Below are 57,671 nucleotides of genomic sequence, written 5' to 3'. Positions count from 1 at the left end.
GCTGCGCGACGACCTGCTCGGCGTGTTCGGCGATCCCGCCGTCACCGGCAAGCCGTCCGGCGACGACCTGCGCGAGGGCAAGCGCACCGTGCTGCTCGCCGAGGCGCTGGCGCGGGCCGACGACGCCGACCCGGCCGCGGCGAAGCTGCTGCGCACCAGCATCGGCACCGACCTCACACCGGACAAGGTCGAGAAGCTGCGCGCCGTGATCACCGAACTCGGCGCCGTCGACGAGGTGGAACGCCGCATCACCGAGCTCACCGACGCCGGACTCGCCGCGATCGAAACCAGCACGGCGACACCGGCCGCGAAGGAGCGGTTGCGCGCCATGGCCTTGGCGGCGACCAAGCGCGCCGCGTGAAAGTGGTTGCGCTACTGGAACCAACTTCGGTCGGCGCCGATCCGACGGGTGCCGCGAAGAGGAGAACCGCATGAAAGACGTTGCCGCACCGGCCGATCGACCGCTGCTCGACCGGGGCACGCGTCATCCGCTGAAAACCGTTGCCGGACCGACGGATCGCGTTGTCGTGGTCGGCGCCGGGCTGGCCGGGTTGTCCGCCGCGCTGTATCTCACCGGCGCCGGACGTCAGGTCACGCTGCTCGAGCGGGCCGACCATCCGGGCGGGCGGGTCGGGCGCTATCAGGGACCGGATTACGAGATCGATTGCGGTGCAACCGTGTTGACGCTGCCCGAGCTGATCACCGACGCGCTGGCGGCGGTCGGGCGGACGCCGGAGACCTGTGAGCCCGCCCTACGTATCCATCAGCTGGCGCCCAGCTATCACGCCAAGTTCGCCGACGGCGCGACGCTGCGGGTGTTCGCCGACCCCGATGCCATGGCCGAAGAGGTCGCGCTGGTCTGCGGCCCGGCGGAGGCGCGCCGCTATCGGCGACTGCGGGACTGGATGGCGCGGGTCTACGCGGCCGAGTACGGCGAGTTCATGGACACCAACTTCGATTCGCCACTGGACATGGTCCGGACGCCCGAAAAGCGCCGTGCCCTAGCGGCTTTGGTGCGCCTCGGCGGATTCGGCAGGCTCGGCGCCAAGGTCGACCGGTTCCTGCGGGATCCGCGCCTGGCCCGGTTGTTCACCTTCCAGGCGCTCTACGCGGGCATGCCGCCCGCCCAGGCGCTCGCGGTGTACGGCGCGATCCCGCACATGGACACCTCGCTCGGCGTCTACTTCCCCGAGGGCGGGATGCGGGCCATCGCGGCGGCGATGGCCGAGGCGTTCACCGCGGCGGGCGGGACACTCGAGCTTGGCACCGAGGTGACCGGGGTGGACTACGCGGGGCGGCGTGCCGAGCGCGTGCGTACCGCGGACGGTCGCGCGTTCGACTGCGACGCCCTGGTGCTGACCGCCGACCTCGGCGCCATCGACCGCTTCGGTGTGCGGCGGCGCCGTGGGTTGCGGGCCGCGCCCTCCGCAGTCGTCGCGCACGGCACCGTGCCCGCCGAGGTTGCCCGCACCTGGCCCGTCCAGGCGCACCACACCATCGAATTCGGCGCGGCCTGGGACAAGACGTTCGCCGAGATCGCGGGGCGACGGGGCCGGTTGATGAGCGACCCGTCGTTGTTGCTCACCCGCCCCGCGCTCACCGAGCCCGGCCTCTACATCACCCGGACCGACGGACAGCACGAACCGTTCTCACTGCTGGCTCCCTGTCCGAATCTGGACGCCGCTGCCCTGGACTGGCCCCGAATCGGCCCCGCCTACCTGCGCGAACTGCTCGATGTACTGGAAGAACGCGGCTACGAGGGCATGGCCGCGCATTTCACCGTCGACCATCTCGACACGCCACAAACCTGGCGCGATCAAGGCATGCTCGCCGGTACCCCGTTCTCCGCGGCGCACGTCTTCCGGCAAACCGGACCATTTCGTTCGCGCAATTTTCCGCGCACCAGCGACAATGTAGTTATCGCCGGTTGCGGCACCACGCCGGGCGTTGGGGTGCCGACCACGCTGCTGTCCGGGAAACTGGCGGCAACCCGCATTACCGGCGATCGCCGCCCGCTCGAGATGAAACCGCGCGTACCAGCGAGATAGTGTTCCCGGCGACGCCGTAAACTAGGCGCCGACCTATTCACTCGCGGTTGCGACCGCTGATCATTCGGGGGGACCGACACCAGATGGCATCCCCCGAAACGCGCGCCGCAGAGGCCACATTGACTGAAATCACCGGCCACGCACCGAACACCGCGGCGAAGCGCGAATCGGCCACCGCCGAGCCATCGAGCATGCGGTCGTGGATGCGCACCGTCGCCGTCTTCCTGCGCAGCCCGGAAGGGCATGCCGCGCTGCTCGGCTGCTACGGCGCGATCATGATCACGTTCGGCGGCTTCGGCGCGGGCAGCACCCGCCAGCGCGACCCGATTCTCGAGGCGCTACACCTGTCCTGGCTACGGTTCGGCCACGGCTTCGCGCTGTCGACGATCGTCATCTGGATCGGCGTGCTGCTCATGATCACCGCCTGGGTGCGACTCGGCCGCACCACTATCGGCACGGGCGATCGGCTCGATGCCGGAGTGACGCTCAACGAGTTGCGGGCGATCGTCGGCATCTGGATCACCCCGCTGCTGTTCGCCGTGCCCATGTTCAGCCAGGACGTCTACTCGTATCTGGCGCAGGGCGCGCTGCTGCGCGACGGCTACGATCCCTACGTCGTCGGACCGGTCGCTAACCCCGGCGTGCTGCTCGACAACGTGAGCCCGGTGTGGAAAGCCACCACCGCGCCGTACGGCCCGATCTTCCTGCTGCTCGGCCGCGGCATCACCAGCATCACCGGTGACAATGTCGTCGCGGGCACCATCGCGATGCGACTGGTCATGCTGCCCGGCCTCGCGCTGATGATGTGGGCGGTGCCCTATCTGACCAAGCACCTCGGCGGTAAGCCGACAGTCGCGCTGTGGCTCGCGGTGCTCAACCCGCTGGTGCTGATCCACCTCTGGGGTGGCGTGCACAACGAGATGCTGATGGTTGGGCTGATGTGCGCGGCCATCGCGCTGGTACTGGAACGCCACCACGTCGCGGGCATCGTGGTGCTCTCGATCGGTGTGGCGATCAAGGCGACCGCCGGTGTCGCGCTGCCGTTCCTGGTGTGGATCTGGATGCTGCACGAACGGGAGAAACGCGCCGCCGAGCGGGCCGGGCGCGACCCGGCCAACCTGCCGGAGAACGAGCGGCCGCACGACGCCGCCGAACCGACCGAGGACATGCGGCATCCGGCGTGGATGTTCGCCAAGATCGCCGGACTCGGACTCGGCGTGTTCGCGACGGTGTTCGCGGCCGCCTCCGCCATCGCTGGCGTCGGCATCGGCTGGCTGACCGCGCTGTCCGGATCGAAGAAGATCATCAACTGGCTCTCGCTGCCGACCATCATGCGGGACATGATCACCTGGGTGACGCCACTGAACGGCGACAAGGTGCTGAATGTGACCAGGTTGCTGTGCATGGTGGCGCTGGTCGTCATGCTCGCCTGGACGTGGTGGCGGTTCCGGCACAGCGAGCGCGAGGCGGTGCTCGGTATCCTGATCGCGTTCGTTGGGATCGTCATCCTGTCCCCCGCCGCGCTGCCATGGTATTACTCGTGGCCGCTGGCGCTCGCCGCCGGATTCGCGCTCTCCACAACGACATTGATGGTGCTTGTCGGGTTGTGTACCTGGCTGATGCTGGTGTTCCAGCCGGACGGCTCGATCGGGTTGTACAGCTTCTGGCACGTGGCCCTGGCGATCTTCGCCGCCGTGGTGGCGGCGATGTCGCTGCGCAAGGTGGATCCGCTGCGGTTGCGGGCCACGCCGGCGAGCATCGACCCGGCCACCAACGCCCGGCCATGATCGGCGGTGCGCCGCACGCCGCGGGGCAGCCGGAACTCGCCGTCGCGTATCGCGAATGCAGGCAGATCGCGGCGGCACACGGGCGCACCTACTTTCTGGCGACCCGGCTGCTGTCGGCCGAGCGCCGGCCGGCGGTGCACGCGCTGTACGCGTTCGCCAGGATGGTCGACGATATCGTCGACCACGCGGAAACCGATGTCGCACAACGCTATCCGAGTCACGCGTGGCAGCTGCCCGAGCACGGTCCCGGCGGTGAGCTGGAGCTGATCGAGAAGCAGCTGCGGATCGTGCTGGAGTCACAGGAAGCGGCCAGTGCCGCCGGACTACTCGGGGTCGCGCTGGAACCGTATCGGGCGGCGACGTATGCGACCGATACACGGACGCTGGTCCTGCTCGCCGTCGCCGACACCATCCATCGTTATGACATTGCGGCACAGCACTTCTGGACGTTCCTCGACTCCATGCGCATGGATGTCCCCGGCACCGCGCGCTTCCGCGACCGCTACGCCACGATGGCCGAGCTGCACGAATACATGAGCGGCTCGGCCGCCGCGATAGGCCTACAAGTGCTGCCGATCCTGGGCACCGTGGCGCCGATCGCCGACGCCGAACCGGCCGCCGCCGCGCTCGGCGAGGCGTTCCAGCTCACCAACTTCCTGCGCGATGTCGCGGAGGACCTGGAGCGCGGACGGGTGTACCTGCCCGCCGACGAACTCGCCGCGTTCGGCGTCGACCACGAACTGCTCGTCCACTGCCACCACACGCGCCGCACCGACCCGCGAGTCCGCCGGGCCCTGGCCCACTTCATCGCGATCAACCGCGACATCTATCGGCACGCCGAACCAGGCATAGACCTGCTCGAGCCACGAGTCCGTCCGGCCATCCGCACCGCCGCGGTGCTCTACGCAAGCATTCTGGACCGCATCGAAGACTCCGACTACGCCGTATTCAGCCACCGCGCCGTAGTCCCCCGCCACCACCGCCTCCGCGTCGCCGCCACCCAGTTCACCGCAGCTGCCATCACCCGCTAGCCGCACGCTTCGTCGAGGTGAGTCATATGGTCGCTATTTGATCTTCAACAGCGACCTTTTGACTCGCCTCGATTCCTGAGAACGACCATTTGACTCGCCTCGATCCCGGAGTTCCCTCGACGGAACCACAGCCAGTCCTCACGCTGGGCCTGTGCGTTGCCCATCCCGAGTTGCGGAAGAGAAAGCCGGGTACGGCAGGCGACGTGCTCAGCACTACTCGATCATTCCCTGGGAGTGTGTACCTACCGGGTGAGTACAGCTAAGGACTCCCAACGCAACCAGCCCAGTGAGCTGAAGACCTACCCAGGTTTTCCTGTGAGTAGTGTGGGCGCGTCGTGTGCCGTACCCGGCTTTAGGCGCACGTCAGGCGGACGACGTCAGGTTCCCGAGGTGGTCATCTGGCTGTGGTGACGTCACAAACACTGTGCTCAACAGCAAGATCGGTCAGCCGCAGTTTCCGGTGGTTTCGCCAAGATCCGCACCCGGACTCGGGATTCGCACTCGGATTAGGGCACCAAAAGCCGGTGCGGATCCCGAGTCCGGGTGCGGATTCTGCTGTTGGCTTGGGGGTGTGGGGGGTTAGAAGGGGTCGGCGGCGGCTCGGCGGATTACCTCGCGGGCGAGGGGGCCGTGTAGGGCGTCGACGGGGGTGCCGGGGAGGCTGTCGTCCTCGGTGAAGATCCATTCCAGGATCTCCTCGTCGGTGTATTTGGCGTCCTTCATCACGGTGATCAGGCCGGGCAGGAACCTGACTACGCCTTCGGTGTCGAAGAACCGTTCGGGGACGCTGACCACGCCGTCGCGGCGGACGGCGAGTAGCTGGTGGTCACGCAGCATCTGATGGACGCGGGTCACCACGAGCCCGAGCCGGTCTGCCACCTCGGGTAGCGGCAGCACTGCCACGGACTCCGGAAGGACATCATCACTGCAGGGAAATGCACTCACGCGGATAACGGTAGACGGTCACCCGCAGCAAGTCGTGAGACACCCGGGTGCGTTTGGTCGATACCATCGTGAGGGCCGCACGGGGCGGTCGATCGCTTGTGGGATCAACCGCGAGGGGTGAGAACTTTGTGAAAGCCGGAGGACATCAATTGATCGGCCAGATGCTGGAAGGGCGCTATCGCATCGATGCGCCGATCGCCCGCGGCGGCATGTCGATGGTCTTCCGGGGCGTCGACACCCGCCTTGATCGGCCGGTGGCCATCAAGGTGATGGACCCGAAGTTCGCCGGTGATCCGCAGTTCCTTTCCCGGTTCGAGTTCGAGGCCCGCGCTGTCGCCAAGCTCAAGCATTCGTCGCTGGTCGCGGTGTATGACCAGGGCATCGACGGTGAGTATCCGTTTCTGATCATGGAGTTGGTCGAGGGCGGCACGTTGCGCGAGTTGTTGCGCGAACGCGGTCCGATGCCGCCGCATGCGGTGCGCGCGGTGGCCGAGCCGGTGCTCGCGGCAATCGGTGTCGCGCATTCGGCGGGTCTGGTGCATCGGGATGTGAAACCGGAGAACGTGCTGATCTCCGATGCGGGCGAGGTCAAGATCGCCGATTTCGGTCTGGTTCGCGCGGTGGCGGCCGCCAACACCACCTCGGCCAGCGTGATTCTCGGCACTGCCGCCTACCTGTCCCCCGAACAGGTGACCACCGGCACTGCCGACGCGCGCAGTGACGTGTACTCGTTCGGCGTGTTGATTTTCGAGCTGCTGACCGGACGGGTTCCGTTCACCGGCGACACCTCTCTATCCGTGGCGTTTCAGCGGATCGAGAACGATGTGCCGAGCCCGAGCCGGTTCATCTCGGGTGTGCCGCCGGAGTTCGACGAGCTGGTCGCCAAGGCCACCGCGCGCGAGCCGGCGCACCGGTTCGCCGACGCGAACGAGATGGCGGCCGCGCTGCGCCAGATCGGCGCGAAGCTGAACCTGCCGCCGTACCGGGTGCCCGCGCCGCAGGAGTCGGCCGAGCATTTGAGCGCGAGTTATCGGGTCGCCACGCCGACCAGCCAGCAGCCGACGGCGATGGCCGCGCCCGCCTACACGCCGCCGACGGTGCAGCACACCAAGGTGGTCACCGCGCCGCGGTCCCGGGTGGATTACGGTCCGCCCGACGACTATGACCCGCAACCGCCGCGTCAGCAGTACGCGCCGTCGCCGTATCAGGCCTACGCGCCCGACCGCACCAAATCGCGGCGCACGAGCTGGCTGTGGGTGGCCATCGTGGTGATTCTCACGCTGGTCGTCGGTGTCGGCGGTTGGTGGCTCGGTGTCGGGCGCTATTCGCCGGTTCCGGCGATCGCCGGGATGGACTCCGATCGCGCGGTCGCGGAGCTGCGCGACGCCGGGTTCGAGACTCAGATTCGGCAGAAGGCGTCGGACATCATTCCCGTCGGTGGTGTGGTCGGCAGCGATCCGTCGGCGGGATCGCGGGTCACCAAGGGGTCGACGGTCGCGGTCCTGGTGTCCAGCGGTAAGCCGAAGGTGCCCGACGTACAGTCGGGTGATCCACTCACCAAGGTCAATCAGCTGATTCGCGACGCGGGGTTGCAACCGGTGGATTCCGGCGAGATAGGCAACTCCGCGCCGAAGGGCACGCTCGCCAAGACCGATCCGGGTCCAGGCACCGTCCTCCCGATGGGCGGACAGGTAAAGGTGTACCGCAGCAAGGGTTCTCAGCCGGTTAAGGTGCCCGACGTGCGCGGCAAAGCAACCGCCGACGCGACGAAGATGCTCACCGACGCGGGTATCGCGGTGCGCGAGACCAAGAGTCAGTACGACCGCACCATCGACGCCGACAAGGCGATCGGCACCGACCCGGCCGCGGGCACGACCATCCAGTCCGGTGACGGCGTCACCCTGCTCGTCTCCAACGCAGTGAAGATGCCCGACGTACGCGGTTGGACCGTCGCCAACGCACGCGCGAAATTCCAGTCTCTCGGCGTCCAGGTCGAGGTGAAACAGCTTGTAGCGAGCGACAGTTCACTCATCGTCTCGCAAACCCCCGCCGTCGGCGCCAACATCGAGTCGGGCAACACCGTGTCTTTGGTCGCCCTGCCCTAGGCAGTAATCTCATCCGGCCCGATATCAACTCACGCGCTTACGCCCCCGCAGCCCGGGATCCGGCCTCGCCGTGCGCCATTGCCCTTGTACGCTTCCCGGCCTCGCCACGCGCATGGCCTTCGCCCACCAGGGTTCCCGACCGCGCACCCTTCGTCCAGCCCCGGTTCACACCTCGCCGCACGCTTCCCGATTTCCGGCATCGGGAATCGCATGCGATTTCAGGTGCCGGAAATCAGAAGGCGTGCGGCCGCATAGTGCGGCACTGCGAGCTGTCAGCCGAGTGACTCGCGAGTTGCGATGGGCCACAAGAAGATTTGTGCGCATCTGCGACACGGCCGTTGAAAACCCTTGTTCAGCGGAGCATTTCGGCGACGAGGAAGGCGAGTTCCAGGGACTGCTGGGTGTTGAGGCGGGGGTCGCAGGCGGTTTCGTAGCGGCCGGAGAGGTCGAGGTCGGAGATGTCTTGGGCGCCGCCGAGGCATTCGGTGACGTCTTCGCCGGTGAGTTCGATGTGCAGGCCGCCGGGGTGGGTGCCGAGGGCGTGGTGCACCTCGAAGAAGCCCTGGACCTCGTCGACGATGCGGTCGAAGTGACGGGTCTTGAAGCCGGTGGAGGCCTCGTGGGTGTTGCCGTGCATCGGGTCGCACTGCCAGATCACCTGGTGGCCGGTGGCCTGCACCTTCTCGATGATGGGCGGCAGCACGTCGCGGACCTTGCCGTTGCCCATCCGCGAGACGATGGTCAACCGGCCCGGCTCGTTGTTCGGGTCGAGCCGCTCGACGTACTCGACGGCCATATCGGGCGTGGTCGTCGGGCCGATCTTCAGGCCGATCGGGTTGGCGAGCAGTTCGGCGAGCGCGATGTGCGCGCCGTCGAGCTGCCTGGTCCGTTCGCCGATCCACAGGAAGTGTGCGGACAGGTCGTAGAGCACCGGCTCGCCCGCCGCGTTGCGGCTGAGGCGCAGCATGGCGCGCTCGTAGTCGAGGACGAGCGCCTCGTGACTGGCGTAGATGCGGGCCGACTTCAGGCTGGGGTCGTTCACCCGGCAGGCGGTCATGAACGCGAGGCCGCGGTCGATCTCCTCGGCCAGCGCCTCGTAGCGGGCACCGGCGGGCGACTTGGCGACGAAGTCACGGTTCCAGTCGTGCACCTTGTGCAGGTCGGCCATGCCTGCGCCGGTCAGCGCGCGCACCAGGTTCATCGCGGCGCTGGCGTTGGCGTAGGCGCGCACCAGCCGGGACGGGTCGTGCTCGCGCTGCGCGGCATCGGCGACCAGCGCGTTGACCATGTCGCCCCGGTAGGACTTGAGGCCGAGCGAATCGGTATCGGAGGAACGCGGTTTCGCGTACTGGCCCGCGATCCGAGCCACCTTGACCACCGGCAGGCTCGCGCCGTAGGTGAGCACGACGGCCATCTGCAGCAGCGTGCGGATGTTGCCGCGGATGTGCGGCTCGGTGTTGTCGGCGAACGTCTCGGCGCAGTCGCCGCCCTGCATGAGGAACGCCTCGCCGCGGGCCACCTCGGCGAGCTGCTCGCGCAGGTCCTCCACCTCGGCGGGCACGCAGATCGGCGGCACGCTCTCCAGCACGGTGCGCATCTGCGCGGCCTGTTCTGGATCCCACGACGGCTGCTGTAACGCGGGGCGGGCCAGCGCCTCGTCCAACCGCCTGCGCAATTCGGTAGGCAGCGGCGGCAGTTCCGGGAGGCGATCGATCGGTACGTCCACGGTCCAGTTCACTCGTTCAGAATACGGACCACTCGGACGTCCGTGGTACCCACCATAGGGGTGGTCCCGGCCACCACCCCGCGGACCAGAGCCCGGCTGCGAATCCGGACCCCCTCCCACCTAGGGTGATTGTTCGGGATGTACCCCCGGCGCTACGCCCACAGATCCGGCGCCGTACCGAATTGCTGAGGAGTAGACCGATCTCGCTTCGATACTTTTACGACTGCGAATTCATCGAGGACGGGGTCGTTATCGACCTGGTTTCCATCGGTGTCGTGTGCGAGGACGGGCGCGAATACTACGCGGTGTCCACCGAATTCGATCCGGAGCGGGCCGGCCCGTGGGTGCGCAGGCACGTGCTGCCGCAGCTGCCTTCGCCGTCCTCGCCGCTGTGGCGCAGCAGGAAGCAGATCCGCGACGACCTGTACAAGTTCCTGGTGCCGCGCTCGTCGGTGGTGCCGGAGATGTGGGCCTGGGTCGGCGCGTACGACCACGTGGCGCTGTGCCAGCTGTGGGGTTCCATGGTCGACCTACCCACCGCCCTCCCCCGCTACACCAACGAGCTGCGCCAGCACTGGGACGCGCACGGCCGCCCCGAGCTACCCCCCGTCCCCCCGGACGCACACGACGCCCTCGCCGACGCCCGCCACAATCTAGCCAAGTTCGAGGCCATCGAGGCATCCCGCCGCAGCACGCCTCGGTTGTAGAGCCCAAAAGCCAAGGCCCCGAGTCCGATCGACTCGGGGCCTTCGTGTTTCCCCAGCGTGACAACTGATTTCGCCAGCACAGTGCGGGCACGAGGCACTCGAGGGACGACCTCAACGCAAAGGCCCCGAGTCTGAAATCGACTCGGGGCCTTTGGTTTTCACCTATCAGTGGCTGTGCTTGCCACCATGTTCTTTTTCTTGACGCTTCTGCAACACCGCGAGCTGCTTGTGCTCTTCGGCGTGCTCGGTCTCGAAGTGCTGCTCGCTTTCCTGCCACGGGTCGGGGCGCAGGAAGCTGCCGGTGCCTGGCTTGCCGGACCAGCCGAGCTTGCTCATCTTCTTCGGGACGGTCGCGCCCTGGTACTCCAGCGGGATCGGGTGGCCGTGGTCGTCGACCGGGCCGAGCGGCTGGTGCACCTCGATGTACTCACCGTGCGGCAGACGCTTGATCACGCCGGTCTCGATGCCGTGCTCGAGCACTGCCCGATCGCTGCGCTGCAGGCCGATGCAGAACCGGTAGGCGATGAAGTACGCGAGCGGCGGCACGACCAGGATGCCGATGCGGCCCATCCAGGTGGTCGCGTTCAACGAGATGTCGAACTTCAGCGCGACGATGTCGTTGACGCAGGACAGGGTAAGCACGACGTAGAAGCCGATCGACATGGCGCCGATCGCGGTACGCACCGGCACGTCGCGCGGACGCTGCAGCAGGTTGTGGCCTGCGGTGTCGCCGGTCAGCCGCTTCTCGATCCACGGGTACATGATCAGCACCGTGAACACCAGACCCATGATCAGCGCCACCCAGAACACCGCTGGCACGGTGTAGCGACCCAGGTACAGCTCCCACGGCGGCATGAGACGCGCGAGGCCGTCGGTCCACATCATGTAGAAGTCCGGCTGCGAACCCGCGGAAACCTGGGACGGGTTGTAGGGGCCGAGGTTCCAGATCGGGTTGATCTGGAACAGACCGCCCATGATGCCGATGATGCCGAGGGTGAACGCGAAGAACGCGCCCTGGTCCGCGGCGAACACCGGGATGATGCGCGCGCCGACCACGTTGTTCTCGGTGCGGCCCGGCCCGGGGAACTGGGTGTGCTTCTGGTACCAGACCAGTGCGACGTGCGCGGCGATCAAGGCGAGGATGATGCCGGGCAGCAGCAGCACGTGCGCGATGTAGAGGCGCGGGATGATGATCGTGCCAGGGAAGTCACCGCCGAAGATCAGCCAGTGCATCCAGGTGCCCGCGATCGGGATACTCATCGTGATACCGCCGAACGCGGCCCGCAGGCCGGTGCCGGACAGCAGGTCGTCGGGCAGCGAGTAACCGAAGAAGCCCTCGAACATGGCCAGGATGAGCAGCAGCGAGCCGATCACCCAGTTCGCCTCACGCGGCTTGCGGAACGCGCCGGTGAAGAAGATGCGGAACAGGTGCACGATGATCGACGCCGCGAACAGCAGCGCGGCCCAGTGATGGACCTGGCGGACGAACAGACCGCCACGCACCTCGAACGTGATGTCCAGCGCCGTCTCGTAGGCCCGCGACATGGTGACGCCGCGCAACGGCTGGTAGGAGCCGTTGTAGACGACCTCGGTCATCGACGGATCGAAGAACAGCGTCAGGTAGACACCCGACAGCAGCAGGATGATGAACGCGTAGAGCGCGATCTCACCGAGCAGGAACGACCAGTGGGTCGGGAAGACCTTGTTGATCGACCGCTTCATGAACGCGGCGGCTTGGTACCGCTCGTCCATTTCGTTGGCCTGTGCGGCGACTGATGGACTCATGAACGACGCTCCCAGTAGGCCGGGCCGAGCGGCTCGATGAAGTCGCCGTTGGCGACCAGGTAGCCCTCGGCGTTGACGGTGATCGGCAGCTGCGGCAGTGCGCGAGCGGCGGGACCGAAGACCGGCTTACCCCATTCGGTCGCCAGGAACTGCGACTGGTGGCAGGGGCAGAGGATCTTGTTGGTCTGCGACTCGAACAGCGACGTCGGGCAGCCGAGGTGGGTGCAGATCTTCGAGTAGGCGAAGTAGTCGCCGTAGTTGAAGCTCTCCTGGCCCTTGCGCTTGATCGCCGACTGCGCGTCCGCGGTGCGCAGGCGAATCATCATGACCGCGTTGCGGATACCGCGCAGCGACTGCAGGGTGGCGTGCTCGTCGCCGCGCCACTTCTCCTTCCACGGGAACACCGTCTCCATGGCGCCCGCGTCCATATCCTCGGGGCGGACGAGCACGATGTCCTCGGGGCGACCGGTGTCGCGGCGGATGTAGATGGTCTCGCCCTCGAAGTCCGGCGTCCAACCCGACACCCACAGCGGCGACTTGTCGCGCTTGGCCCACGGGTTCTTCACCATGCCGCCGACGAACACCAGCAGCGCGCCGATGCCGAGCACACCGACACCGGCACCGGCCGTGCGGGTGATCAGCTTGCGGCGGGCCAGCGTGGAGGTTTCCAGCGCGTCGGTCAGCTCGGCGACCAGGGTGCGGCGCTCGACCTCGGGCGACGGGCCGTCGTGGCGGTCCTGGATGGACAGCTCGGCGGGGATGAACATCTTGCGGATCAGCACCACCGCGACGCCGATGACCAGCACCGAGACGCCGAAGGTGACACCGACCAGCGGGGTGAACAGCGAGTAGGCGGTGTGGCCCTCGTCGTCGGACGGCTTGAACTTCCACGGCCAGAACAGGTAGATGCCGACCAGCGCCGCCGCGGCGATGCCGGAAACGGCGAACCAGAACGCGACCGCGCGCTCGGCCCGCTTCTCGGCGCGGGTGCCCGGAACCGGGAACCGCTCGCGCCGGTAGGCGACGTCGACGCCGTCGCGCTCGGTGCCGAGCTTGACCAGCTCGTCGCGCGACATCGCGTCGAGTTCGGCCTCGGTGAATTCCCGCTTCACCGAGTGGCTGTCGGTCTCCGCCACCGCGTGCGCGTCGGACTCCGCGACCGCGTGGCCGTCGGAACCCGCCACTACCTCGTGGGAACCGTGGCCCGTGGATTCCTTCGACGGCTCGCCGTCGTGGCCCTCATCCGGCCGACCCATGTCGTTTGGCTCCTTCTCATCCGTCATGACCTAGACCCGATCCAAATCGCGGCACCGACCACGGTCGTAATACCGATCACCCACATGACCAGGCCCTCGGTCGCGGGACCGAAGCCGCCGAGGTCCCAGCCGCCGGGGGCCTTCTCCTCTTTCGCGTTCATGACGTAGGCGACGATGTCGCGCTTCTCTTCCGGCGTCAGCTGCCGGTCGGAGAACTTCGGCATGTTCTGCGGGCCGGTCATCATCGCGTCGTAGACCTGCTGCTCGGAGGCGGGCTCCAGCGGGGGTGCGAACTTACCGGAGGACAGCGCGCCGCCGCGGCCGGTGAAGTTGTGGCAGGAGGCGCAGTTCATCCGGAACAGTTCCGAACCGCGGGCGATATCGTCGCCGCGCAGCGACTCCTGCGCGATCTGACCGTTCGCGTCGCGCACCACGGTCGGGCCGCCACCATTGGCCGCCACGTACGCCATCAGCGCGTCGGTCTGGTGCTCGTCGAACTTCGGTGGCTTGCGCTGCGCCTGGGCCTCGTTGCGGGCCATCGGCATGCGGCCGGAGGACACCTGGAAGTAGACGGCGGCCTCACCGACACCGATGAGGCTGGGGCCGCGGTCCTGCACACCCTGCAGGTTCGCGCCGTGGCAGGTGATGCAAGACGTGTCGTAGAGCTGGTTACCCTCGCGGATCAGCGCCGACGAATCCTCGTTCGCGGTTGCCCGCTGCGGGTCCGGCGTCAAAGCCGCTGCCAGGAAGCCTGCTCCGACGAGGCCCACCAACAGCGCGAGCCCACCCGCGATGCGACGGCGAACGCGGCGCTGCCTGCGTGTCTTGCTGGCCTCGCCGTTCCCGTTGCTTGCGGGCTCTGGCGCTGACGGGGGAGATGAACTCATCTGTGTCCCTTTGGAGTAGACGGAACCGACGTGTGCAAAAGACTGGGGTATGCCCGACTCAGCGGACGAAGTAGATCGTGGCGAACAACCCGATCCAGACGATGTCGACGAAGTGCCAGTAGTACGAGACGACGATCGCGGCGGTGGCCTGGGCGGGGGTGAACTTACTGACCTTGGTGCGGATCAGCAGGAACACGAACGCGATCAGACCGCCGATGACGTGCAAACCATGGAAACCGGTGGTGATGAAGAACACCGAGCCGTAGGCGCTGCTCGAGATCGAGGTGCCCTCCTGGTACAGCGCGTGGTACTCGGTGCCCTGACCCGCGACGAACATCGCGCCCATGATCAGGGTGACGACGTACCAGCGGCGCAGGCCGAACACGTCGCCACGCTCCGCGGCGAACACGCCCATCTGGCAGGTGAACGACGACGCGACCAGCACGGTAGTGACCGGCACGGCGAGCTTGAGGTTCAACTCGGTCGGTTCCGGCGGCCAGACACCGTGCGCCTGGGCGCGCGCGACGAAATACATCGCGAAGAGGCCGGCGAAGAACATCAACTCGCTGGACAGCCAGATGATGGTACCGACGCTGACCATGTTGGGCCGATTCAGCGAGTGCACACGCTGGGTAATGGCCGATCCGGGGGTCCCTACTGCGGTCGTCACGGGGGTAAGTATGACTCGTCGTAGTACGACACAAGTACCCGGGTGCGAAACTTGTGTCTCCGTGTCGGAAAACCCACGGACAGACAGGCTCTCGACCAGGGCTCGGCGTGTTGAAGTCGGCCCGCCCTCGCCCTGGCGGCGTCGGTCGGGACGTATTCGCGTGCCGGGTCCGCGTGCCCTCGGGTAGCTGGACCACAGCATGACAGGTGTGCGTAAGTAAAAGCTGAGATGGAGGCGATGTGGCACCGCGTGTATGGCGTCGATTGTTCGGGCGAGGCGGTCCGGCGCCGCTGGATCCGAGTCGGGCCGATCTGGTGGTGGTCGCGGCGAGTTTCGATGACGCCGAGGCCTGTTCGGCGGCGTTGGCGCGGGCGACCGAGCTGGAGTCCGGCGCGGACGCGGTGCTGCGGCATCATCTGCGGATACCGCCGGATCAGGTCGAGGCGGTGTGCGCGATCGCCGCGCAGGACGGGTATGCGCCCGCGCCGCAGGTTGGTGGGCCGGGGACGGATGCGCTGGAGCGGGTGATTCTGCAGCGGGTTCAGGTGCTCGACGCGTTGCATTGTTCGCAGGAGCGTTCGCGGATGGCCGGGCTTGCGCAGCGGCATGAGGGTACCGCCGATGGGTGGGACGCGCTGCAGCCCCGTGTTGTGGACGAGCAATCAGGGCCTTGATAGGTACGTCAGCCTTCGTGGTGACCGGCACGATTTAACGACGGGTCCTCCCCCGACAGCGCGCAGTAAGCTGCACCGCGACAAACTGGTGTGAAACCAGTGTGACGGGAGAAAGTAAGTTCATGAGCGTGCGCAGCTGGCCCCAGGTGCTCGGAACCCTCGCCGACGGTGGCGACCTGGCCGCGGACGACACGGCATGGGCGATGGACGAGATCATGTCGGACAACGCCACCCCCGCCCAGATCGCGGCGTTCGGCGTCGCCATGAAGATCAAGGGCCCGACGCCCGCCGAGCTGACCGGCCTCGCCGCCGGCATGCTCGAACACGCCAGGCTGGTGCACATCGACGGCGACGCGGTGGACATCGTCGGCACCGGCGGCGACCGATCCGGTTCGGTGAACATCTCCACCATGTCCTCGATCGTGGTCGCCGCGGCCGGAGTGCCGGTGGTCAAGCACGGTAATCGCGCGGCCTCGTCCAAGAGCGGCGGCGCCGACGTGCTCGAGTCGCTTGGTGTGCGGCTGGTGCTCGGGCCGGAGGCGGTGGCGCGCTGCGTGCGCGAGGTCGGGATCGGGTTCTGTTTCGCGCCGGTATTCCATCCCGCGCTGCGTTTCGCGGGTGCGGCACGCAAGGAAATCGGCATTCCCACTGTCTTCAATGTGCTCGGGCCGCTGACGAATCCGGCGCAACCGCGCGCCGGGTTGGTCGGCTGCGCGTTCGTCGACCTGCTTCCGGTGATCGCGGGCGTGTTCGCCGGACGTGGCGCAAGCGCGCTGGTGGTGCGTGGCAACGACGGACTCGATGAGATCACCACCTCCGACACCACCAACGCATGGGTCGTATCCGGCGGCCAGATGCGCGAAACCACCATCGACCCGACCCGCCTCGGCATCCCCCGCGTCGGCCTCGAGGCGCTGCGCGGCGGCGACGCCGAACTCAACGCGGGCGTAGCGCGCAGCGTCTTCGCCGGAACCAGCGGCGCGGTACGCGACGCGGTCCTGGTGAACTCCGCCGCAGCCATCGTCGCCTACGACTTGTCCCAGGGCACAGTCGATTTCGACGCCGACGTGCACGACGCGCTCGCAGGCGGACTCGAACGCGCCGCCGAAGCCATCGATTCGGGCAACGCTGCCGCCCTACTCGAACGATGGACGAAACTGACCGTCACCCTCGGCAACCGCTGACCTACTCCGCTGGCGAGTGCCGGTCTCAGGGCAAATGCCGTCTCGGGTCGAGTGCCAGCCTCATGTCGAGCGCCGGTCTCAGGCCGAGCGCAGTCCCAGGTCAAGCGCCAACCTCACGTCGAGCGCCAGGCTCAAGTCGAGCGCCAGCCTCACGTCGAGCGCGGTCTCAGGTCGAGCGCCAACCTCAAGTCGAGCACCGGTCCCAGGTCGAGCACCGACCTCAAGTCGAGCGCCAGCCCCAGGTCAAGCGCCAGGCTCACGTCGAGCGCGGTCTCAGGTCGAGCGCGGTCTCAGGTCGAGCACCGACCTCAAGTCGAGCACCGGTCTCAGGTCGAGCGCCAGCCTCACGTCGAGCGCGGTCTCAGGTCGAGCACCGACCTCACGTCGAGCACCGGTCTCACGTCGAGCGCCAGCCTCACGTCGAGCGCGGTCTCAGGTCGAGCACCGACCTCACGTCGAGCACCGGTCTCACGTCGAGCACCGGCCTCACGTCGAGCGACTGTCCCAGGTCAAGCGCCAGCCTCACGTCGAGCGCCAGGCTCAAGTCGAGCACCAGCCTCACGTCGAGCGCCAGCCTCACGTCGAGCGCGGTCTCAGGTCGAGCGCCGACCTCAAGTCGAGCACCGGTCTCAGGTCGAGCGCCAGCCTCACGTCGAGCGACTGTCCCAGGTCAAGCACCAGCCTCACGTCGAGCGCGGTCACAGACTCGGGCTCGCCTGAGTTCTGGGTCAGCCCAAGTGTCAGGGTCAGCGCGGAGCCCGAGACGCACAAATAGGTAGCGCACACACAATGGCCAGCCATTCGGGCGCGGCGAAACATGCGGCGCGGCTGCCGATGCGGCGGGCACAGGGTGAGTACCCACCAGCCGGGTAGTCCGACGGGCCCGGCGCGGGGTATCGCTCGCCGAGTGCCAGGTCGCCGGATCAGCCCGAGTCCCGGGGTCGCTGGGTCAGCCCGAGTTCCAGGTCGCCGGATCAGCGCTGAACGCGAGGCGCGGAAATAGCTAGCGCGCATAAGATATGGTCAGCGCGGTAGCTAGATTGGCACCTCCATTACATAGCCGACTCGGCGCGGGCTTGTGCCGGACGGCTCGACCGGCGAGGAGCACAGCATGCGACGCAGCGTTCGTGCAGTTCTCGGGAGCCTTTCGGTGGCGGCTGTGTGCGCCGCCGCGCCGCTGGCCGTTGCCGACGGTTGCGGGCTGTTTGTCGGCGGCGTGAACTACAACGGCCGAACCGGGTGCGTGCTGCTCGGCGAGGACGCGATCCGCGACTTCCAGAACGACACCGACAGCGTGGTGACCGTCTATGCCGACGCCACCTGCGAGGGCGTTTCGACCGGGGTGCTCGCGCCGCGCGACAGCGGTAACTTCACCGGCAAGTCGATGGTCATCGGCTGATCACTCGCCCAGCGAGAACCCGGCTTCCACGTCCGCGCTGGAGTAGGACTTGAACGCGATGTGCGTGGTGGTCCGCGCGACACCGGCGACCTTGTCGAGCCGGTTGGTCACCACCTCGGCGATCTGCTCGTGGTCGCGCACCCGCACGATCGCGATCAGATCCACATCGCCCGCACAGGAGTACACCTCGGCAACACCTTCGGTGTCCGCAACGGCCTGCGCGGTCTCGGGAATGCGGCCATTGTCGGCGTCAATCATCACGATCGCGGTAATCATGCGCTCAGCCTAAGCGGTCGATGTACTCGTCCTCAGCCGGTTGCGCCCGCGCCGCGGCATCCGCCACGTCCGCCCACCCCAACCACCGCGCGGCCCCATACATCGGCTCCCGATACCCCGCACTGGTCCGCACGATCCGCACCCCCGCCCGCGCAAGCCACCGCGCGACAAGCGCCGCCTCTTCAGGCGAAGCCCCTCGCAACGGCGGCACATTCACCGGCACCCAATCCCGAGCCGCGACGTCGACCACCTCCGCGGCGACGGAGCCCGTCACGTCGAGGTGCGGATCCCCAGAAAGAGTGCGGCTGTCGCCGTTTGGGCGTTGTTCAAGATCATGGGGAACTGGTGGCGGAAGCTTCTCGCGATTTGCCGCCACCAGTTCCCCATGATCTTGAACCGTGATCTGGACCTGAGCGGACACGCCGCCCTCGGGGACGACTGTTTCGGCGGCGGCGACGATCTGTTCGACGACGGCCATCGGGGGCACCCCGCGCGCCGCGTTTCCCGCGCCAGCGAGGCGTCCGTAGCGGATGACGGCGAACTCCCAGCCGCCCGCGCCGTCGGAGTGGGCGGCGATGAGTTCCGCGATGCGCGCTACGGCGGCTAGGCGCTGGGTGCGGTACAGGGCGCGGACGACGGCGGCGGTACGGTCGCGCAACCGGGCGGCCGCTTCGAAATGTTCAGCGCGGGAATGGGTTTCGATGTGGTCGAGCATGGTGCGCAGCGGTGCGTCGGAGTAGCCCGCGAACAGGGCGCGCACGAGCGCGGGGGCCGGTGCGTATTCCTCTGTATTAATAGGAGTGCCGCTGACTGCCGCGGGGCAGCCGCCGACGATCGCTGGCGGGCACTCGTGCGTGCCACTCTTGGGCAGGCGAGTGCTGCAGGTGCGCAGGCCGGTGTATTCCGCGATGATCACGGCCAGTTCGGTTGCGTCAGCGCGGGAGTTGAAGGGCCCCAACGCATCTCGGTTCGGAGTACGGACGATGGAGAATCGCGGGAAGGGTTCGTCGGTGAGCGTGATCCACCAGGCGCGCTTGGGGAACTTGGAGCGACGGTTGTACGGCGGGGTGTGCGCGACGAGCAGTCGCAGTTCGCGGACCCCGGCCTCCAACGCGTGCGCGCACACGACGTGGTCGACCCTGGTCGCCAGGGACACCATCTCCTTCATCCGGCCGCGGGTCTCCGAGCCGGTGAAGTAATTGCGTACTCGACGCCGCAGATTCACCGCCGTGCCGATATAGAGGACCTCATCGGCCGGGCCGCGAAACAGGTACACACCGGGGCTCGCGGGCAGATCGGCGGCGAGGACGCGCTTGGCACGCTGGCGCGGGGTGACGTCGGGTAGATAGTCGACCAACTCGGTGAGGCTGTGCACGCCCTGATTGCCGACCCGGGCGATCAGCGCGTGCAGCACGTCAACGGTCGCCCGCGCGTCGTCCAGGGCCCGGTGCGTCGGCTGCGTGCTCGCGCCGAGCAGCCGAGCAAGCGCGCTCAACCGGACCGAGGGTGCCTCATCCCGATTGAGCACGCGGCGAGCCAGCTTCACGGTGCACAGGACGGTCGCGACGGGCCATGCCGTGTCACTGGCCGCCGCGGCGGCGCGCAGGAACGCCATATCGAACCGCGCGTTGTGCGCGACCAGCACCGCGCCCGAGGCGAACTCGAGGAAACCGGGCAGCACCGACGCGATGGTCGGCGCCGCGTACACCATGGCGGTGGTGATCCCCGTGACCTGCACGATCGCGGGCGGCACCGCCCGTCCCGGATTGACCAGGGTGGCGAACTCGCCCAGCACCTCACCGCCGCGCACCTTGACCGCGCCGATCTCGGTGATCGCGTCGGCGCCCGGACTGGTCCCGGTGGTCTCCAGGTCGACGACCACGAAGGTGGTGTCGTACAGGGGCGTGTCGAGGTCATCGAAGACCAACTGCTGAGCGGCGGCCTTGCGTGGCGCGGGGACGGACACGGGCTGGAGCGTAGAGGGCGGGTCCGACAAGGACGGGCGCGCGCGGACAGACTTCAGCGCACACGAAAACCCCAGGAGATTTCAGAATTACGCCGTGCGTATTTAAGTTTTGGTACCCATGAAATGATCTAGAACGCCGAAAAGTGATGCAGCTCACATTGTCACATAAAACGTATCAATCACTCGGGCGTGTCGGGCAACGCGGACGGGCCGCTTCGGGCTCGCTGTGACCGATCACAGCGAGTTGGCCAACTGGCCAGTGTTCGACCCGTACATGTCCCCGAGATGAACGTAGCGACCTGGGGAAATGTCCAAACGGTTCACTTCCGACGGCCCTCCGGCCATGGCATCGCTGACCGAGATAGCGGCCGGGAAGCTCGCCGACGACAACGCGTCGTTATCTTTTCGTGATTGTTGGGACATATCTCACACTGATTAAGCGTGAATTCACACCCGCGCACGCATTTGGCAGGAGGCGGACTTTACAAACCCCCGTGATGTGTTCGTAACCTTTTCGAGACCTCACGGAGTCCGACGCACCAACTCGGTGCGAACGACACGAAGTCCGCAGCACCAGTCAGGGTGCGGCGTCGTGGGGCAGATTGGGAGTACCGCATCATGACGACCACATCCGTCAAGCGATCGGCGCAGCGTGCCATCGCCGCCGGGGCCGTCGGCGCTGCCACCATCGGCGCGTTCCTGCTTCCGGCCGCCCCCGCATCGGCCCAGCCGGTGACCATCCCCGGTGTTGGAACCTTCGAGGTGCCGAACGAGATCCAGATCCCGCAGGGCATCCCCGGCATCGAGCTACCGGGCCAGGCGCCGCTGCCGTTCGTCGCCCCGAAGCGGACGATCGGCGAGGAAGCCCTCGACGCCGCCATGAGCAAGCTCGGCGCACCGTACGTGTACGGCGCCGCCGGCCCGAACGCGTTCGACTGCTCCGGCCTCGTCAAGTGGTCCTACGAGCAGGCCGGCCTCGAGCTGCCGCGCACCAGCGGCGCCCAGCTGTCCGCCGGCAGCCCGGTCTCGATGGACGACCTGCAGCCGGGCGACCTGGTGTCGTTCTACGGCGGCGGCCACTCCGGCCTGTACGCCGGCGACGGCAATGTCGTGCACGCGTCCACCGCCGGAACGCCCGTGCAGGTGGCCCCGATCTCCTCGATGCCGGTCGCCGGAGCCCGTCGCTTCTGAGAAACCGCTGGTCGGGCCGTACGTCGCGGCCCGACCCCTTGACGGGGCCTGTGATCATTTTGTTCTCTACTGGACACAGACCTAGGCCGTTCCGTAACCTAATCGAGACCTTCTCGAAGTACCCGAGGCACGCCGATCGCAAACCTCGTATTTCGTAGACAGGGGCTCGTCGGTTCAGATCGTCGGTTCCAGAGAGATCGTTTCACGAGAGAGCGGGGCACGGCAGGCTGTGGTTGCACACCGGAGACATGGCACACGACGTCTGGTCGGAGGGGCACTGGCGGCCGGAGTCCTGGCCACCACCGCCCTCTACGGTGGCAGTCCGGCCGGAGCTGATCCGGTCGCACTCCCGACCACGGCCACCGAGGCCGTGCAGCGGATGATCGACCTATCGCGGCAGTCCGAGCAACTCAACCAGCAGGCGCTCGACGCCCAGTCCGACCTCGACGCCAAGCAGGTCATCCAGCGCGACGCCGACGCCAAGCTGGCCGCGAGCACCGACGTGGTGAACCGCGCCCGCGACGAAGTGCGCAAGTACCAGCCGATCATCGACCGCACCGCGATCGCCGCCTACCAGGGCGCACGCACCAATCGGCTGTTCGCCGTGCTGGTCAGCGATTCCCCGCAGCAGCTGCTCGACCAGATGTCGACGCTGGACGTGCTCGCCTCGCAGACCTCAGCACAGCTCGACCAATACAAGGTCGCGACCGACTCCGCCAACGCCGCCGAGACGGTCGCACGCAGAGCCGCCGACGAAGCCCGCTCCGCCGCCGACAAGGCCGACACGGTGCGCGCCGATCTGGAACGCAAGCGCAGCGACCTCGGCGGCGCCATCGCCCAGGTGGTGCAGGCGTGGGGCTCGCTGTCCACCAAGGACAGGTCCGCGCTCGCCGGTTCGCCCTTCCCGCCCGGCTTCGACCGCGACACCCTGCTGCAAGGACTGGTACCCGGCAGCGGCACCAGCGCCCTCGCCGCCGGCCTCACCCGCATCGGCGACCCCTACGTGTGGGGCGCGACCGGCCCGAACCAGTTCGACTGCTCCGGGCTCGTGCAGTGGGCGTTCAAACAGGTCGGCAAGAACGTGCCGAGGACCAGTTCCGCGCAGGCGACCTACGGCACGCCCGTCGCCAAGGACGATCTGCAGCCCGGCGACGTCGTGTTCTTCTACTCCGACATCTCCCACGTCGGCATCTACGCCGGCAACGGACTCATGCTGCACGCGTCCACCTTCGGTGTCCCGGTCGCTGTCGCGCCGATGGGTTCGACACCGTACAACTCCGCTCGGCGATTCTGATCAACTATGAATGGGCATAACCTGTCCGATACCCACCCAGATCTGTCCTGATGGCGGAGGTGCAGTCATGAGTGTGCGAATCATGACGTCCCGCGCCCCACGCATGATGACGCCGAGTACCAGCGAGGCACGGTCGTGAGCGACCTCCGCCGACTCCGCGCATGGTGGTCCGCGCGACGACGCTTCGAGTTCTGCCTCACCGTCGCGATGGTCATCACGCTGACCGGTTTCTGCGGCGCACTCGTCATGCTGCCGAACTCCGCACTACTACCGAAACCGCATGCGGCACAGGCGACCGCCGACGCCGTCGGCCAAGCCCCCGCCACCGACCCGCGGCTGGCCGAGGTGCGCCGCAGCATCGAACCGTTCGGCCCGATCGTCGCCCGCCAGGTGACGACCGGCGACGGACAGCAATCCCTGGTCGTCGGCCATCCCGCCCAGCGCATCGAAATCGACGTCCTCGAACGCGAACTCCCCGCCGCGACCACCGCGGTCAACGACGTGTGGGGCACGGACTGGGCGCAGGCAACCACGGTCGTCGTCGCCTCCTCCCCCTCCGAATTCGCCGGACTCGTGCACGCGGGCAGCATGTCCGCCGAGGTCGCCGCCGCCTCCGTCGCCGACCCGCTCATCCCGGGCACCCGACCGACCGGCCAGCGCATCGTGTTCAGCCCCGACGCGGGCCGCCGCCTCGACCCCGAGGGCCTGCGCACCCTGCTCCGCCACGAACTCACCCACATCGCCACCCGCGCCGAGACCCGCGACGGCGCACCCCTGTGGATGCTCGAGGGTTTCGCCGACTACACCGCGCACCGTGGCCAGGGCCACCGCTTCGCCGACATCGCCCCCACCCTCACCGTGCAAGCGCGCCTGCACGAGCTGCCCGGCGACCTCCCTGCCGACCCCGACTTCACCGGCCGCAACGCCGCCGGAATCTACGAACAGGCCTGGTCCGTCTGCGCCTACATCGCCGACAAATACGACCAATCCCGCCTCGTCGAGCTCTACCGCCAGATCGCCGCGGCCCGCCAAACCCCGGCCACCGAAGACCAGATCCTGCACACCGTGCTCGGCACCAGCCGCGCCGATTTCGTCGCCGACTGGCGCAATTGGCTGACAACACAGACAGTTTGATGTGCGCCCGTTCGGCCGCTCGGATAGGGACACCCGGGCCAACGAACACGCCACGCGCAGGCGCGGAAAATCCAACACAGTAGGTTGTCACCATGGCCCGAACTCTGCTGGTGACCAATGATTTCCCGCCGCGGCCGGGTGGTATTCAGTCCTATCTGCATGCCTTGGCCGGTCAGCTGCCGCCGGACGATCTCGTCGTGTACGCCCCACGCTGGCGCGGCGACAGCCACCTGAAGTTCGATGCCAAACAGAAGTTTCAGGTGGTCCGCCACCCCACCACGCTGATGCTGCCGACCCCGCTGGTGATGCGCCGGGCCGCGCGACTGCTGCGCAGCGAGAAGTGCGACACCGTCTGGTTCGGCGCCGCCGCGCCGCTCGCGCTGATGTCGCCGGTGCTGCGCCGCGCTGGTGCCGAACGCATCCTGGCCAGCACGCACGGGCACGAGGTCGGCTGGTCCATGCTGCCCGGCGCCAGGCAGGCGCTGCGCCAGATCGGTGAGCACACCGACGTGATCACCTACGTCAGCAAATACACCAGGGGCCGCTTCGCCTCGGCGTTCGGGCGCAACGCCGCGCTGGAGTACCTGCCGCCCGGCGTCGACACCGACGCGTTCCGCCCGGACCCGGCCGCGCGCGCGGAACTGCGCGACCGCTACGGACTCGACGACCGCCCGACCATCCTGTGCCTGTCCCGCCTGGTCCCCCGCAAAGGCCAGGACGCGCTGATCGTCGCCATGCGCGAGATCCGCGACCGGGTCCCCGGCGCGGTCCTGGTGATCGCGGGCGGCGGACCCTACGAGGAAAAGCTGCGCCAACTCGCCATCGCCGCCGGCGTCTCCGACGACGTCATCTTCACCGGCCGTGTCCCCTCCGGCGAGCTCGCCGCCCACCACACCCTCGCCGATGTCTTCGCCATGCCATGCCGCACCCGCGGCGCTGGCCTCGACGTTGAAGGACTCGGCATCGTCTACCTCGAAGCCTCCGCCTCCGGCGTCCCGGTCGTCGCGGGGCGCTCCGGCGGCGCGCCGGAAACGGTCATCGAAGGCGAAACCGGGCGCGTAGTAGACGGACGCTCGGTCCAGCAGATCACCGACGCCCTGGTCGACATCCTCTCCGACCCCGACGCGGCCGCCCGCATGGGCGCCGCGGGCCGCGCCTTCGTCGAGGACCGCTGGCGCTGGGACACCCATGGCGTACGACTGCGCCAGTTGCTGCGGTGACGCGTCGATGAAGGCGGACAGCGCCTTCCTAGCGCAACGCTGGCAGATGCGCCGCTCCGCCGGTTGCGTGATCACTGCTGCGAGTTGGCTGGCCCGATCCGATACGCTCACCTACGTGAGGGAGCGCAGCGAGCGAACCATAGACACAGCGCCGGTGGGCACGACGGAGCCGAGTGCTAGCGAGGCGGCATCGTGACCACTATCCAGGTCGCCGATCAAACGTTCGTCGCCGCGCCGGGGATCGCCGTCGCCGATGTCCTATCGGCACCGAACAACTGGCGCCGCTGGTGGCCCGACCTGACCTTGGTCGTCCGAGAAGACCGAGGCGACAAGGGAATCCGCTGGACCGTGGCCGGCGCGCTTGACGGAACCATGGAAGTCTGGTTGCAGCCTGCGTTGGACGGGGTGATCGTGCACTACTTCCTGCACGCCGAACCGCAGCCGACGCTCCCGCCGAACCGGATGGCCGCCGCCAACCGCGCGCGCCGCGTCGCGGGCCGCAACATGGCATTCGAACTGAAATCCCGGCTGGAGGCAGGTCGCCCGGCCGGTGTCGCACCCGCACACGCCTCCTGACGTTCAACCAGCCCCTGAAAGGAACCGCTGTCCGCCATGGCCGACAGGACCCAGAGGTCGATCATCATCGAGGCCCCGTCGCAGCAGGTGATGTCCGTCATCGCCGACCTGGCGTCCTACCCCGAGTGGGTCTCGGCGGCGAAATCCGTCGAAGTACAGGAAAAGGGACCGGACGGCCGGGCGCGCACCGCGCGATTCGTGCTCGACGCGGGCGTGGTCAAGGACAGCTACGTCCTTTCCTACACCTGGCGCCCGGACAACAAAGCGGTCAGCTGGACGCTGGTCAGCGGTGAGCTGCAGAAGGCGCAGAACGGCACCTACGAACTCATCGATCAGCCCGACGGTGGCACCGAGGTCGTGTATACGCTGACCGTCGACCTGAACATCCCGATGATCGGCATGTTCAAACGCAAGGCCGAGAAGGTGATCACCGATACCGCGCTGAAAGAACTGAAGAAACGGGTCGAAGGCTGACGACGCACACGACCCGGGTCGAACTGTTCATCGGCAAAGGCGGGGTAGGCAAGACGACGCTGGCGTGTGCCACCGCTATGTCCTATGCCAGGGCGGGTAGCCGCGTGCTGGTCGCCTCGCTCGACCAGGCGCATTCGCTCGGCGACGCGCTCGGCTTCCGTTTCCCGCACGATCCTGGCACCGTCACCGGGATCGCCAACGTGCTGCCCGGCCTCGACGTGATCGAGGTGGATTCCCTTGCGCTGCTGGAGGATCGGTTCCGCGACGTGCTCCGCGTGCTGTCACCGGGCACCGGACACGAGCACGGCATCGACCTCGCCGCACTCGATCCCGCGGAGCTGACCGGTCTGCCCGGCGTGCAGGAACTGTTGATGCTGGTCGAGATCACCCAGTTCGCGAACGAGGACGACTGGGATGTGATCGTCGTCGACTGTCCGCCGTCGGCCGACATGCTCCGCATCATCACCGCGCCGGACACCCTGCTCGGCTATCTCGAGCGAGTCTGGCCGCCGCACGCCAGGGCGATGAGCACGGTCGGCACCGACCTGCGGCGCGCGATCCTGGCCGCGACCGTCGAACGGATCGTCAAGGCGGTCACCGAGGTCCGCGATCTGCTCGCCGACCATCAGCGCACCGGCGCGTGGCTGATCACCGTCGCCGAGCGGGTGACGCTTGCCGAGTCCGAGCGGGTCCGCTCCGCCGCCGCGCTGCTCGGGTTACGGCTGGACGCGGTGGTGGTCAACAAGGTGCTGCCACCGACCGCGCCGCTCGACCCGGCCGTCCCGCTCGACGCCGCGCACCCCGCGGTGCACTGGTATCTGAACCGGCGCGGCGAACAGCTCTCCGCCATCGCCGAATTAGAACGTTCCATGCCGGGTATTCCGCTGCTGATCGCACAGCACACCGGACCCGAGCCGATCGGACTGACCTCGCTCGCGGCCCTGTCGTACGCGGTGGACTCGAACAGGAACACCGGCGACACAGGACCTATGCTGAGCGACAGTCCGGCGGAGGTTGACGCGAGTTCCGGCGAACCGGTGGTTCGATGTGAATCAGGCACCGGGCTGCACGCGATATACACACTGCGGATGCCCCTGCCCGTCGTCGACGCGGCGACGCTGCGACTTGGCCGAGTGGAGGACGATTTGATCGTGGGAGCGGACGGTGTCCGGCGGCGAGTTCGTCTTGCGCCGGTATTGCGGCGGTGCACGGTCGACGGTGCCGAACTCGACGGCGGACACCTCGTGGTGCGCTTCCGCCCTGACCCGCAGTTATGGCCCGAAGGTAGCGGCGATGAGCGGTGATCGGACGGGCGGGTTCTTCCGGCGGGATGCCGGAGGGCGCGACGTGAACGGTGATCGGCCCGGTAATCCCGAGGGGGACAGCGAGGATCGGACCGGTTCCCACCAGGACAGTTGGGATGCGAGCGGTGATCGAACCGCGCGTGGCTCCGGCCGAACCGCTGGCGGACCGGACGATCTGGCATCCGACGGGCCCGGTGATCGATCCACGCACGATTCCAGGCGGGGCGCCGATGACACGGACGGACAACCGAAAAGTTCTGCGGGAGAACGCGATCCGGTGGACGGCATGGCCGAGTTCGCCGCTGAATTGAAGCTGCTCGCCGAAGCTGTGCTCGAGCGCGTTGAGCCGGTGTTGCGCCAGGCCGCCGACGGGCAGGTGGAGTGGTCGAGTTGCAGTTGGTGTCCCGTCTGCGCGGCGGCGGCGCTGATGCGTGGTCAGCACCACGAGGTACTCCAGACGGTGGCCGATCACGGCACCGCCATCGTGACGGTGCTGCGCGAGGCGTTGGCCGGAGTACCGGTCGATCCGGTCATGCCGGAGCCGGAGCAAACAGGTGGTCATACGCACAATCATGGTGTGCCACAGGATGATTCAACCGGCGCGGAATCCGTTGCCGGACAACACACATCGCGGGCACCCAAGCGTTCCCGCTATGTCAGCATCCCTGTGACGATCAAGGCATGACGCACCGCATAGCAGGTGCGCGACCGCTGACCGTCGGAATCGACGTCGGCGGCACCAACATTCGCGCCTCCGTGATCGATATCAGCGGCGAGGTACTCGACACCGTCCAGGCGCCGACCCCGCATTCGGCCAAGGCACTCGAGGACGCCCTCGCCCGCTCCGTCCGTGAACTGTGCGAACGACACCCGATCGGCGCGGTGGGCTTGGCCGTCGCCGGGTTCATCACCGGCGACCGCTCCACCGTCCGCTTCGCCCCGCATCTGCCCTGGCAGGACACCCCTGTCGCGCAGCGGCTCACCGAACGGCTCGAGCTGCCCGTCATCCTCGAGCACGACGCCAACGCCGCCATGTGGGCCGAATATCGGTTCGGCGCGGCCGCGGGCGGGCACAATGTGGTGCTCATCGCGATCGGCACCGGCATCGGCGCCGCGCTGCTCATCGACGGTCGGCTGTATCGCGGAACCCACGGCGTCGCACCGGAACTCGGCCACCTACAGGTCGTCCCACAGGGCCGCGCCTGCCCATGCGGCAAGCACGGCTGCTGGGAAAGATACTGCAGCGGAACAGCACTCGCCGACACCGCGATCGAAATGCTGGCCACCGACCCGGTCCGCTCCGTCCTGGCCAAGGACGTCTACCGCGACCCGGGCTCACTCACCGGCCGCCGCGTCGCCAACGCGGCGCAGGACGGCGATCCGCTCGCCGTGCGCGTCATGGAGGATTTCGCCCGCTGGCTCGGCCTCGGCCTGGCCTTCGTCAGCGATATCTTCGACCCCGACCTGGTCGTCATAGCGGGCGGCGTCAGCAGCTCCGCCCCCTTGTTCCTGGACGAAGCCCGCGAGGAATACGCCCGCTCGGTAACCGGCGCGGGCCACCGCCCCCTCGCCCGCATCCGCACCACCCAACTAGGCGAGGCCGCTGGCATGATCGGCGCCGCCGACCTCGCCCGCGCCGCCCTGATCGAAACCGAACGCAAATCCTCCCGAGTAGCCCGCAGCCATTGACCCCGCCGCTCCGGCGACAAGCCCGCTGATCATGAAGCAGCAGCACCCAACTCGGGTGGTCGACGTTTCGTTGCCCGCGACAGTGGTATTCGATTATCGAACGCTTGCTTCGGTCGCCGAGGACCACATTCCGGTCGCCGAGGAATCCGCGGCCGGTCGCCGATTACGGCGCGTCCGCTCGCTCATGGCAGAGTGTGGTGAGATTCGCCGCTGCGGTTGGATGTGATCTAGCTCCAAAGGTAAAGTCGGCGACTGACGCAGGTGCCCGCCTCTATCCCGGTCCCGGGGGAAGGACGTCATGTTCTACTGGCTGCTGAAGTACGTGCTGCTGGGACCGTTCATGCATCTCTACAACAGGCCGACGGTCGAGGGTGTGGAGAACATCCCGGCGGACGGTCCGGCGATCATGGCGGGTAACCATCTCTCCTTCGCGGACTGGCTGTTCGCGCCGCTGCTGAGTCCGCGGCGAATCAACTATCTGGCCAAGGCCGAATACTTCAACACCCCTGGCATCAAGGGCGCGTTCCAGAAGTGGTTCTTCACCACCTCCGGCCAGTTCCCGATCGACCGCACCGGCGCCGACGCGGCCGAGGACGCCCTCAACGCCGCGCGCAAGCTGCTCGATCAGGGCCGCCTCGTCGGCCTGTACCCGGAGGGCACCCGCTCCCCCGACGGCCGCCTGTACAAAGGCAAGACCGGCCTCGCGCGCCTCGCGCTGGAAACCGGCGTCCCCGTCATCCCGGTCGCCGTCATCGGCACCGACGACGTGAGCCCGCCAGGACCGTTCCGCTGGCGCCGCCGCAAGGTCACCGTCAAGTTCGGCACCCCCATCGACTTCTCCCGCTATGACGGCATGGGCGGCAACCGCTTCGTCGAACGCGCCGTCACCGACGAGGTCATGTACGAACTCATGCAACTCGGCGGCCAAGAATACGTAGACGTCTACGCCGCCAGCCTCAAAAAGAACACCCCCAACGGCGCCCCCCGCGAAGCAACCCGCATCCCCCACACCGCCGCCAGCTGAGCCGTTCCACCAACGCCTCCAGGCAGCAGAACGCCGCTGGCCAGCCAAACAGCTGACCAGCGGCGTTCTCCATATCCGGCGCACCCCCAACCAACGGCACCACCGCGAGCAATTCAGCACCCATGTCGCACTCGCCATCTCGGCCGAGCAGAAGGTCCGCCGACCACCTACCGCCATCCCACCCTCAGCACGCCGAGCGGGACATGACGGCGCGGCGGTCCCGCAATTCGACACCACCATGTCCGGCTCGGCGTTCCGACCGCACGGATCGGCGTGCAACGGATCCAAGCCGTTGTCGGCCCGAGTAAGTCGCCGTCGGCGTCCTCACCTACGCGTCGGCAAGCGGTAGGTCGCGATTCGGCACAGCGATGTCCCGCTCGGCATTTCCACAGCGCGGCGGTCCGCTCGCCCCACAGCGCCCACAGCCATCCCACCCTCAGCACGCCGAACGGGACATGACGGCGCGGCGTCTCGCGATTCGGCGCCGTCATGTCCCGCTCGGCGCTCGCCTCGAGCGAAACCCGCTACTAGCGTCCGTGTTCCGCCGAGCGGGGCTCCATAGAACAGCGGCTCATTCCGAGCGGTCGACTCACCTGCAACGCCTCGTCGCGGCCGCCGCAGATCGGATAGCTACTGTCCCGCAATGACTTTCAGCGTCAGAGCAGCAACGATCCGGCACGCTTGATCGTCCTGACGATGGGAGCGGTTTCCATCGAATTGATCCCTTGCAGTGGAGCAATCCGTTCAGTCAGGAACAAGCTCAGGTCGGTAGCGTCGCGGCAGTTGACCGCAACCAGCAGGTTGGTCGAGCCGGTGGTCATCGCGGCGAAAACGACCTCCGGCCTGCGAGTCAGGGCTTCGGCGACATCCACGACGTGCGCGGGCTTGGTATTGATCCACAGCCGCGCCTCGGTGCGAAACCCGATAGCGGCAGGCGGCAGATCAAGATGAAACTGCAGCACCCCTGTGCGCCGCAAGGCCGCGACCCGACGCTTCACCGTCGACTCCGACCACCCGGTCACCGCCGTCAGTTCCGCATACGTGGCGCGACCATCCCGGTTGAGCGCGCGCAGCAACGCTCGATCACCATCATCCAATTCAACAGCGGCAGTGGATGTTTCAACGGGCATCGGTTCGAGGCGTGCCGCCTGTTCCGGCGAAAGCGCCACCACACCTTGCCATCCCGATGGCAACGCGAATCCGCGCAGCACCAGATGCGCCGAGACCGATACCACGCGGCTGGTACGCGGCAATTTCTGCAGCAGCAGGGCCTCCTGTTCCTGACTACTCGCCGCTTGCACAGTGCAGGACACCTCGGTACCACCGGACAGCAGATACACGAACGAGGTGTCCGGACGATCGGCCAACGCCTTGGCCACCGAGGCGGCGGCATCCGGCGTACAACGCACCCGCACTGTCCAGGAGACATAGCCAAGACGCCCGCCGTTGACCATGCCGACCACCCGCACAGTGCCCGCACCACGCAGTTTGCGGTAGCGGCGAGCGACAGTGTTCTCCGAAACCCTCAGCACCGCGGCGACGTCACGGAAGGCGGCGCGCCCGTCGATATGCAGCGCGTGGATCAGCCCTCGATCGACAGTATCCATTGGCTCAGAATAGAACTCTGACGGCATCCAGCATGTGCACATATCTGGATGGTGGCGGTACCTGGACCCGTCCTCCCCGGACACTTTCCCCACCCACCCCCGGAAATTCCCCCTGACCGGCGCGAAACTGTCCACCCAGACCGCCCCGTTACCCAACCGGACCGTACCCGTTCACATTGCGTTGAGATAGCTGGTCCAGGGTGATCCCATGACTGGTTCGACGTTCTCCCGCCGCACCCTGCTGCGCACCTCCGCACTCGGCCTGGTTGCCGCCCCCGCGCTGGCCGCGTGCTCGTCGGACGGACCTGCCCTGGTCCGGCAGCGTCCGGTGCTGACGCACGGTGTCGCGGTGGGTGACCCGCGCAGCGACGGCGCGCTGATCTGGGCACGTGCCGACCGTCCCGCGACGCTGATCGTGGAGACGGCGGCCACCGAATCATTCACCAACGCCAAGCGATTCACCGGACCGTTGCTCACCCCGGATTCCGACGGCACCGGCCGGGTACGCATCAACGGCCTACCCGCGGGCGAGCAAGTGCACTACCGAGTGACCCTCGAGGGCGACGACGGCGGCGCCTCCGAACCGATCACCGGCGTGTTCCGCACCGTGCCCACCGGCGCGTCGGACATCAGGCTGCAGTGGTCCGGCGACGTCGTCGGCCAGGGTTACGGCATCAACCCAGACCTCGGCGGCATGAAGATCTTCTCAACCATGGCCGCCCGCGACCCACACCTGTTCCTCCATTCGGGCGACTCCATCTACGCGGACAACCCCGTCAAGGAATCGGTGACGCTCCCCGACGGGCGAATCTGGCGCAACATCGTGTCCGAGGCGAAAAGCGCGCCCGCGCAAACCCTCCAGCAATATCGCGGCGCCTACGCCTACAACCTGACCGACCAGAACTACCTCCGCTTCAACACCTCGGTCGCCCAGGTCGTCCAGTGGGACGACCATGAGACGGTCAACAACTGGTACCCCGGCGGCCTCGTCGCAGAGTCCAAGGGCTACACCGAGCGCAGCATGGACATCCTGGCCACCCGCGCCTGGCAGGCGTTCCACGAGTGGATGCCGGTGGAGCCCAAGGAGGCCGTCGACGGTCGCCTCTACCGCAAGATCTCCTACGGCCCGCTGCTCGACATCTTCGTACTGGACATGCGGACCTACAAGGACACCAACGACGCCGACAACGGCCCCGACGGCCACATCTTCGGTGCGGCACAAACGAAGTGGCTGATCGAGGGCCTGCGCGACTCGCAGGCCACCTGGAAGATCATCGCCAACGACCTGCCACTCGGATTGGTCGTCAAGGACGGTGAACAGCCGAACACGATCGCGTTCGAGGGCCCGGCCAACAACGATCCCGGCGCGCCGTCCGGCCGGGAAACCGAGATCGCCCAGGTGCTCTCGGCGAACAAGGCCAACAGGGTGACCAACGTGGTCTGGCTGACCGCCGACGTGCACTACACGGCGGCACACCACTACGCCCCCGAGCGCGCGGCGTTCACCGACTTCGACGATTTCTGGGAGTTCGTCTCCGGGCCACTCAACGCGGGCGCGTTCGGGCCGAATCCGCTGGACGCGACGTTCGGGCCGGAGGCGGTGTTCGTGCACGCGCCGACGGTGCAGAACGCTTCTCCGCTGGATGCCTTCCAGCATTTCGGCGAGGTACAGATCGACGGCAAGTCAAGGGAACTGACAGTCAATCTGTGCGATGCGAGCGGATCGGTGCTGTTCAGCCAGCGACTCGAACCGACCGTCCGGTAGCACACGAGATCGGGGAGGCGTCGCGGGCCGCGCTGTAGTAGCTTTCGTGCCATGAGCACGCCGCAGTTTGTCTCCGCCGAGGAATACCTACCCCGCGATACGGCGGATGTCGTTCGCACGGTTCGGGATTCACGCGGCCGCGCGGAACCGCTCACCGTGCGCGGCGGCGAGCAACTGGACGATGGACTTACACTGCCCGCTCAGCCGACAGTGGTGTCGCTGCGCCGGATGAATCAGGTGCTCGACATCAATCTGGGGCGGCGGACGGTGCGGGTGCAGGCGGGCGCCAAGCTGTCCGACATCGACCGGCGGCTCGGCGCGCACGGGCTCGGCCTGCCGATCGTCGGCGACCATCGCGACATCACCGCGGGCGGATTCGCGTCCGTTGGCGGGGTGAGCGCCGCGTCGCACAAGTACGGCATGTTCATCGACCAGGTCGTCGATCTGGAGTACGTCGACAACGACGGACGCATCGGCACCTGCGGACGCACCCACCACGCCGAGCGCTTCCACCGCATCCTCGGCGCCGGCGGGCGCGCAGGCATCATCACCGCGCTCACCCTCGACGTGATCGACATCGACAAGGACCGCACCTGGCTGACCACCAACGCCGACCGGTTCCTCGACTTCGACTCCTTCGTCGAACACGCCTACGCCGAGATCATGCGGCCGGGCAACGCGGCGCTGCAGGTGGGTCGCTGGGTCGACACCGCGCCGCTGAAGGTCGCGCGGCCCGGCGGTGTCGGTCATGTGCAGCTGGGGACGGTGCGGTTCGGCCAGTGGTCCACCCTGCATCCCACCGCGCCGACCCGCTCGGTGCGGGCGCGGCGCGAGGTCGGGTCGCGTGCGAGAAAGTCGCTCGGCGTCATCGCGTCCGCGGCCAGCGGACCCGCGGGCATGCCGTTGCGCAACGCCGCGGCGGGCGCGGTGCTGTTCGCGCCGAAGGTGCAAACCATGCGCGACGCCGAGTACCTCGCCGACACCGCGCTCAGCTCGTCCGAACGCGGACCCGCCTACCGGGTCGGTATCTTCGCGCCACTGTCGAGCTACACCTCGGTCTTCTACCGCCTGCACGACCTGTTCGCCGGTCACCGCGAGCGCACCGGCTGCTTCACCGTCATCTCCGCGATGACCTACGGTGTCCGCTCCCGCTACCTGCGCTCCGAATCCGCCACCCGCGGCCTCTCCCCCGAAGACCACGGCCTCATCACCTTCACCAGCCGCCTCCGCCCCGCCGCCCTCCCCTCAGAACTGTTGCGCGACATAGTCTCCGGCATCGATGAGATCTGTCGCTCGGAGAACGCGTTGCGCTACGAGTCGGAGGAGTAAGCGTCGTCGCGCCGGTAGCAGATACTGGCTCGCACACCGGCGCTGCGAGTCACTGGGTCGGCGCGTTCCACCGATCGCCGGGCCGGAGGTGACTGCCGCCCGGCCATTCCTTCCCACGGCGGTGTTCCACGGTGTCGTCACCGCGCCGCAAACCAAGGTTCCACCCGGTAGTGAATGAAATGCGTTTCGAACAAGGTCGCGCACTATCGGAATAAGACATTCGTTGTCATCGGCGTCCTGGATGGAAAAGCCTTCCCTTTTCGTCGACATCCGCGGCACCTGCCGAAACATCGTCCAGCCGACGCACCGGTCCATACTTGGGACACCGGTAGAAGTTTTGTCCACTAACCGCCGATGCGTTAATCTCTCGGTGACTCGAACCACGTACTCGCTCGACTGATCACGCAGACCTGTCCACGGCACATCGAGGGAGCGGTATGAAGCACCTGATTCCGACGCGAATCACCGCGCCCTGATCGGACACTCTGACATTCGAAGCGCTGGGCCCGAGTCCCTGCGGACTCACTATTTCCGTGGGCATGATCTCGTTTGTTTCGGTACGAATCTGATCATCCGTGGAGGAACCTTGAAACTTTCGCATCACACACGCGCGGCAGCGGTTGCCCTGCTGCTTATCGCAGCCGTGGCGTCCAGCACTGCCGCGCACGCGGAACCAGGAGAAAGAAGTCCAGCAGAGACCAAAGAGCTCAGCAAGCAGTACATGAACGCCGTCGGCGAACGCTTCTGCGACAAATTCGAGCTGACGCCGGACCAAGTGGAAGCCTACACGAAAGCCTACGACAGAAGTGAGTTAGTCGGTGGCGAAGAGGCCGAACTGACGGCTCGCAATAAGATCAGGACCTATGCGAGGGGAACCAAGAAGCGGGACGGCTCGCAGGAGTTTGCACCGAGGTACGGCGAGGAGGCCCGGAGGTCCATCGAGAACGACGATTCCTCGGGAATGAGCAACCCCTTCCGCCGACTGATCTGTGACTACGCGGAGGCGTCAACCGATTATAAGGCGAAAAAGGCAGACTACCGAAGCGATGCCAAAAAGAAGTTCAAAGCAGGCTTCGAAGAAAATGACAAGATCGTGGAGCTCAACTACGAGAAAGGCAAGGCAATGTACGGCGTCCTTTGTGAAGCAGGGGTGTCGCTGAAGCCTGTCGAGGGGCAGAAATGCGGCGCCGATAACAAAAACGCCGAAGATAAGGATTGACGTCAGCCCACACCTACCTGATTGCGAACTCGCCCGGTCGCCGAAAACCATCGAGCACCTAGATCCGCATCGCTCGCATCAAAGCCCTTCACGTGACCGAGGTAGCCGAACGGGGCACCCTGTTCGACGGTGATATCGAGCGAGCCCTGTACTCCCGCTCGGCAACACATTTCGCACGGCCCCCGGCGAGTCCAGTCGACGATGGACTCGGACAGCCGACGTCGAGCGGGACATAAGTGCGGCAAATCGCAGGACGCGACGCCATCATGTCCCGCTCGGCGACCAATCTTTGCGGAGCTGAACGTCGAGTGGGACATGATTGCCGTGAGGTAGGACCCCAGGCGGCGGCCCGATCGGCAGCCAGAGGTGCAGGCCTGCGACAGGGTGAGCGTGGGGCATTCGGCGAACGGCTCCATCAACCGGGTGGCAAACCCTATACTGTGACCGGCCGCATGTGGTCGCCAGAAGGTAGCGGCGACAGGTGGCTTCGGCACTGCCGGTGGGGTGCCGTGCGTGTGTTCAGCCCGTTCGCGTGTGAAGGTTGCTGTGCCGATGCCCGAATTTCGTGCTGCTCCGGTCAGATTCGCCGATCGTAAACGTCATCGTCCGCCGGAGCGCTCGCTGGTCGGCCAGCGTGTGCTGATCACCGATGCCAGCTCCGACATCGGCCGTGCCGCCGCGAATGCGCTTGCCGCCCAAGGCGCCCAGCTACTGTTGGTAGCGCGCGGCAACGATGAGCTCATTGCCGCCTGCGAGGAGATCCGCTCGGACGGCGGACTGGCGGACTGGAACCGCTGCGACACTTCGGCGCTCGGCGATGTCGACCAGCTCGTCACCTGGGTGCTCAGCGAATTCGGCACGGTCGACGTGCTGATCAACACCGCTGGACGCCCGGTGCCAAGGCCGGTGACCCAGTCACTACACCGATTCCGCGACTACCAGCAGATGATGGCCGCCAACTACTTCGGCCCGCTACGCCTCACCCTCGGCCTACTCCCCGCCATGCTGCGCTCCGGCTCCGGCCACGTGATCAATGTCGGCCCGTGGAACGTCAACACCGGCGCCGCACCGAATTTCGCCTCCTATGCCAGCGCCCAAGCCGCCTGGACCACCTTCGGCCAATGCGCCGACGCCGAACTATCCCCGCACGGCATCCAGGTAACCGCCGTCCACTACCCGGCCTTCCGCACCGACATCGACGCCGCCCAACACAGCGCCGACCCCACCTTCGAAGCCGACCAAACCGCCCACCGAATCGAAACCGCCATCCACACCCGAACCCCCCGCTTCGAACCCCGCTTCACCCGCACCCTCTACGCCCTAGCTGACATAGCCCCCCGCTCCACCGCCCGCCTCATGCACGCCTTCGGCATCTAGCCGCGTAACCCCACGCACCGCATCGGCATCCGAATCCCAACGCCCCTCGCAGCCGACTTCATCCGATCGCGCACGCCCATCTCCCGCAGTGCCGTCAGCAACTCGGCCCCCGCGACCACCGCGCCTTCGAATACCCCCTGCACGTTGCACGCTTTGACGTCAGCTGCAACGCACCCTGCGTACGTCAAGTCAGCTAGTGAGCAACCGCGCCTCGGTGCAGGCGGATCTGTGGCGGGCCCAACCCATTGGCAGACCGAGGCGGATATCCGGCGACAGCAGGCCAACTCCCAACAGCAGGTCTACCAAGGGTGGCACCCCAGCAGTCGGGACATGATGGCGGCAGCACACGGCATGTCGCGCCGTGATGTCCCGCTCGACGAAGTCCCCACAAAGCAAAGCGCCCCACCGGAGCAACCGGTGGGGCGCTTTCGCTTGCTGCTCAGTGCTTTTCGGGCCCGAGGTAGTACTCGAAGACCAGACCCGCGGCGGCGATGAGGATGCAGACGACGCCGAGTCCGATCAGCCAGAGCTGGAAGAAAGCCAGGCCGAGGGCGGTGATGGCACCGGCACCGGCGAGGGTGATGGGCCAGAAGCTGCCGGGCGAGAAGAAGCCGAGATCGCCTGCGCCGTCGACGATTTCGGCGTCCTCGTAGTCTTCCGGACGCAGGTCGAGGCGACGCGCGACGAAGCGGAAGTAGGTGCCGATGATCAGCGACAGACCGGCGGTCAGCACGGTCGCGGTGGTGCCCGCCCATTCCACGCCGGTGCGGGACTGGCCGGTGAAGAAGCCGTAGACACACGCGACGATGACAAAGAACACCGTCAGCAGTTCGAAAATCCGCGCTTCGATCTTCATATCAGATCAGTCCCTTACTTTGCCTCGGCCGCGGTCTTGGTCGTGCGATCGGTGTTGAACGGCCGGGTCGACGTGGCGACCGGCGATTCACCGATGGACTGCAGCGCCTCGGCATTGGTCTTGCCGCCCTTGCGCGCGTCCATGTACTTGGTGAACTTCTCCGGCGTAACCGCACGTACCTCGAAGTTCATCATCGAGTGGAACGTGCCGCACATTTCCGCGCAGCGGCCGACGAACGCGCCTTCCTTCTCGATCTTGGTGATCTGGAAGACGTTGTCCGAGTGGTTTTCCTTCGGGTTCGGCATCACGTCGCGCTTGAACAGGAACTCCGGCACCCAGAAGGCGTGCACCACGTCGGCGGCGGCGAGCTGGAACTCGATCACCTTGTTGGTCGGCAGCACCAGGACCGGCACCTCCGTGCTGGAACCGTAGGTCTCGACCTTGTCGTAGTGCAGGTAGGACAGGATGTCGTTCGAGGGAAGGCCGTCGTGCATCGGGCCCGGCTGCGGGTGACCGTCCTTCGTCCGTTCCTTGTACCCCTTGAGCTGCTCCTGGTTCGCGGACTCGCGCGTGGTGTCGACGCCGTCGTACTTGGCGCCGTCCTTGAAGTCCACACCGCGGTAGCCGAACTTCCAGTTCCACTGGAAGGCGGTCACGTCGACGGTGACGTCAGGGTTGTCGACCTTCTCGTGCACGTAGTTCTGCACGACGACGGTGAAGTAGAACAGCACCGCGATGATGACGAACGGCACGGCCGTGTAGGTCAACTCCAGCGGCACGTTGTAACCGGTCTGCCGGGGGAACTCCGGGGAGTCGGCCTTCTTGCGGTGGAAGGCGACGGTCCAGAAGGTCAGACCCCACACCAGCACGCCCATCACCAGGGCGGCGAGGACCGACCAGGTCCACAGCTCTCGCATCCGGGTGGCCTGCGGCGTGACGCCCGAGGGCCAGCCGAACCGCAGCCAAACATTGTCGATCGAGCAGCCCGAGACGAGCACCGCGGTAATCCCGAGGGACACCGCCAGCCCGGCCCGCCGAAGGATCCGTCCCCGGGCGGGACGTGCCCCGATCTCTTCGCTCGCCTTGTGCGCCACGCTCACGCCTTCCTGGTCGCCACACATTCCGACATTTGCACCGCCTGGGCTGCGACCGCCCCGGCGATACGTTCTAAGCACATGATCAGGCCGGTCCCCGGTCGAGCGCGTGCGCCGCCTGAGAATGGCCTGAGTACTACGCAGCGTAGACCAAACGAGCACCCTGTTCGTCGTCGGGTCGCATTCGACACTCCGCCTATCGCGCGCCGGGTCGCGGTTACCCGCGCGACCGTGATCAAAAGGCCTGGACAGGGTGCGCGCGACGCGCGAATCCGGCGTGTGCGGCATACTCGGACACAACATTTCGGCCGCTGTGCTCTCCGCGAGGGCAGGCCCCGGCACGTCCCGGAACGACCGCTCGCGGCAGACACTGCGCACCGCCCCCGCAAGACATTCGGACGCCCCGGTTTTCGACGGCGTCCCTACCGGAGAAACGAGGTTGCCGACGCCGTGTGTGGACTGCTCGGGTTTCTGACATCTGACGAGGCAGCCCCTGCCGTGGTGGAGCAGGTGTACGACGCATTGCACTGCCTGCGGCACCGCGGCCCCGACGACCGAGGCACCTGGCACGACGATCATCTGATCTTCGGGTTCAACCGCCTGGCGCTCATCGACATCGAGCACTCGCATCAACCGCTGCGCTGGGGTCCGCCGGAGAACCGGGAGCGCTACGCGCTGACCTTCAACGGCGAGATCTACAACTACCTCGAGCTGCGCGAGGAACTGGCCGAGGCGCACGGTGCCGAATTCGCCGACGACTCGATGTTCTTCACCGAGGGGGACGGCGAGGCCATCGTCGCCGCGTTCCACTACTGGGGTCCGGCGGCGGTGCACAAGCTGCGCGGCATGTTCGCGTTCGCCATCTGGGACACCGAGACCAACGAGCTGTTCCTGGCGCGAGATCCGTTCGGCATCAAGCCGCTGTTCCTGGCCACCGGTCCCGGCGGCACCGCGTTCGGCAGCGAGAAGAAGAGCTTGCTTGCGCTGCTGTCCCCGCTCGGGTTGAGCGATGATCTCGACCCGCGCGCGCTGGAGCACTACACCGTGCTGCAGTACGTGCCGGAAGCGGAGACACTGCACAAGGACATCCGGCGGCTCGAATCCGGCCACTACGGGACGGTCCGGCCGGGCGAGGCGCCGAAGATCACCCGGTATTTCCACCCCCAGTTCAAGGTGCGTCCCTTCACGCCGGGTTCGGCGGCCGCTCGCTACCGCGAGATCGCCGAGGCGATGGAGGACTCGGTCGCCAAGCACATGCGCGCGGACGTCACCGTCGGCTCGTTCCTGTCCGGCGGCATCGACTCCACCGCGGTCGCGGCGCTGGCCATGCGGCACAACCCGAAGCTGATCACCTTCACCAGCTGCTTCGAACGCGAGGGCTACTCGGAGGCCGATGTTGCCGCCGAAACCGCCGCGGCGATCGGCGCCAAGCATGTCATCAAGACCGTCTCCCCCGCCGAGTTCGCCGCCGCGATTCCCGAAATCGTCTGGTACCTCGACGATCCCGTGGCCGACCCGGCGCTGGTTCCGCTGTACTTCGTGGCGAAGGAGGCGCGTAAGCACGTCAAGGTGGTGCTGTCCGGCGAGGGTGCCGACGAGCTGTTCGGCGGGTACACGATCTACCGGGAACCGTTGTCGCTCAAGCCCTTCGAGTACCTGCCTGGCGGACTGCGCAGACTCGCGGGCAAGCTCTCCGACCGCATTCCGGACGGCACCAGAGGCAAGAGTCTGCTGCACCGCGGCTCGCTCACCCTGGAGGAGCGCTACTACGGCAACGCGCGCAGCTTCAGCGACGCCCAATTGCGTTCCGTGCTACGCGAATTCCGGCCCGAATGGACCCATCAGGACGTCACCGCGCCGATCTACGCGCAGTCGCGCGGCTTGGACCCGGTGGCGCGCATGCAGCACTTGGACCTGTTCACCTGGTTGCGCGGCGACATCCTGGTCAAGGCCGACAAGATCACCATGGCCAACTCGCTCGAATTGCGCGTGCCGTTCCTGGATTCCGAGGTGCTCAAGGTCGCCGAGGGGCTGCCGTTCGAGCAGAAGATCACCAAGGAAACCACGAAATACGCACTGCGCCAGGCACTCGAGGGCATCGTGCCGCCGCACGTGCTGCACCGCGCCAAACTCGGCTTCCCGGTCCCGCTGCGACACTGGTTGCGCGGCACCGAACTCTACGACTGGGCCCAGCAGCAGATCCTCGAATCGCAGACCGACCACCTGCTGAACAAGGCCGCGATCAGCGACATGCTCGTCGCGCACCGCGCGGGCACCTCGGACCACAGCCGCCGCCTGTGGACGCTACTGGTGTTCATGGTGTGGCACGGCATCTTCGTCGAGGATCGCATCAAGCCGGAAATCCAGGAGCCGGTCTACCCGGTCTCGCTGTAGGACGGAGAAGTGCCCCTTTGCTGAAAAGTAGAGGGGCACTTCTAGTCTGAACGGCCATTCACTCCGGCTTCGCCTAAATCTGGCCGGATCAGTGCCACAGCTTGATTCAGCGGCAGGCACAAACCTCAGCGGCGAGTTGCCGGATCGCTCATGCGGCGGCGAACGCCGATCGCGCGCACGCGTTCTCCCGCCGCGCACGTAATCGCTGGCAATCTCGTGCGCGGCCCGAGAACAAGTACGCGGAACGCGCCAGCTCGCAGACTCGCAGCGAGCTGGCGGTGGACCACATGGCCGCGCGACGGTGACCGGATCGGCGTGTGCGGCGGCGAACGCCGTTGGGCCGCACGCGTTGTGCCGCCGCGCACGTAATCGCTGGCAATCTCGTGCGCGGCCCGAGAACAAATACGCGGAACGCGCCAGCCCGCAGACTCGGCAGCGAGCTGGCGGTGGCCACACGACCGCCGCAACGGTGACCAGATCGGCGTGTGCGGCGGCGAATACCGTTGGGCCGCACGCGTTGTGCCGCCGCGCACGTAATCGCTGGCAATCTCGTGCGCGGCCGCACAATGTGCGCGCGGGTGCGGTCAGCTCAGAGCAGCGGCTTGATTTCGGCGGCGGCCTCGGCGCCGTAGGCACCGGCGAGGCGTTCGAGGGCGGATTCCTTGTTGAGGGTCCACTCCTGGGTGCCCATGGTTTCCAGGACCAGGACCGCGATGAGGGAACCGAGCTGGGCGGAGCGCTCCAGGCTGAGGCCCGCGGTGTGGCCGGTGAGGAAACCGGCGCGGAAGGCGTCGCCGACGCCGGTGGGTTCGACCTTCGTGGTCTCGGGGACGACGCCGACGGTGAGCTCGGTGCCGTCGCGGTCGACGATGTGCACACCGTCGGCGCCGAGCGTGGTCACCCGGATGCCGACGCGCTGCGCGATCTCGGCCTCGCTGAGACCGGTCTTCTGCAGCAGCAGCGCCCATTCGTACTTGTTCGTGAAAAGGTATGCGGCGCCGTCGATCAGCTGCACAGCCTGGTCGCCGTCGAGGCGGGCAAGCTGCTGGGACGGGTCGGCGGCGAACGGGATGCCGAGCTCGCGGCACTGGGCGGTGTGCACCAGCATCGCCTCTGGGTCGTTGGCGCCGACCAGCACGAGATCCAGCGAGTGCGTCTTGGCGAGTTCGCCGATGGAGATGTCACGGGCTTCGCTCATCGCGCCCGGGTAGAACGACGCGATCTGCGCCATGTCGTCATCGGTGGTGCAGACGAAACGCGCGGTGTGCGCGCGCTCGGAGATCAGCACGCCGGAGCAGTCGACACCGTGCGATTCGAGCCACTGGCGGTACTCGGCGAAGTCGGCGCCGACGGCACCGACGAGCAGCGGCGTGCGGTTCAAAAGCCCCATGGCGTAGGTGATGTTGCCTGCGACGCCACCGCGGCGGATCTGCAGATCGTCGACGAGGAAGCTGAGCGACACGTGGTCGAGCTGATCGGCCAGCAGTGCGTCACGGAACCGTCCGGAAAAACGCATGAGGTGGTCGGTGGCAATGGACGCGGAAACAGCGATGGACACGAGGCTGGCCCTTCAACGGTAGGCGGCAGGCGGTGAAGACCGGGAACGATGTCCCAACATCACCGTACCAATGTTGGCGGAGGGCTCCGACCCCTCAATGCGGGGGACAAGGTCGGCGAGATGCCCGGCGGCGCGCGATCGTTGGGCCGAAGTGTCGTTCTCGACGATTCGGCGAGACGCCCGAATCCTTACGAAATCTGACGCTTCGGCGCCGGCCCGTCGCTCCAAAACCAGCACGCTCGCTCCCCCGCTCGCTGCCGCCCTCGAACGGGACATAGTGGCGGCAAAGTGCGAGTGGCGCCGCCATCGTGTCCCGTTCGGCGCGGTGCGTCGCCGGTTTGGTTCCGCTTCGGGACCGGCGCATCGTGAGTTGCCTAGCGGGGCAGGAGGGCGTGGGCTCAGCACTGGCGGCGGCGCGGCGGCTGGCAGCGGTGCAGCGGCTGGCAGCGGCGCAGCGGCTGGCAGCGGCGCAGCGGCTGGCAGCGACACGGCAGCGGGCGGCGACACGGCAGCGGGCGGCGACACGGCGGCACGGCGGCTGGCGGCTGGCGGCGGAGCTGGTGTCGCCGGTTTGGTTCCGCTTCGGGACCGACGGATCGTGAGTTGCTTAGCGGGACAGGAGGGCGTGGGCTCAGCACTGGCGGCGGCGCGGCGGCTGGCGGCGGCGCAGCGGCTGGCGGCGGCACGGCGGCTGGCAGCGACACGGCGGCTGGCAGCGACACGGCGGCTGGCGGCTCGCAGCGACACGGCGGCTGGCGGCGACACGGCGGCTGGTGGCGGAGCTGGTGCGGGACCCCGGCACTGCTCAGATGCGCCGTATGGCAGTAGAAAACGCGCAAACCCCACGTGCAAACTTCTCACGTGGGGCCGGGCTGTTATGCGGTGAACCCGCTTGCGACGAGGCGGACGGGTTCGGTCAGTTGAAGGAATCGCCGCAGGCGCAGGAGCCGGTGGCGTTCGGGTTGTCGATGGTGAAGCCCTGCTTCTCGATGGTGTCGACGAAGTCGATGGAGGCACCCTGGATGTATGGGGCGCTCATCCGGTCGACGGCCAGCTTGACACCACTGAATTCGACGACGATGTCGCCATCGAGCGAGCGGTCGTCGAAGAACAGCTGATACCGCAGGCCGGCGCACCCGCCGGGCTGCACGGCGATGCGCAGCGCCAGGTCGTCGCGACCCTCCTGGTCCAGCAGCGCCTTCGCCTTGCTGGCGGCAGCGTCGGTCAGCACGGCACCGTGGGTTTCGGTGGCGGTCTCGTTCTGCACAGTCATGAACTCTCCTCGAGGAACCTGTCGTCGACCCGTGAACAGCGCACGGGTCGTGTTGGTCAACACCACTCGGCGGGCTGCTATTCCCCCATCTTGCCACCACTGCGCCCCAAGGAACACGGCACCTACGTGACCCGCCACACCTGCGCGAATCGGACCGCATTTCCCGCCGCGTATTCCATCGAATAGCCTGGTCGATGTGAAATTGTTCCGTCGCGGCGAGTCCAGCACCACCGACGCGGCCGCCGATCAGACGGCGGTCGTGGACGGCGGCTCGGCCGCGGGCTCCACTCGCACGGCGGTCACCGCCACCGCGGGCAAGGGCCGTCCCACTCCGAAACGCCGTGACGCACAAGGCAAGCGCCGTGGCCCGATCGCGCCAGCACCGCTCACCGCGAAGGAGGCCCGCGCCCGGCGCAAGGCCACTCGCGGCAGCAGGGAGGAGCGCAAACAAGCCTCCGCCGAGCGCAAGGCGGCCGTCCAGGATCGGCGCACGCGCATGCTCGCCGGTGAGGACAAGTACCTGTTGCCGCGCGATCAGGGGCCGGTGCGGGCGTTCGTCCGAGACATCGTCGATGGTCGGCGCAACCTGGTCGGCCTGTTCATGCCGATGGCGCTCGTGCTGATCCTGTCGATGTTCGTGGCGCCCGCGCTGCAGACGATCGTCACGCTGGCGATGCTGGTGATGATGTTCTTCATGATCGCCGAGGGTTTCCTGCTCGGCCGGATCGTGAACGGGCGGGTCAGGGAGCGTTTCCCGGACAGTGACGACACCGGGTACAAGCTCGGTTGGTACGCGTTCGTGCGCGCGTCGCAGATCCGTAAGATGCGGGCGCCGAAGCCGCGCGTCAGCCCGGGAGACGCGATTTAGATCGGTCGCGGGCCCGATTAGTGGATTGCGCTGCGTTAAGCGCCATTGACAGTCAACCTGGTTGCCCCGTACATGATTGCGGCCCGGCTCGTGGATACGAGCCGGGCCGCTGCCGGTTGTGGGGACACGGGGTCAGATGTTGGTGGTTCGGCCGTGCATCGCCGACAGGTCGGCCCGCATGCGCTGCGCGTCGCGGTCGGTGACGTTGGACGAGCCCGCGGGTGCGGAGTAGTGGGCCACCAGGCCGGCGAAAGCGAGGATGACTGCCATGGTGATCAGAAAAGTAATCATGGCAGTAATTTTGCGCTCGGTGAGTTACCGCCGAAAGTGGCTGGACTGACATAGTCCGTAAAGATTCAGCCACTACACTGTAGGCATGCTGTCGAAGGTCGCCGTCGTACTGTCCGAGCGCATGGCCATGTTCGAATTCGGGGTGCTCTGCGAGGTTTTCGGCCTCGACCGGACCGCCTACGGACTGCCCGCCTTCGATTTCAAGGTCTGCGGCGCCGAGCCAGGCAAGCCGCTGCACTCCAGCACTCCTGGCATCACGCTGACCCCGGAGTTCGGGCTCGAAGAACTGGCGAAGGCGGATCTGGTCGGCATTCCGGCCGCCGCGTCGAAAACCGCGTTCGATCCGCGCATCGTCGACGCGGTCCGGGATGCCGCCGCGGCGGGCGCGACCGTCCTCACCGTCTGCTCGGGCGCGTTCCTCGCCGGCGCGGCCGGGCTGCTCGACGGACGCAAATGCACCACACACTGGGGCTACGTGGACGAGCTCGCCGCGTTGTACCCCGAAGCCACCGTCGACCCAGACGTACTGTTCGTCGACGCGGGCAACCTGATCACCAGCGCGGGCACCGCCGCGGGCATCGACGCGTGCCTGCACCTCGTGCGCCGCGAACTCGGCAGCGCGGTGGCCAACGCGATCGCGCGCCGGATGGTCGTACCGCCCCAGCGCGACGGCGGGCAGCGCCAGTTCATCGAACGACCCGTCGCCACCTGCACCTCCGACAGCCTCATCCCGACCCTGGAGTGGATGAACGAGAACCTCGACCTCCCGCACACCATCGAAGACCTCGCCGCCCGCTCGACCATGTCCACCCGCACCTTCGCCCGCCGCTTCGCCGCCGAAACCGGAACCACCCCGGTGAAATGGCTGACCAACCAGCGTGTCCTGCTGACCAAACAACTCCTCGAGGAAACCGACCTCGGCCTCGAGCAAATCTCCACCCGCGCGGGTTTCGGCTCCGGCGCCCTACTGCGCCACCACTTTCAACGCCTCGTCGGCATCGCCCCCACCGAATACCGCCGCCGCTTCGGCGCTATGCCGGAAGTAGTCGACACCCCCGCCTGACAAGTCGCACCCTTTCTCGGATCTGCACCGCCAGCAAGGGGTGTGGAGGTCGCCGAGGGCGCGTCGTTCAAGATCATGGGGAACTGATGGCGGAGATCTCTCGAACTTTGCCGCCACCAGTTCCCCATGATCTTGAACCGTGTTGGCGACACTCGCTGCTGGCAGGGTCGGCGGGCGCGTCGAGGGAGATTGATACCGTGCTGACGTGTCGCACAGTGCCTCGTCGGTGGAGTCGCGCCGGATCCTTGTCCTCGGCGGCGCTCGGTCGGGTAAATCGGCCTATGCCGAGGAGTTGGCCACCACGGCGAACGGATCGGTCCGCTATCTCGCGACCTCGATTCCCGACCCCGCCGACCTCGACTTCGCCGAACGCATCGCCACACACCGCGACCGCAGGCCATCCGACTGGACCGTTATCGAAAGTGCCGACCCAGCAGCCGTTCTCAGTGCCCCCGCCCACGAGGGCACGACGCTGATCGATGACATCGGCACCTGGCTCACCGCCCGCATCGACGCCCGCAGCGCCTGGGAATCCCCGCGCGGCACCGTCGCGCCCGACGCCGATGCCCTGGTCGCCGCCGTCGCCGCCTACCCGGATCGCCTGGTCATCGTGAGCCCCGAGGTCGGCATGGGCATCATCCCCGCCACCCGCTCCGGCCGCCTGTTCCGCGACGAAATCGGCACACTGAACCAACGCCTCGCCCAAGCCTGCGACGAAGCATTCCTCGTCGTGGCCGGACTCCCTATGCGCCTCAAGTGAATCGGCACTTACTCGTCGCGTCCCACCGCACAAGTACGCAGCCCACGTCCCACCGCACAGGCCCGGCAGCGCGCACGTGGGCGAAGACACTGGCGGGTTGGGGCGGCTGGTGTGCGAAGTGATGCCAGCGGCGGGCAAGATTGATCGGCGTATGAATGTATGGACCGTCCTGACCGGAAAGGCTCGACAGTGACACACGGATTTGGACCGGTGACGCCTCCCGACGCGCAGGTTCGGGCGGCGGCCGAGCGACGGCAAGCGCAGTTGACCAAACCCGGTGGGGCGCTCGGGCGGTTGGAGGAGCTGGGTAACTGGGTGGCGGCGTGTCAGGGTGTGTGCCCGCCGAAGCAGTTCGAGCGGGCTCGGGTTGTGGTGTTCGCCGGAGATCACGGCGTTGCGCGACACGGGGTTTCGGCGTATCCGAGCGAGGTCACCGCGCAGATGGTCGCGAACTTCCTCGGTGGTGGCGCGGCGGTGAACGCGCTCGCCGTGGTGGCGGGCGCCACCGTTCGGGTCGCGGACATCTCCGTCGACGCCGACACCGATTCGCTCGTCGCCAAACACAAGGTGCGCCGTTCCAGCGGGTCCATCGATCGCGAGGACGCGCTCACCGCTGAGGAGGTCCAAGCCGCGCTTGCAGCGGGTAAGGCGATCGCCGACGAGGAGATCGACGCGGGTGCCGACGTGCTCATCGCGGGCGACATGGGCATCGGCAACACCACCCCCGCCACGGCTCTCATCGCGACGCTCACCGACACCGAACCCGTTGCCGCCGTCGGCCGTGGCACCGGCGTCGACGACGCGGGCTGGGCGCGTAAGGTCGCCGCGATCCGCGACGCGATGCGCCGGGCTCGTCCGATCGTCAAGGATCCGGTCGAACTCCTGCGCGTCGCCGGGGGCGCCGATATCGCCGCCATGGTCGCGTTCCTCGCGCAGGCCGCTGTTCGGCGCACGCCGGTCGTCCTGGACGGGGTGGTTGTGACCGCCGCAGCCCTGGTCGCCGAGGACCTGGCCGCGGGCGCGTCGGCCTGGTGGCTCGCGGGGCACCGCTCCACCGAACCCGCCCACAACCTGGCCCTGCAGCGTCTCCGCCTGGAACCGCTGCTGGATTTGAATATGCGTCTCGGTGAAGCGTCCGGTGCGCTCACCGCGCTGCCCATCCTGCGCGCGGCGGTCGCGGCGCTCGCGGAGATGTCCACCTTCGCCGAAGCGGGCGTGAGCACTGCTGACACTGACACCGCCGAGAACACGGAACTCACGGTCCCCGCTGACAACACGGAACTCACGGCCCCTGCCGACGACGCGAAACTCGCCGTGCCCGCCGAGGACGCGAAACTCACGGTGCCTGCCGAGAACACGGAACTCACAGTGCCCGCCGCAAATGCGAAACCTGGCGTACCTGCCAACACCGCTGCGGACACGAAACCCGCTGTGCCCGCGGCAAACACGGAACTTGCCATGTCTGCCGACACCGCCGAAAGCACCAAACCCGACACCGCTGACGTCATGAAACCCACTGTGCCCGTGGACACTCCCCCGGACTTGCGGAAATGACGGACCGGCCGCCGCTGATCGAAACGCCCGCCACCCAGTCTGGCGAGCCCAACGGCGGCCACGTCGATTCCCTTGCAGCACAACACTTTCCCACGCACCCTGGCCGACATCGACCAGACGCGCCAGTTCGATCATGGCGGCCAGCATGCCGCTGATCAAAACGCCCGCCACCCAGTCCGACGAGCCCAACGGCGGCCACGTCGATTCCCCTGCAGCACAACACTTTCCCACCGCACCCTGGCCGACATCGACCAGACGCGGCAGCTCGATCATGGCGGTCAGCACGCAGCACTACGACCCGGGTCCGCAGGGATGAACGGGCTGCGGCTCGCGCTGTCCTGGCTCACCGTCTTCCCGGTACGCGGGCCGGAGAGCGTGGATCGGACGGCGGCCGCGCGGGCAATTGCGTTGGCGCCGTTGGTCGGTGGTCTGCTCGGTGCGGGAGCGGCCGCGCTGCTGTGGGCGCTGGTCTGGGCGGGGGCGAGTTCGGTGCTTGCCGGGCTGCTGGTGGTCGGGGCGTTGGCGTTGATCACGCGGGGCATGCATCTTGACGGGCTCGCCGACACCATGGACGGGCTCGGCAGTTACGGCCCGCCCGAACGAGCCAGGCAGATCATGAAAAGCGGCGGTGCGGGCCCCTTCGGTGTCGCGGCCATCGTGTTCTCCATTGGCGTCCAAGCCTTTTCGTTCGCCGCACTGGCCGAGGCTGACCGCTGGTTCGCCGTCGCCCTCGCGGTCACCGTCGGCCGCGTCGCGGTAGTTCTCGCCTGCCGCAAGGGAATCGACGCCGCGCCGGACGCCAACTTCGGCTCCCTCGTCGCAGGCACCCAACATCCACTCACCGCCGCCGCATGGTCCGCCGCAGCCCTCGCCGCCGCCATCTTCGCCACCCCCGACCGCTGGCAGGGCCCTCTCGCGATCCTCCTCGCCCTAGCCGCATCGACCGTCCTTATCCGCCACTGCGTCCGCCGATTCGACGGCCTCTCCGGCGACGCCCTCGGCGCCACCATCGAACTCACTGTCTCCCTCACCGCCGCCACCCTGTCCTTCGCCCTCTGAACGCCTTTCATGATCAACGGGACATGACGGAGTCGCCACGCGCACTTCGCCGCCACCATGTCCCGCTGGTCGCTCACTGCGGACAGTCGACACCAGCATCTACTCGCCACTCGAATGACTCCGGTACCGCCTGGGTTCATGATCAACCGGGACGTGGCGGCCACTACTCGGGCGATGTCGCCACCACTGGTTCAGATCTAGATGGGCGGATGTCCAGGTTTTCGGCGGGGCGCCGATCCGGCTCAGCAAACGATTTGCGGCTGCGGCGCGCGGATCGTCTGGGTCGGGCAATAAGGTGTGCGGTATGTCTTCTGAGCGCCTGTATTTTCGCCAGCTCTTGTCGGGGAGGGACTACGCCGTCGGCGATCCGATTGCGACCCAGATGCGGAATTTCGCGTATCTGATCGGCGATCGGGAGACCGGCGAGTGCCTGGTCGTCGATCCGGCGTACGCGGCGGGCGATCTGGTCGACATCGCCGAGGGTGACGGGCTACGGCTGACCGGGGTGCTAGCGACCCATCACCATCCGGACCACGTCGGTGGGACGATGCTCGGGTTCACCCTGAGCGGTGTGCGCGAACTGCTCGAAAAGATAAGCGTCCCAGTGCATGTCAACGCACAGGAGCTCTCCTGGGTGGCCAACGTCACCGACATCGCGCCGAGCGAACTGACCGGCCACGAACACGGCGACAAGGTCAGCGTCGGCACCTTCGACATCGAACTGCTGCACACCCCCGGGCACACTCCAGGCAGCCAGTGCTTCCTGTTGGACGATCGGCTCATCGCGGGCGACACCCTGTTCGTCGACGGCTGCGGCCGTACCGACTTCCCCGGCGGCGACTCCGACGAAATGTTCCGCAGCCTGCGCTATTTAGCCGAACTGTCCGGCGACCCGGTCGTCTACCCCGGCCACTGGTATTCGGAAGAGCCCTACGCCCCGCTCTCCACTGTCCGGGACAAGAACTACGTAATGCGCCCCAAAACCCTAGACGAGTGGCACATGTTCATGCCCAGCTGAGTCGCACGTGGGTGGACATCTAACGCCAGCCCCAACCTCGAGCCATCCACAGCGCGTCATGAGCATCGGGGGCCAAGTCACGCGGACATGCTCATGCCCAGCCAAGTCACACGGACATGCTCATGCCTGGCTGAGTCGCGTGAGCATGCTCGTGCCCTGCCGACTCACGCGGGCACGCTCATGCCCTGCCGAGTCGCACTTGGGTGGGCATCCAAACGCCAGCACCAACCGCGAGCCATCCACAGCGCGCCACGAACACCGGAGCCGGGTCACGTGGACATGCTCACGCCCGGCCAACTCACATGGACATACTCACGTCCAGCCGGGTCACTGACACTCAAATGGGCATCTCTCGCCGAGGATCAACCCAGGCTCAAGCCCTCTCCGACGCGCCAAGACGACAGAAGCCGCGTCGAATAGGCACGCCCGGCCAGTCATGCGGGCGCGCTCACGCCCAGCCAAGTCGCACGGCTACGCGCACGCCCAGCCGAGTCGCGTGGACATGCTCACGCTCACCCAACTCACATGGACGTACTCACGCTCGACCGAGTCACTAATACTCGAGTGGGCATCTCTCCGCCCAGGGCAAACTCGAGCCCTCTTCGACGCGCCGATACCACGGAAGCCGCGTCGAATAGACACGTCCATGCCCCTTGAATTGAGCGACACACCAGCGGACATCCGCCAAGTAGCGACCCGCTCGAGCCATCGATAGCCCGCCCCGGACAACAGCGCTGAGTCGAGTGGCAGACCATGGGCCATCACTCGCCCCTCGCGAACCCGGCTCGAGCAGCGCGCCCCCGATGATGGGTAGCCGGGCGAAGGGTTGCGGGCGTGGCCAATCGCGAGAAAGGCCCCGCGATGGTGTGCCACTCGCGAACTACATTCCGCGCATCCACCCGTGGATGTCGGCGAAGGTCCCGCGCTGGATGCCGGTGAGGGTGTCGCGCAGCGCCATGGTGACCTCGCCGGGCTCACCGCCGCCGATGGTGAATTCGCCCTCGGCGGAGCGGACCCAGCCGACGGGGGTGATCACCGCGGCGGTGCCGCACGCGAAAACCTCACTGATTTCACCGGATTCGGCACCCTTGCGCCATTCCTCGACCGACACCTTGCGCTCCTCGACCGGGTATCCGGAGTCGGCGGCGAGGGTGAGCAGCGAGTCGCGGGTGATGCCGGGCAGCAGCGAACCGGACAGCTCGGGGGTGACAAGCCGCGCCTCGGAGCCGGAGCCGAAGACGAAGAACAGGTTGTTGGTGCCCATCTCCTCGACGTAGCGGCGCTCGCACGCGTCCAGCCAGACCACCTGGTCGCAGCCCTTTTCCGTCGCCTCGGCCTGAGCGAGCAACGAGGAGGCGTAGTTGCCGGCGACCTTGGCCTCGCCGGTGCCGCCGGGTGCGGCGCGCACGTACTCGGTCGACAACCACACCCGCACCGGCTTGACGCCGCGCGGGAAGTAGGCACCGGCCGGGGAGGCCATGAGCAGGTACTTGTAGCCGGAGGCCGGCTTCACGCCGAGCCCGGCCTCGGTGGCAAACATGAAGGGGCGCAGGTACAGCGAGTCCTCGCCGCCCGCGGCGGGCACCCAGTCGCGGTCCACCTCGAGCAGCTGACGCACGGATTCGATGAACAGTTCCTCCGGCAGTTCGGCCATCGCCATCCGGCGGGCAGACCTGCGGAAGCGCGCGGCGTTCGCGTCGATGCGGAAGCAGGCGACGCTGCCGTCGCTGTGCCGGTACGCCTTCAGTCCCTCGAAGATGGCCTGGCCGTAGTGGAAGACCATCGTCGCGGGGTCGAGGGCAAGCGGGCCGTACGGCTCGACGCGTGCGTTGGTCCACTCGCCGTCGATGTAGTCGATCGAGACCATGTGGTCGGTGAAGAACCGCCCGAACCCGGGCGCCGCCAGTACCTCTTGTACCCGCTGCGCCGGGGCGGGCGCGGGATGCGGGACACGGGCAAACTGTGCAGCAACGGTCATGCGGTCGATCCTAACCAAGCCACTTTCAAGCTTTGCGGCCGATCGGCCACCGCACCGCAGAACTTCCCGTCACCCCAACCACTCGCGCACCAATATGCACCCTGCGTCCCAATTCGCCCCAGGAAACCGCACCGGCCGATACGCACCCTGCCCACTCAGCAACCCGCCACGCCGCGACCGCCTGAGCGACACGCCGTGTCGCGCCACGCCGCATGCGCACACCTCGGCGACAACAGTTCGCATGCGATCCAACGAGCCCTGGAACTCGCCGCAACGCACAGCAGCCACACACCATCCGGCCGCAACGCACAGCAGCCACACACCATCCCGCCACAGCGCACAGCAACCACACACCATCTGACCGCAGCACACAGCAGCCGCAGACCGCCTGACCGCCTCCACACCTGCTCGCGGCACACCGCGTGTATCACGACGCCACATCGCCGCGCTCGCCGCGCACGATCTGGACTTGTGCGTGGGGCCGCCACAACCCTCACCAGCAACTGGCCAGGACACGAGAGAAGCTCGATGCGCCACAGATTGCCCGGCGGACGGGCCGGCGATCAGTCCGAGCCACACACCTTCTGCGATCCCACACGCTGACTCGCCTCGCGGCACAACGCGTGTATTACGACGCCACATCGCCGCGCACGATCTGGACTTGTGCGTGGGGCCACCGCAACCCTCACCAGCAACTGACCAGGACACGAGAGAAGCCTCGATGCGCCACCGATTGCCCTGCGGACGGGCCGGTGATCAGTCCGAGCCACACACCTTCTGCGATCCCACACGCTGACTCGCCTCGCGGCACACCGTGTTTCGCGCAAGACGGTGTGCGGTTGTCCAACGCTCGGCGACGTCGGACCGCACGCTGCTCGACCGTCCAGCCGCGCCGATCGTCAACAAGCCACACACCTTCCACGACTTCGCCCGGCACGCCGCTTTTCGATACGGCGCTGTGCCTACTTCGTGTTCGTCTCCACGAACGGCGGGCGGATTACCTCGCAGCGGAGGCGGCGGCCGCGGACGTCTACCTCGACCTCGGTGCCGGGTTCGATGCCAGCCTCGGTGTCGAGGAGGGCGAGGGCGATGCCGATCTTGAGGGTGGGCGAGAAGGTGCCTGAGGTGGTTTCGCCGACCGGCTCGCCGTCACGCAGGACGTTCTGGCCTTGACGCAGAACGCCGCGGTCAAGTGCCTTGAGGCCGAGCAGGGTTCGGCGCGGACCCGCCGACTTCTCCTGCTCCAGTGCGGCTTTGCCCCAGAACTCGGGCTTCTTCCAGCCGACGGCCCAGCCGGTGCGGGCCTGAACCGGGGAGATCTCCAGGGACAGTTCGTGGCCGTGCAGCGGGTAGCCCATCTCGGTGCGCAGGGTGTCGCGGGCGCCGAGTCCGGCGGCCTGGCCGTCGGCGGCGCGCACCTGCGTGACGAGGGCGCGGAACAGCGGCTCGGCGTCGGCCCAGCGGGGCAGCAGCTCGTAGCCGTGTTCGCCGGTGTAGCCGGTGCGGCATACGCGTACCGGGCGTCCGTCCCATTCGGCGTCGGCGTAGGCCATGTATTCCATCTCGGTCGGCAGGCCGAGCGCGGCGAGCACCTCGGTCGAGCGCGGACCCTGCACGGCGAATACGCCGTACTCACGGTGCTCGTCGGTCACCGTGATGCCCTCGGGCGCCACCTTCTGCAGTTCCGCGACCACCGACGCGGTGTTGGCGGCATTGGGGACGAGGAAGATCTCGTCGTCGCTCACGTAGTAGGCGATCAGGTCGTCGATCACGCCGCCGTCGGGCGCGCAGCACAACGTGTATTGCGCCTTGCCGGGCCGGATCCGACCGAGGTCGTTGGTGAGCGCCGAGTTCACGAAGGCCGCCGCGCCAGGGCCGCGCACCGTCGCCTTGCCGAGGTGGCTCACGTCGAACAGTCCGACCGTGGTGCGGACCGACTGATGTTCGGCCACCGTCCCCTCATACGAGACGGGCATTTCCCACCCGCCGAACGGCGCGAAGGTCGCACCGAGCTCGACGTGTACACCATGGATAGGGCCTTGCAGCAGGTTCGAATCGGTCACCCGGCGAGCTTATCCGCCGACCCCGACCTCCGGCCCCCCTCCCGCACCGACACCGTCTGCCCCTCCAGACGACCCACAACCTCCAACCTCGTCAACACCGAAAACCAGCCACCCTCAGAACCACCCACCGCCCCTCCCAGTCCAGACTCCGGCCACCCACCGCTGGCCCCACCGAACGGGACATGACGGCGGCTCCACTCGCACTTTGCCGCCACCATGTCCCGTTCGAGCGGCCCCGAGACCCGGAGGTCGGCCAGCAAGCTCATCCGTGTTCGGACTCCGGGCCCGCCTTTCCTGCCACCATCCGCCTCAGATCAGCCTCGCCGAACGGAACGTGATGGCGGTGCCACTCACCTATCGCCGCATCGCGTCCGCACCTGAACTCCTGGCCCGTTCCGTCACGACCGCAGTCCGACCCTCCAGTCGAGATCGGCCGTCCATAGCGGTCAGGGCGCCTCGTTTGCACCAGACGCCGACCGTCGCCGCCCCACTGAGTCCCGACCCGCGAACGGGACATGGTGGCGCCACTACTCGCACTCTGCCGCCACCATGTCCCGTTCGAGCGGCCCCGAGACCCGACGGTCGGCAAGCAAGCTCATCGGTGCCCGAACTCTGGGCCCCTCCCGGCCACTCGTCCGCCCCAGACAATCGGCCTCGCCGAACGGAACGTGATGGCGGTGCCGCTAGCATTTCGCCGCATCGCGTCAACGCCTGAACTCCCGGCCCATTTCCGCACGGCCGCAGTCCGACCCTCCAGTCGAGATCAGCGGTCAGGCGCATCGTCGACACCAGACACCGAACGCCGCCGCCCCACTTAGTCCAGACCCGCAAACGGGACATGGTGGCGGCTCCACCTCGCACTTTCCCGGCCACCATGTCCCGTTCAAAGCACTAGCCGCGGAACCACATTGGGCGGAGGGTCGGGCCTCCGTCTGGCAGGTCGTGGGTGGTGCCGGTTTGGGCGAAGCCCATGCGGGTGTAGAGGCGGGCGGAGCGTTCGGTGCTTGCTTCGAGGTAGGCGGGGACGCCTGCCGAGGAGGCGGACTTCGTTTGATTCGCGAGGATCGCGGCGCCTGCTCCTTTGCCGCGATGCTGCGGCACCGTGACGATCACCTGCAGATACCGGTGTGGGAGTTCGCGGGGATGGGTGCGTGCGAGCAGGTCGGTCACCACGGCCATCCGCTGCAGCGGGCGCGCGTCGGGCACACCTTCGGCGGCCGCACGCGCCGCGAGCAGGTCGCTCGCGAAACGGTCGACCGAATCCACGTGCTGCCAGATCGACACCGCCCAGATGTCCGATTCCGTGCCTGCGAGCCAGATTTCGTCGTCACGCAGCGCGCGGTCGATCATTTCGGGCACATAGAGCGGACCGAACTCTTCGAAGGGATGCCCCTCGAGCACCCAGGCCGTCACCGCCTCGTCCGGGCAGGCGAGGCTGAACGCCTCGATCACCGCGTCGCGATCCTGCTCGGCCGCCTGTCGAACCACGATCTCCATCCGCTGACCCTTTCCGTAGTGAACGCTGTTTGCTCTCGCCAAGGTAGGCAGGTCAGGATGGTGCCGCTAGTATTTCGTCACACCTGTTCGTGTGTCGAAATGGAGGCCGATATGGCGTGCGGAAGCTGCGGCAACGTCCTCACCCAACCGACGCGCGGCCGCAAACGCCGGTACTGCTCGCGCGCCTGCCAGGCCCGCGCCTATCGAGCCCGCCGCGACGAAGTGACCCCGGTGCCACGCACCGCCCGTCCGACCAGACTGACCACGATCGCCATCCTGCGCGCGGCCGTCGCCCTGGCCGATCGCGACGGCATCGACGGACTCTCGATGCGCCGTCTAGCCAGCGAACTCGGCGCGGCGACAGCGGGCCTGTACCGCCACTTCCCCGATCGCGAGGCGCTGCTGGAAGGCATGGCCGAACTGGTTCTCGCCGAAATCCGCCCGCCCGCAACCGAACTCACCGACTGGCAAGCCAAACTCAGCTACGAGGCACACGAGGAGTGGCAGCTGTATCAGCGCCACCCGTGGATGCTGCCGATCCTCGCGCGCATCCGCCCGCCGATCGGCCCCGCGCTCGCCGACATCCTCGAACGCTCCTTCGCCGCCCTCGACCACCACGGCCTGACCCGCGAGTCGATGCTCACGATCTACCTGTCGTTTTCCGGATTGGTGCAGGGCCTCGCGCTGCTGACGAGT

The 57,671-nt window shown here is 67.2% G+C and carries 50 protein-coding genes and 1 pseudogene (2 of these 51 cut by a window edge); 33 read left to right on the top strand and 18 right to left on the bottom strand.

Going from position 1 to position 57,671, the window contains the following annotated elements; translation table 11 throughout:
- The 4 genes from OG203_RS39250 to OG203_RS39235 all read left to right on the top strand — a co-directional run.
- Positions 1 to 361, top strand: the end of a protein-coding gene (locus tag OG203_RS39250; RefSeq protein WP_405162255.1) for a polyprenyl synthetase family protein. 791 nt of this gene lie to the left of the window's left edge; only the last 361 of its 1,152 coding nucleotides appear in the window; its start codon lies beyond the left edge, outside the window; the stop codon is at positions 359 to 361.
- Between the two features lie 70 nt (positions 362 to 431).
- Positions 432 to 2,048 (top strand): phytoene desaturase family protein, encoded by a 1,617-nt coding sequence (crtI, locus tag OG203_RS39245; protein WP_405162254.1) that lies wholly within the window; start codon positions 432 to 434, stop codon positions 2,046 to 2,048.
- A gap of 191 nt (positions 2,049 to 2,239) precedes the next feature.
- On the top strand, positions 2,240 to 3,835 hold the full coding sequence (locus OG203_RS39240) for an alpha-(1->6)-mannopyranosyltransferase A (protein ID WP_405168141.1): 1,596 nt from the start codon (positions 2,240 to 2,242) through the stop codon (positions 3,833 to 3,835).
- The gene (locus tag OG203_RS39235; protein WP_405162253.1) at positions 3,832 to 4,866 is read left to right on the top strand and encodes a phytoene/squalene synthase family protein; all 1,035 of its coding nucleotides are present in this window, start codon (positions 3,832 to 3,834) and stop codon (positions 4,864 to 4,866) included. The genes OG203_RS39240 and OG203_RS39235 overlap by 4 nt, the downstream gene beginning before the upstream one ends.
- 579 nt (positions 4,867 to 5,445) lie before the next feature.
- Here the strand turns inward: OG203_RS39235 and OG203_RS39230 are convergent.
- Positions 5,446 to 5,811 (bottom strand): Rv2175c family DNA-binding protein, encoded by a 366-nt coding sequence (locus tag OG203_RS39230; protein ID WP_405162252.1) that lies wholly within the window; start codon positions 5,809 to 5,811, stop codon positions 5,446 to 5,448.
- A gap of 161 nt (positions 5,812 to 5,972) precedes the next feature.
- Between OG203_RS39230 and pknB the strand changes: the two genes are divergently transcribed.
- Positions 5,973 to 7,916, top strand: a complete 1,944-nt coding sequence (gene pknB / locus OG203_RS39225) for a Stk1 family PASTA domain-containing Ser/Thr kinase (protein ID WP_405168140.1) — start codon at positions 5,973 to 5,975, stop codon at positions 7,914 to 7,916.
- A gap of 352 nt (positions 7,917 to 8,268) precedes the next feature.
- Here the strand turns inward: pknB and OG203_RS39220 are convergent, their stop codons facing one another.
- On the bottom strand, positions 8,269 to 9,654 hold the full coding sequence (locus OG203_RS39220) for a class II 3-deoxy-7-phosphoheptulonate synthase (protein WP_405162251.1): 1,386 nt from the start codon (positions 9,652 to 9,654) through the stop codon (positions 8,269 to 8,271).
- 173 nt (positions 9,655 to 9,827) lie between these two features.
- On the opposite strand from OG203_RS39220, the gene OG203_RS39215 reads away from it, so the two are divergent.
- The gene (locus tag OG203_RS39215; RefSeq protein WP_405168139.1) at positions 9,828 to 10,349 is read left to right on the top strand and encodes a polyadenylate-specific 3'-exoribonuclease AS; all 522 of its coding nucleotides are present in this window, start codon (positions 9,828 to 9,830) and stop codon (positions 10,347 to 10,349) included.
- A gap of 165 nt (positions 10,350 to 10,514) precedes the next feature.
- Here the strand turns inward: OG203_RS39215 and OG203_RS39210 are convergent, their stop codons facing one another.
- The 4 genes from OG203_RS39210 to OG203_RS39195 are packed head-to-tail and all read right to left on the bottom strand — an operon-like array spanning position 10,515 to position 14,947.
- Positions 10,515 to 12,134, bottom strand: coding sequence for a cytochrome bc complex cytochrome b subunit (locus tag OG203_RS39210; protein ID WP_405162250.1), 1,620 nt, complete (start codon positions 12,132 to 12,134; stop codon positions 10,515 to 10,517).
- A complete protein-coding gene (locus OG203_RS39205; RefSeq protein ID WP_405168138.1) occupies positions 12,131 to 13,390 on the bottom strand; it encodes a ubiquinol-cytochrome c reductase iron-sulfur subunit in 1,260 nt (419 codons plus the stop codon). Before OG203_RS39205 ends, OG203_RS39210 begins: the two co-directional genes overlap by 4 nt.
- Before the next feature lie 23 nt (positions 13,391 to 13,413).
- Entirely contained in the window at positions 13,414 to 14,277 is an 864-nt protein-coding gene (locus tag OG203_RS39200; protein ID WP_405162249.1) for a c-type cytochrome, read from the bottom strand.
- Between the two features lie 58 nt (positions 14,278 to 14,335).
- Positions 14,336 to 14,947 (bottom strand): heme-copper oxidase subunit III, encoded by a 612-nt coding sequence (locus OG203_RS39195; protein ID WP_405162248.1) that lies wholly within the window; start codon positions 14,945 to 14,947, stop codon positions 14,336 to 14,338.
- 239 nt (positions 14,948 to 15,186) lie between these two features.
- Here OG203_RS39195 and OG203_RS39190 point away from each other — a divergent pair, with 239 nt between their 5' ends.
- Complete coding sequence (locus tag OG203_RS39190; RefSeq protein WP_405162247.1) at positions 15,187 to 15,621, top strand: hypothetical protein; 435 nt, start codon at positions 15,187 to 15,189, stop codon at positions 15,619 to 15,621.
- Between the two features lie 122 nt (positions 15,622 to 15,743).
- Positions 15,744 to 16,805, top strand: coding sequence for an anthranilate phosphoribosyltransferase (trpD, locus tag OG203_RS39185; RefSeq protein WP_405162246.1), 1,062 nt, complete (start codon positions 15,744 to 15,746; stop codon positions 16,803 to 16,805).
- A gap of 415 nt (positions 16,806 to 17,220) precedes the next feature.
- On the opposite strand, the gene OG203_RS39180 is transcribed toward trpD, so the two are convergent.
- Positions 17,221 to 17,385 carry a hypothetical protein gene (locus OG203_RS39180; protein ID WP_405162245.1) on the bottom strand — a complete coding sequence of 55 codons (165 nt, stop codon included), beginning with the start codon at positions 17,383 to 17,385 and terminating at the stop codon, positions 17,221 to 17,223.
- Positions 17,386 to 17,916: 531 nt separating this feature from the next.
- On the opposite strand from OG203_RS39180, the gene OG203_RS39175 reads away from it, so the two are divergent.
- Entirely contained in the window at positions 17,917 to 18,204 is a 288-nt protein-coding gene (locus tag OG203_RS39175; RefSeq protein WP_405162244.1) for a hypothetical protein, read from the top strand.
- Here OG203_RS39175 and OG203_RS39170 read toward each other — a convergent pair whose 3' ends face one another.
- Both OG203_RS39170 and OG203_RS39165 read right to left on the bottom strand, forming a co-directional pair.
- Entirely contained in the window at positions 18,205 to 18,480 is a 276-nt protein-coding gene (locus tag OG203_RS39170; protein WP_405162243.1) for an Lrp/AsnC family transcriptional regulator, read from the bottom strand.
- A gap of 4 nt (positions 18,481 to 18,484) precedes the next feature.
- Positions 18,485 to 20,446, bottom strand: coding sequence for a DEDD exonuclease domain-containing protein (locus OG203_RS39165; RefSeq protein ID WP_405162242.1), 1,962 nt, complete (start codon positions 20,444 to 20,446; stop codon positions 18,485 to 18,487).
- Between the two features lie 618 nt (positions 20,447 to 21,064).
- On the opposite strand from OG203_RS39165, the gene OG203_RS39160 reads away from it, so the two are divergent.
- The 10 genes from OG203_RS39160 to OG203_RS39115 all read left to right on the top strand — a co-directional run bounded on the left by OG203_RS39160 (position 21,065) and on the right by OG203_RS39115 (position 30,352).
- On the top strand, positions 21,065 to 21,637 hold the full coding sequence (locus OG203_RS39160) for a C40 family peptidase (protein ID WP_405162241.1): 573 nt from the start codon (positions 21,065 to 21,067) through the stop codon (positions 21,635 to 21,637).
- Positions 21,638 to 21,866: 229 nt separating this feature from the next.
- Complete coding sequence (locus tag OG203_RS39155) at positions 21,867 to 22,931, top strand: NlpC/P60 family protein (RefSeq protein ID WP_405162240.1); 1,065 nt, start codon at positions 21,867 to 21,869, stop codon at positions 22,929 to 22,931.
- 135 nt (positions 22,932 to 23,066) lie between these two features.
- Entirely contained in the window at positions 23,067 to 24,065 is a 999-nt protein-coding gene (locus OG203_RS39150) for a hypothetical protein (protein ID WP_405162239.1), read from the top strand.
- Between the two features lie 92 nt (positions 24,066 to 24,157).
- Positions 24,158 to 25,285: a glycosyltransferase family 4 protein gene (locus OG203_RS39145; RefSeq protein WP_405162238.1), complete on the top strand. Its 1,128-nt coding sequence runs from the start codon at positions 24,158 to 24,160 to the stop codon at positions 25,283 to 25,285.
- A 192-nt stretch (positions 25,286 to 25,477) separates the two neighbouring features.
- A complete protein-coding gene (locus tag OG203_RS39140; RefSeq protein WP_405162237.1) occupies positions 25,478 to 25,861 on the top strand; it encodes a polyketide cyclase / dehydrase and lipid transport in 384 nt (127 codons plus the stop codon).
- 36 nt (positions 25,862 to 25,897) lie between these two features.
- Positions 25,898 to 26,335, top strand: a complete 438-nt coding sequence (locus OG203_RS39135; RefSeq protein ID WP_405162236.1) for an SRPBCC family protein — start codon at positions 25,898 to 25,900, stop codon at positions 26,333 to 26,335.
- Positions 26,336 to 26,358: 23 nt separating this feature from the next.
- Positions 26,359 to 27,639 carry an ArsA family ATPase gene (locus OG203_RS39130; RefSeq protein ID WP_405168137.1) on the top strand — a complete coding sequence of 427 codons (1,281 nt, stop codon included), beginning with the start codon at positions 26,359 to 26,361 and terminating at the stop codon, positions 27,637 to 27,639.
- Positions 27,629 to 28,324, top strand: a complete 696-nt coding sequence (locus tag OG203_RS39125) for a hypothetical protein (RefSeq protein WP_405162235.1) — start codon at positions 27,629 to 27,631, stop codon at positions 28,322 to 28,324. Before OG203_RS39130 ends, OG203_RS39125 begins: the two co-directional genes overlap by 11 nt.
- A complete protein-coding gene (locus OG203_RS39120; RefSeq protein ID WP_405162234.1) occupies positions 28,321 to 29,328 on the top strand; it encodes an ROK family glucokinase in 1,008 nt (335 codons plus the stop codon). The genes OG203_RS39125 and OG203_RS39120 overlap by 4 nt, the downstream gene beginning before the upstream one ends.
- A gap of 298 nt (positions 29,329 to 29,626) precedes the next feature.
- Positions 29,627 to 30,352 (top strand): lysophospholipid acyltransferase family protein, encoded by a 726-nt coding sequence (locus tag OG203_RS39115; protein ID WP_405162233.1) that lies wholly within the window; start codon positions 29,627 to 29,629, stop codon positions 30,350 to 30,352.
- A 656-nt stretch (positions 30,353 to 31,008) separates the two neighbouring features.
- Here OG203_RS39115 and OG203_RS39110 read toward each other — a convergent pair.
- The gene (locus OG203_RS39110; RefSeq protein ID WP_405162232.1) at positions 31,009 to 31,959 is read right to left on the bottom strand and encodes an Lrp/AsnC family transcriptional regulator; all 951 of its coding nucleotides are present in this window, start codon (positions 31,957 to 31,959) and stop codon (positions 31,009 to 31,011) included.
- 208 nt (positions 31,960 to 32,167) lie between these two features.
- On the opposite strand from OG203_RS39110, the gene OG203_RS39105 reads away from it, so the two are divergent.
- The 4 genes from OG203_RS39105 to OG203_RS39090 all read left to right on the top strand — a co-directional run bounded on the left by OG203_RS39105 (position 32,168) and on the right by OG203_RS39090 (position 37,649).
- Positions 32,168 to 33,724, top strand: a complete 1,557-nt coding sequence (locus OG203_RS39105) for an alkaline phosphatase D family protein (RefSeq protein WP_405162231.1) — start codon at positions 32,168 to 32,170, stop codon at positions 33,722 to 33,724.
- A 51-nt stretch (positions 33,725 to 33,775) separates the two neighbouring features.
- Entirely contained in the window at positions 33,776 to 35,053 is a 1,278-nt protein-coding gene (locus tag OG203_RS39100) for an FAD-binding oxidoreductase (RefSeq protein WP_405162230.1), read from the top strand.
- 586 nt (positions 35,054 to 35,639) lie between these two features.
- Positions 35,640 to 36,272, top strand: coding sequence for a hypothetical protein (locus OG203_RS39095; protein WP_405162229.1), 633 nt, complete (start codon positions 35,640 to 35,642; stop codon positions 36,270 to 36,272).
- Positions 36,273 to 36,824: 552 nt separating this feature from the next.
- Entirely contained in the window at positions 36,825 to 37,649 is an 825-nt protein-coding gene (locus OG203_RS39090; protein WP_405162228.1) for an SDR family NAD(P)-dependent oxidoreductase, read from the top strand.
- Positions 37,650 to 38,088: 439 nt separating this feature from the next.
- Here the strand turns inward: OG203_RS39090 and OG203_RS39085 are convergent, their stop codons facing one another.
- Complete coding sequence (locus OG203_RS39085; protein ID WP_405162227.1) at positions 38,089 to 38,505, bottom strand: cytochrome c oxidase subunit 4; 417 nt, start codon at positions 38,503 to 38,505, stop codon at positions 38,089 to 38,091.
- Between the two features lie 14 nt (positions 38,506 to 38,519).
- Positions 38,520 to 39,599, bottom strand: a complete 1,080-nt coding sequence (locus tag OG203_RS39080) for a cytochrome c oxidase subunit II (RefSeq protein ID WP_405162226.1) — start codon at positions 39,597 to 39,599, stop codon at positions 38,520 to 38,522.
- A gap of 450 nt (positions 39,600 to 40,049) precedes the next feature.
- Between OG203_RS39080 and asnB the strand changes: the two genes are divergently transcribed.
- A complete protein-coding gene (gene asnB, locus OG203_RS39075) occupies positions 40,050 to 41,993 on the top strand; it encodes an asparagine synthase (glutamine-hydrolyzing) (RefSeq protein ID WP_405162225.1) in 1,944 nt (647 codons plus the stop codon).
- A 589-nt stretch (positions 41,994 to 42,582) separates the two neighbouring features.
- On the opposite strand, the gene OG203_RS39070 is transcribed toward asnB, so the two are convergent.
- On the bottom strand, positions 42,583 to 43,551 hold the full coding sequence (locus OG203_RS39070; RefSeq protein ID WP_405162224.1) for a carbohydrate kinase family protein: 969 nt from the start codon (positions 43,549 to 43,551) through the stop codon (positions 42,583 to 42,585).
- Between the two features lie 392 nt (positions 43,552 to 43,943).
- Here OG203_RS39070 and OG203_RS39065 point away from each other — a divergent pair, with 392 nt between their 5' ends.
- Complete coding sequence (locus OG203_RS39065; protein ID WP_405162223.1) at positions 43,944 to 44,153, top strand: hypothetical protein; 210 nt, start codon at positions 43,944 to 43,946, stop codon at positions 44,151 to 44,153.
- A 314-nt stretch (positions 44,154 to 44,467) separates the two neighbouring features.
- Here the strand turns inward: OG203_RS39065 and OG203_RS39060 are convergent, their stop codons facing one another.
- Positions 44,468 to 44,824 (bottom strand): iron-sulfur cluster assembly accessory protein, encoded by a 357-nt coding sequence (locus OG203_RS39060; RefSeq protein ID WP_069165132.1) that lies wholly within the window; start codon positions 44,822 to 44,824, stop codon positions 44,468 to 44,470.
- Between the two features lie 259 nt (positions 44,825 to 45,083).
- On the opposite strand from OG203_RS39060, the gene OG203_RS39055 reads away from it, so the two are divergent.
- A complete protein-coding gene (locus tag OG203_RS39055; protein WP_405168136.1) occupies positions 45,084 to 45,692 on the top strand; it encodes a DUF3043 domain-containing protein in 609 nt (202 codons plus the stop codon).
- 132 nt (positions 45,693 to 45,824) lie between these two features.
- Here OG203_RS39055 and OG203_RS39050 read toward each other — a convergent pair whose 3' ends face one another.
- Positions 45,825 to 45,983 carry a hypothetical protein gene (locus OG203_RS39050; protein ID WP_405162222.1) on the bottom strand — a complete coding sequence of 53 codons (159 nt, stop codon included), beginning with the start codon at positions 45,981 to 45,983 and terminating at the stop codon, positions 45,825 to 45,827.
- Positions 45,984 to 46,068: 85 nt separating this feature from the next.
- Between OG203_RS39050 and OG203_RS39045 the strand changes: the two genes are divergently transcribed.
- The 6 genes and pseudogenes from OG203_RS39045 (at position 46,069) to OG203_RS39020 (ending at position 51,437) form a co-directional block, all read left to right on the top strand.
- Entirely contained in the window at positions 46,069 to 47,046 is a 978-nt protein-coding gene (locus tag OG203_RS39045) for a helix-turn-helix domain-containing protein (protein ID WP_405162221.1), read from the top strand.
- A gap of 205 nt (positions 47,047 to 47,251) precedes the next feature.
- The gene (gene cobU / locus OG203_RS39040) at positions 47,252 to 47,806 is read left to right on the top strand and encodes a bifunctional adenosylcobinamide kinase/adenosylcobinamide-phosphate guanylyltransferase (RefSeq protein ID WP_405162220.1); all 555 of its coding nucleotides are present in this window, start codon (positions 47,252 to 47,254) and stop codon (positions 47,804 to 47,806) included.
- 159 nt (positions 47,807 to 47,965) lie between these two features.
- Positions 47,966 to 49,078: pseudogene (cobT, locus tag OG203_RS39035) on the top strand (nicotinate-nucleotide--dimethylbenzimidazole phosphoribosyltransferase); the annotation flags it as partial.
- A 415-nt stretch (positions 49,079 to 49,493) separates the two neighbouring features.
- Entirely contained in the window at positions 49,494 to 49,676 is a 183-nt protein-coding gene (locus tag OG203_RS39030) for a hypothetical protein (protein ID WP_405162219.1), read from the top strand.
- Complete coding sequence (locus tag OG203_RS39025; RefSeq protein ID WP_405162218.1) at positions 49,673 to 50,419, top strand: adenosylcobinamide-GDP ribazoletransferase; 747 nt, start codon at positions 49,673 to 49,675, stop codon at positions 50,417 to 50,419. Before OG203_RS39030 ends, OG203_RS39025 begins: the two co-directional genes overlap by 4 nt.
- A gap of 304 nt (positions 50,420 to 50,723) precedes the next feature.
- Positions 50,724 to 51,437, top strand: coding sequence for an MBL fold metallo-hydrolase (locus OG203_RS39020; RefSeq protein ID WP_405162217.1), 714 nt, complete (start codon positions 50,724 to 50,726; stop codon positions 51,435 to 51,437).
- A gap of 880 nt (positions 51,438 to 52,317) precedes the next feature.
- Here OG203_RS39020 and OG203_RS39015 read toward each other — a convergent pair.
- The 3 genes from OG203_RS39015 to OG203_RS39005 all read right to left on the bottom strand — a co-directional run bounded on the left by OG203_RS39015 (position 52,318) and on the right by OG203_RS39005 (position 56,975).
- The gene (locus OG203_RS39015) at positions 52,318 to 53,415 is read right to left on the bottom strand and encodes a branched-chain amino acid aminotransferase (protein ID WP_405162216.1); all 1,098 of its coding nucleotides are present in this window, start codon (positions 53,413 to 53,415) and stop codon (positions 52,318 to 52,320) included.
- Positions 53,416 to 54,377: 962 nt separating this feature from the next.
- Positions 54,378 to 55,478, bottom strand: a complete 1,101-nt coding sequence (gene gcvT / locus OG203_RS39010; protein WP_405162215.1) for a glycine cleavage system aminomethyltransferase GcvT — start codon at positions 55,476 to 55,478, stop codon at positions 54,378 to 54,380.
- A gap of 891 nt (positions 55,479 to 56,369) precedes the next feature.
- Positions 56,370 to 56,975, bottom strand: coding sequence for a GNAT family N-acetyltransferase (locus OG203_RS39005; protein WP_405162214.1), 606 nt, complete (start codon positions 56,973 to 56,975; stop codon positions 56,370 to 56,372).
- 111 nt (positions 56,976 to 57,086) lie between these two features.
- Between OG203_RS39005 and OG203_RS39000 the strand changes: the two genes are divergently transcribed.
- Positions 57,087 to 57,671, top strand: partial view of a TetR family transcriptional regulator gene (locus OG203_RS39000; protein ID WP_405162213.1) — the 5' portion only. It continues 216 nt past the right edge of the window; 585 of the gene's 801 nt are visible here — the first part of the coding sequence; its start codon is at positions 57,087 to 57,089; the stop codon falls past the right edge of the window.

It is taken from the genome of Nocardia sp. NBC_01499 (genome assembly GCF_045040275.1).
In the GTDB taxonomy this organism is placed as follows: domain Bacteria; phylum Actinomycetota; class Actinomycetes; order Mycobacteriales; family Mycobacteriaceae; genus Nocardia.
This window is presented reverse-complemented; position numbering and strand designations above follow the sequence as displayed.

Coding starts and splice junctions, on each gene's coding strand:
- crtI (WP_405162254.1), top strand. CDS start 432: ATGAAAGACGTTGCCGCACCGGCCGATCGACCGCTGCTCGACCGGGGC.
- OG203_RS39240 (WP_405168141.1), top strand. CDS start 2,240: ATGCGGTCGTGGATGCGCACCGTCGCCGTCTTCCTGCGCAGCCCGGAA.
- OG203_RS39235 (WP_405162253.1), top strand. CDS start 3,832: ATGATCGGCGGTGCGCCGCACGCCGCGGGGCAGCCGGAACTCGCCGTC.
- pknB (WP_405168140.1), top strand. CDS start 5,973: ATGCTGGAAGGGCGCTATCGCATCGATGCGCCGATCGCCCGCGGCGGC.
- OG203_RS39210 (WP_405162250.1), bottom strand. CDS start 12,134: ATGAGTCCATCAGTCGCCGCACAGGCCAACGAAATGGACGAGCGGTAC.
- OG203_RS39205 (WP_405168138.1), bottom strand. CDS start 13,390: ATGGGTCGGCCGGATGAGGGCCACGACGGCGAGCCGTCGAAGGAATCC.
- OG203_RS39200 (WP_405162249.1), bottom strand. CDS start 14,277: ATGAGTTCATCTCCCCCGTCAGCGCCAGAGCCCGCAAGCAACGGGAAC.
- trpD (WP_405162246.1), top strand. CDS start 15,744: ATGAGCGTGCGCAGCTGGCCCCAGGTGCTCGGAACCCTCGCCGACGGT.
- OG203_RS39175 (WP_405162244.1), top strand. CDS start 17,917: ATGCGACGCAGCGTTCGTGCAGTTCTCGGGAGCCTTTCGGTGGCGGCT.
- OG203_RS39170 (WP_405162243.1), bottom strand. CDS start 18,480: ATGATTACCGCGATCGTGATGATTGACGCCGACAATGGCCGCATTCCC.
- OG203_RS39160 (WP_405162241.1), top strand. CDS start 21,065: ATGACGACCACATCCGTCAAGCGATCGGCGCAGCGTGCCATCGCCGCC.
- OG203_RS39145 (WP_405162238.1), top strand. CDS start 24,158: ATGGCCCGAACTCTGCTGGTGACCAATGATTTCCCGCCGCGGCCGGGT.
- OG203_RS39135 (WP_405162236.1), top strand. CDS start 25,898: ATGGCCGACAGGACCCAGAGGTCGATCATCATCGAGGCCCCGTCGCAG.
- OG203_RS39125 (WP_405162235.1), top strand. CDS start 27,629: ATGAGCGGTGATCGGACGGGCGGGTTCTTCCGGCGGGATGCCGGAGGG.
- OG203_RS39120 (WP_405162234.1), top strand. CDS start 28,321: ATGACGCACCGCATAGCAGGTGCGCGACCGCTGACCGTCGGAATCGAC.
- OG203_RS39115 (WP_405162233.1), top strand. CDS start 29,627: ATGTTCTACTGGCTGCTGAAGTACGTGCTGCTGGGACCGTTCATGCAT.
- OG203_RS39110 (WP_405162232.1), bottom strand. CDS start 31,959: ATGGATACTGTCGATCGAGGGCTGATCCACGCGCTGCATATCGACGGG.
- OG203_RS39105 (WP_405162231.1), top strand. CDS start 32,168: ATGACTGGTTCGACGTTCTCCCGCCGCACCCTGCTGCGCACCTCCGCA.
- OG203_RS39100 (WP_405162230.1), top strand. CDS start 33,776: ATGAGCACGCCGCAGTTTGTCTCCGCCGAGGAATACCTACCCCGCGAT.
- OG203_RS39090 (WP_405162228.1), top strand. CDS start 36,825: ATGCCCGAATTTCGTGCTGCTCCGGTCAGATTCGCCGATCGTAAACGT.
- OG203_RS39085 (WP_405162227.1), bottom strand. CDS start 38,505: ATGAAGATCGAAGCGCGGATTTTCGAACTGCTGACGGTGTTCTTTGTC.
- OG203_RS39060 (WP_069165132.1), bottom strand. CDS start 44,824: ATGACTGTGCAGAACGAGACCGCCACCGAAACCCACGGTGCCGTGCTG.
- OG203_RS39050 (WP_405162222.1), bottom strand. CDS start 45,983: ATGATTACTTTTCTGATCACCATGGCAGTCATCCTCGCTTTCGCCGGC.
- OG203_RS39045 (WP_405162221.1), top strand. CDS start 46,069: ATGCTGTCGAAGGTCGCCGTCGTACTGTCCGAGCGCATGGCCATGTTC.
- OG203_RS39030 (WP_405162219.1), top strand. CDS start 49,494: ATGGCGGCCAGCATGCCGCTGATCAAAACGCCCGCCACCCAGTCCGAC.
- OG203_RS39025 (WP_405162218.1), top strand. CDS start 49,673: ATGAACGGGCTGCGGCTCGCGCTGTCCTGGCTCACCGTCTTCCCGGTA.
- OG203_RS39020 (WP_405162217.1), top strand. CDS start 50,724: ATGTCTTCTGAGCGCCTGTATTTTCGCCAGCTCTTGTCGGGGAGGGAC.
- OG203_RS39015 (WP_405162216.1), bottom strand. CDS start 53,415: ATGACCGTTGCTGCACAGTTTGCCCGTGTCCCGCATCCCGCGCCCGCC.
- OG203_RS39005 (WP_405162214.1), bottom strand. CDS start 56,975: ATGGAGATCGTGGTTCGACAGGCGGCCGAGCAGGATCGCGACGCGGTG.